The organism is Dyella sp. C11 (assembly GCF_003121485.1).
Classification (GTDB): domain Bacteria; phylum Pseudomonadota; class Gammaproteobacteria; order Xanthomonadales; family Rhodanobacteraceae; genus Dyella.
In genome coordinates this window covers 1-57,671 of the sequence record NZ_QAVX01000017.1, presented here as the reverse complement: position 1 = coordinate 57,671, position 57,671 = coordinate 1, and the positions used below count along the sequence as shown (strand labels likewise).

The 57,671-nt window shown below is 62.7% G+C and carries 51 protein-coding genes and 1 pseudogene (1 of these 52 running past the window's edge); 28 read left to right on the top strand and 24 right to left on the bottom strand.

From position 1 onward, the window contains the following. On the bottom strand, positions 1–355 hold the start of the coding sequence (locus tag DK366_RS15520) for a DUF4231 domain-containing protein (protein ID WP_109126470.1). The gene continues 1,325 nt to the left of window position 1, outside the view; the window shows 355 of its 1,680 coding nt (coding positions 1–355); the start codon lies at positions 353–355; its stop codon lies off the left edge, out of view. A 389-nt stretch (positions 356–744) separates the two neighbouring features. Here DK366_RS15520 and DK366_RS15515 point away from each other — a divergent pair, with 389 nt between their 5' ends. Together DK366_RS15515 and DK366_RS15510 are read left to right on the top strand one after the other, a co-directional pair. Beyond that, positions 745–2,919 carry a toll/interleukin-1 receptor domain-containing protein gene (locus DK366_RS15515; protein WP_109126469.1) on the top strand — a complete coding sequence of 725 codons (2,175 nt, stop codon included), beginning with the start codon at positions 745–747 and terminating at the stop codon, positions 2,917–2,919. 68 nt (positions 2,920–2,987) lie between these two features. Next, positions 2,988–3,431 (top strand): hypothetical protein, encoded by a 444-nt coding sequence (locus DK366_RS15510; protein ID WP_109126468.1) that lies wholly within the window; start codon positions 2,988–2,990, stop codon positions 3,429–3,431. A 39-nt stretch (positions 3,432–3,470) separates the two neighbouring features. Here the strand turns inward: DK366_RS15510 and DK366_RS15505 are convergent, their stop codons facing one another. Then, positions 3,471–4,103, bottom strand: a complete 633-nt coding sequence (locus DK366_RS15505) for a TetR/AcrR family transcriptional regulator (RefSeq protein WP_109126467.1) — start codon at positions 4,101–4,103, stop codon at positions 3,471–3,473. 277 nt (positions 4,104–4,380) lie between these two features. Between DK366_RS15505 and DK366_RS15500 the strand changes: the two genes are divergently transcribed. Both DK366_RS15500 and DK366_RS15495 read left to right on the top strand, forming a co-directional pair. After that, entirely contained in the window at positions 4,381–6,858 is a 2,478-nt protein-coding gene (locus DK366_RS15500) for a TonB-dependent receptor (RefSeq protein ID WP_109126466.1), read from the top strand. Positions 6,859–6,896: 38 nt separating this feature from the next. Next, a complete protein-coding gene (locus DK366_RS15495; RefSeq protein WP_109126465.1) occupies positions 6,897–7,748 on the top strand; it encodes a tyrosine-protein phosphatase in 852 nt (283 codons plus the stop codon). Positions 7,749–7,806: 58 nt separating this feature from the next. Here the strand turns inward: DK366_RS15495 and DK366_RS15490 are convergent, their stop codons facing one another. Further along, positions 7,807–8,445: a YceI family protein gene (locus DK366_RS15490; protein ID WP_109126464.1), complete on the bottom strand. Its 639-nt coding sequence runs from the start codon at positions 8,443–8,445 to the stop codon at positions 7,807–7,809. 222 nt (positions 8,446–8,667) lie between these two features. Here DK366_RS15490 and DK366_RS15485 point away from each other — a divergent pair, with 222 nt between their 5' ends. Further along, on the top strand, positions 8,668–9,576 hold the full coding sequence (locus DK366_RS15485) for a winged helix-turn-helix domain-containing protein (protein ID WP_109126463.1): 909 nt from the start codon (positions 8,668–8,670) through the stop codon (positions 9,574–9,576). A gap of 22 nt (positions 9,577–9,598) precedes the next feature. Here DK366_RS15485 and DK366_RS15480 read toward each other — a convergent pair whose 3' ends face one another. Then, positions 9,599–9,850: a hypothetical protein gene (locus tag DK366_RS15480; RefSeq protein ID WP_109126462.1), complete on the bottom strand. Its 252-nt coding sequence runs from the start codon at positions 9,848–9,850 to the stop codon at positions 9,599–9,601. Between the two features lie 265 nt (positions 9,851–10,115). Here DK366_RS15480 and DK366_RS15475 point away from each other — a divergent pair, with 265 nt between their 5' ends. Together DK366_RS15475 and DK366_RS21280 are read left to right on the top strand one after the other, a co-directional pair. Next, a complete protein-coding gene (locus DK366_RS15475; protein ID WP_109126461.1) occupies positions 10,116–10,406 on the top strand; it encodes a hypothetical protein in 291 nt (96 codons plus the stop codon). Between the two features lie 461 nt (positions 10,407–10,867). After that, positions 10,868–11,140, top strand: a complete 273-nt coding sequence (locus tag DK366_RS21280; protein WP_157956576.1) for a hypothetical protein — start codon at positions 10,868–10,870, stop codon at positions 11,138–11,140. Positions 11,141–11,176: 36 nt separating this feature from the next. On the opposite strand, the gene DK366_RS15465 is transcribed toward DK366_RS21280, so the two are convergent. Further along, entirely contained in the window at positions 11,177–11,848 is a 672-nt protein-coding gene (locus tag DK366_RS15465; RefSeq protein ID WP_109126459.1) for an O-methyltransferase, read from the bottom strand. 91 nt (positions 11,849–11,939) lie between these two features. Here DK366_RS15465 and DK366_RS15460 point away from each other — a divergent pair, with 91 nt between their 5' ends. From DK366_RS15460 to DK366_RS15450, 3 genes are all read left to right on the top strand, one after another. Next, positions 11,940–12,587, top strand: a complete 648-nt coding sequence (locus DK366_RS15460) for a TetR family transcriptional regulator (protein WP_109126458.1) — start codon at positions 11,940–11,942, stop codon at positions 12,585–12,587. Between the two features lie 300 nt (positions 12,588–12,887). Continuing rightward, a complete protein-coding gene (gene katG / locus DK366_RS15455) occupies positions 12,888–15,137 on the top strand; it encodes a catalase/peroxidase HPI (RefSeq protein ID WP_109126457.1) in 2,250 nt (749 codons plus the stop codon). Between the two features lie 382 nt (positions 15,138–15,519). Continuing rightward, the gene (locus tag DK366_RS15450; RefSeq protein WP_232821071.1) at positions 15,520–17,682 is read left to right on the top strand and encodes an EAL domain-containing protein; all 2,163 of its coding nucleotides are present in this window, start codon (positions 15,520–15,522) and stop codon (positions 17,680–17,682) included. Here the strand turns inward: DK366_RS15450 and DK366_RS15445 are convergent. Next, a complete protein-coding gene (locus tag DK366_RS15445) occupies positions 17,679–19,589 on the bottom strand; it encodes a PAS domain-containing sensor histidine kinase (RefSeq protein WP_198651586.1) in 1,911 nt (636 codons plus the stop codon). The two genes, DK366_RS15450 and DK366_RS15445, sit on opposite strands and share 4 nt — an antisense overlap. 316 nt (positions 19,590–19,905) lie before the next feature. Between DK366_RS15445 and DK366_RS21435 the strand changes: the two genes are divergently transcribed. Both DK366_RS21435 and DK366_RS15440 read left to right on the top strand, forming a co-directional pair. Beyond that, positions 19,906–20,049, top strand: coding sequence for a hypothetical protein (locus DK366_RS21435; RefSeq protein ID WP_198651585.1), 144 nt, complete (start codon positions 19,906–19,908; stop codon positions 20,047–20,049). Positions 20,050–20,065: 16 nt separating this feature from the next. Then, positions 20,066–20,908, top strand: coding sequence for a hypothetical protein (locus DK366_RS15440; RefSeq protein WP_109126456.1), 843 nt, complete (start codon positions 20,066–20,068; stop codon positions 20,906–20,908). Positions 20,909–21,180: 272 nt separating this feature from the next. Here the strand turns inward: DK366_RS15440 and DK366_RS15435 are convergent, their stop codons facing one another. From DK366_RS15435 to DK366_RS15425, 3 genes are all read right to left on the bottom strand, one after another. Next, the gene (locus DK366_RS15435; RefSeq protein ID WP_109126455.1) at positions 21,181–23,541 is read right to left on the bottom strand and encodes a TonB-dependent receptor; all 2,361 of its coding nucleotides are present in this window, start codon (positions 23,539–23,541) and stop codon (positions 21,181–21,183) included. Positions 23,542–23,700: 159 nt separating this feature from the next. Continuing rightward, positions 23,701–25,176, bottom strand: a complete 1,476-nt coding sequence (locus DK366_RS15430) for a M20 family peptidase (protein WP_109126454.1) — start codon at positions 25,174–25,176, stop codon at positions 23,701–23,703. 237 nt (positions 25,177–25,413) lie between these two features. After that, positions 25,414–26,070, bottom strand: a complete 657-nt coding sequence (locus tag DK366_RS15425; protein ID WP_157956575.1) for a TetR/AcrR family transcriptional regulator — start codon at positions 26,068–26,070, stop codon at positions 25,414–25,416. Between the two features lie 240 nt (positions 26,071–26,310). Between DK366_RS15425 and DK366_RS15420 the strand changes: the two genes are divergently transcribed. Next, positions 26,311–27,162: an NERD domain-containing protein gene (locus DK366_RS15420; protein ID WP_109126452.1), complete on the top strand. Its 852-nt coding sequence runs from the start codon at positions 26,311–26,313 to the stop codon at positions 27,160–27,162. Between the two features lie 135 nt (positions 27,163–27,297). Further along, positions 27,298–27,645 (top strand): hypothetical protein, encoded by a 348-nt coding sequence (locus DK366_RS15415; protein ID WP_109126451.1) that lies wholly within the window; start codon positions 27,298–27,300, stop codon positions 27,643–27,645. A gap of 69 nt (positions 27,646–27,714) precedes the next feature. Here the strand turns inward: DK366_RS15415 and DK366_RS15410 are convergent, their stop codons facing one another. Next, positions 27,715–29,250: a glycosyltransferase family 39 protein gene (locus tag DK366_RS15410; RefSeq protein WP_109126450.1), complete on the bottom strand. Its 1,536-nt coding sequence runs from the start codon at positions 29,248–29,250 to the stop codon at positions 27,715–27,717. Between the two features lie 134 nt (positions 29,251–29,384). Between DK366_RS15410 and DK366_RS15405 the strand changes: the two genes are divergently transcribed. Further along, a complete protein-coding gene (locus tag DK366_RS15405; RefSeq protein ID WP_198651584.1) occupies positions 29,385–29,876 on the top strand; it encodes a demethoxyubiquinone hydroxylase family protein in 492 nt (163 codons plus the stop codon). A 53-nt stretch (positions 29,877–29,929) separates the two neighbouring features. Here the strand turns inward: DK366_RS15405 and DK366_RS15400 are convergent, their stop codons facing one another. Next, the gene (locus DK366_RS15400; RefSeq protein WP_109126448.1) at positions 29,930–30,370 is read right to left on the bottom strand and encodes a MarR family transcriptional regulator; all 441 of its coding nucleotides are present in this window, start codon (positions 30,368–30,370) and stop codon (positions 29,930–29,932) included. After that, positions 30,367–31,806, bottom strand: a complete 1,440-nt coding sequence (locus DK366_RS15395) for an MFS transporter (RefSeq protein WP_109126447.1) — start codon at positions 31,804–31,806, stop codon at positions 30,367–30,369. Before DK366_RS15395 ends, DK366_RS15400 begins: the two co-directional genes overlap by 4 nt. A gap of 250 nt (positions 31,807–32,056) precedes the next feature. Between DK366_RS15395 and DK366_RS15390 the strand changes: the two genes are divergently transcribed. After that, positions 32,057–32,383, top strand: a complete 327-nt coding sequence (locus DK366_RS15390; RefSeq protein WP_232821070.1) for an RcnB family protein — start codon at positions 32,057–32,059, stop codon at positions 32,381–32,383. Between the two features lie 133 nt (positions 32,384–32,516). Here DK366_RS15390 and DK366_RS15385 read toward each other — a convergent pair. Beyond that, positions 32,517–34,226 (bottom strand): annotated as a pseudogene (locus DK366_RS15385) (glycoside hydrolase family 76 protein); the annotation flags it as partial. 463 nt (positions 34,227–34,689) lie between these two features. Between DK366_RS15385 and DK366_RS15380 the strand changes: the two are divergent. Beyond that, entirely contained in the window at positions 34,690–35,430 is a 741-nt protein-coding gene (locus DK366_RS15380; RefSeq protein WP_157956574.1) for a GNAT family N-acetyltransferase, read from the top strand. A gap of 42 nt (positions 35,431–35,472) precedes the next feature. Here the strand turns inward: DK366_RS15380 and DK366_RS15375 are convergent, their stop codons facing one another. Beyond that, positions 35,473–37,044, bottom strand: a complete 1,572-nt coding sequence (locus DK366_RS15375) for a dienelactone hydrolase family protein (RefSeq protein ID WP_109126445.1) — start codon at positions 37,042–37,044, stop codon at positions 35,473–35,475. Positions 37,045–37,411: 367 nt separating this feature from the next. Between DK366_RS15375 and DK366_RS15370 the strand changes: the two genes are divergently transcribed. The 3 genes from DK366_RS15370 to DK366_RS15360 all read left to right on the top strand — a co-directional run bounded on the left by DK366_RS15370 (position 37,412) and on the right by DK366_RS15360 (position 42,158). Then, complete coding sequence (locus DK366_RS15370) at positions 37,412–39,199, top strand: glycoside hydrolase family 15 protein (protein WP_109126444.1); 1,788 nt, start codon at positions 37,412–37,414, stop codon at positions 39,197–39,199. 80 nt (positions 39,200–39,279) lie between these two features. Further along, entirely contained in the window at positions 39,280–39,726 is a 447-nt protein-coding gene (locus tag DK366_RS15365; RefSeq protein WP_157956573.1) for a hypothetical protein, read from the top strand. A gap of 167 nt (positions 39,727–39,893) precedes the next feature. Next, positions 39,894–42,158, top strand: coding sequence for a winged helix-turn-helix domain-containing protein (locus tag DK366_RS15360; protein WP_109126442.1), 2,265 nt, complete (start codon positions 39,894–39,896; stop codon positions 42,156–42,158). Here DK366_RS15360 and DK366_RS15355 read toward each other — a convergent pair. Beyond that, positions 42,155–43,342 (bottom strand): helix-turn-helix domain-containing protein, encoded by a 1,188-nt coding sequence (locus DK366_RS15355; protein WP_157956572.1) that lies wholly within the window; start codon positions 43,340–43,342, stop codon positions 42,155–42,157. The two genes, DK366_RS15360 and DK366_RS15355, sit on opposite strands and share 4 nt — an antisense overlap. Before the next feature lie 32 nt (positions 43,343–43,374). Between DK366_RS15355 and DK366_RS15350 the strand changes: the two genes are divergently transcribed. After that, positions 43,375–44,232 carry an alpha/beta hydrolase gene (locus DK366_RS15350; protein WP_109126440.1) on the top strand — a complete coding sequence of 286 codons (858 nt, stop codon included), beginning with the start codon at positions 43,375–43,377 and terminating at the stop codon, positions 44,230–44,232. A gap of 80 nt (positions 44,233–44,312) precedes the next feature. Further along, positions 44,313–45,008, top strand: coding sequence for a dienelactone hydrolase family protein (locus tag DK366_RS15345; RefSeq protein ID WP_109126439.1), 696 nt, complete (start codon positions 44,313–44,315; stop codon positions 45,006–45,008). Positions 45,009–45,031: 23 nt separating this feature from the next. Here the strand turns inward: DK366_RS15345 and DK366_RS15340 are convergent, their stop codons facing one another. Beyond that, positions 45,032–46,102 carry a serine hydrolase domain-containing protein gene (locus DK366_RS15340; protein ID WP_109126438.1) on the bottom strand — a complete coding sequence of 357 codons (1,071 nt, stop codon included), beginning with the start codon at positions 46,100–46,102 and terminating at the stop codon, positions 45,032–45,034. Positions 46,103–47,136: 1,034 nt separating this feature from the next. Next, positions 47,137–48,069 carry a transporter gene (locus DK366_RS15325; RefSeq protein WP_109126435.1) on the bottom strand — a complete coding sequence of 311 codons (933 nt, stop codon included), beginning with the start codon at positions 48,067–48,069 and terminating at the stop codon, positions 47,137–47,139. Between the two features lie 369 nt (positions 48,070–48,438). Between DK366_RS15325 and DK366_RS21430 the strand changes: the two genes are divergently transcribed. After that, positions 48,439–49,296 carry a GAF domain-containing protein gene (locus DK366_RS21430; protein ID WP_198651582.1) on the top strand — a complete coding sequence of 286 codons (858 nt, stop codon included), beginning with the start codon at positions 48,439–48,441 and terminating at the stop codon, positions 49,294–49,296. Positions 49,297–49,338: 42 nt separating this feature from the next. On the opposite strand, the gene tehA is transcribed toward DK366_RS21430, so the two are convergent. The 3 genes from tehA to DK366_RS15305 form a co-directional block, all read right to left on the bottom strand. Continuing rightward, on the bottom strand, positions 49,339–50,328 hold the full coding sequence (tehA, locus tag DK366_RS15315; protein WP_109126434.1) for a dicarboxylate transporter/tellurite-resistance protein TehA: 990 nt from the start codon (positions 50,326–50,328) through the stop codon (positions 49,339–49,341). A 134-nt stretch (positions 50,329–50,462) separates the two neighbouring features. Beyond that, on the bottom strand, positions 50,463–51,386 hold the full coding sequence (locus tag DK366_RS15310; RefSeq protein WP_109126433.1) for a flavin reductase: 924 nt from the start codon (positions 51,384–51,386) through the stop codon (positions 50,463–50,465). A gap of 1 nt (position 51,387) precedes the next feature. Beyond that, complete coding sequence (locus DK366_RS15305; RefSeq protein ID WP_109126432.1) at positions 51,388–52,017, bottom strand: methyltransferase domain-containing protein; 630 nt, start codon at positions 52,015–52,017, stop codon at positions 51,388–51,390. Positions 52,018–52,154: 137 nt separating this feature from the next. On the opposite strand from DK366_RS15305, the gene DK366_RS15300 reads away from it, so the two are divergent. Next, positions 52,155–52,667, top strand: a complete 513-nt coding sequence (locus DK366_RS15300; protein ID WP_109126431.1) for an N-acetyltransferase — start codon at positions 52,155–52,157, stop codon at positions 52,665–52,667. 120 nt (positions 52,668–52,787) lie between these two features. Next, positions 52,788–53,132: an FxLYD domain-containing protein gene (locus DK366_RS15295; protein WP_109126430.1), complete on the top strand. Its 345-nt coding sequence runs from the start codon at positions 52,788–52,790 to the stop codon at positions 53,130–53,132. Between the two features lie 18 nt (positions 53,133–53,150). Here DK366_RS15295 and DK366_RS15290 read toward each other — a convergent pair whose 3' ends face one another. Then, positions 53,151–53,354, bottom strand: a complete 204-nt coding sequence (locus DK366_RS15290) for a hypothetical protein (RefSeq protein ID WP_109126429.1) — start codon at positions 53,352–53,354, stop codon at positions 53,151–53,153. Continuing rightward, a complete protein-coding gene (locus DK366_RS15285) occupies positions 53,335–54,006 on the bottom strand; it encodes a glutathione S-transferase family protein (protein WP_109126428.1) in 672 nt (223 codons plus the stop codon). The genes DK366_RS15290 and DK366_RS15285 overlap by 20 nt, the downstream gene beginning before the upstream one ends. A 35-nt stretch (positions 54,007–54,041) precedes the next feature. Here DK366_RS15285 and DK366_RS15280 point away from each other — a divergent pair, with 35 nt between their 5' ends. Then, a complete protein-coding gene (locus DK366_RS15280; RefSeq protein ID WP_232821069.1) occupies positions 54,042–54,605 on the top strand; it encodes an Lrp/AsnC family transcriptional regulator in 564 nt (187 codons plus the stop codon). A 26-nt stretch (positions 54,606–54,631) separates the two neighbouring features. On the opposite strand, the gene DK366_RS15275 is transcribed toward DK366_RS15280, so the two are convergent. Continuing rightward, positions 54,632–55,183, bottom strand: coding sequence for a hypothetical protein (locus tag DK366_RS15275; protein ID WP_109126426.1), 552 nt, complete (start codon positions 55,181–55,183; stop codon positions 54,632–54,634). An 81-nt stretch (positions 55,184–55,264) separates the two neighbouring features. Continuing rightward, positions 55,265–55,984 (bottom strand): glutathione S-transferase C-terminal domain-containing protein, encoded by a 720-nt coding sequence (locus DK366_RS15270; RefSeq protein ID WP_198651581.1) that lies wholly within the window; start codon positions 55,982–55,984, stop codon positions 55,265–55,267. Positions 55,985–56,310: 326 nt separating this feature from the next. Here DK366_RS15270 and DK366_RS15265 point away from each other — a divergent pair, with 326 nt between their 5' ends. Beyond that, positions 56,311–56,985, top strand: a complete 675-nt coding sequence (locus DK366_RS15265) for a hypothetical protein (protein WP_157956571.1) — start codon at positions 56,311–56,313, stop codon at positions 56,983–56,985. Positions 56,986–57,062: 77 nt separating this feature from the next. Beyond that, positions 57,063–57,671 (top strand): hypothetical protein (locus DK366_RS15260; protein ID WP_157956570.1); only part of this gene is annotated, 609 nt, incomplete at its 3' end.

The following is a 57,671-nucleotide window of genomic DNA, read 5'->3' as shown; positions in this document are numbered from 1 at the left end:
CGCCGTGGCCTTCCAGTGCCTCGCGGGACTGGCTCTTCAGCAGCGGCAGCCGGATCACGTCGGCCTGGCGGAACAGCTCATCAAAACGTTCGCGGACATCAGCGTCGATGAAGTCTTCGACGTACAGATCGCGGGGCAGGGGAAGCGGAACCACCAGTCGCGCGCCGGCGGCCAGGGCTTCGGTCGCAAAAAGTTGATCGCCGCCTTCGGCCAGCGAGGAAAGCGCCACCAGGGGCAATGAGGGGAACTGATTCTTGAGAAGAGTGAGGAATTCGCAGATGCGTTGCCTGATCGGCTCGATCTCCGACGCGGCGATGTTGCGATGGCTCGTGACGCCGATAACCAAAGGTGTCATGGCAGCTTCCTTTGAGCGTGCTCAAAGTCCCGTCTGGACGTCCATCCAACTTCACCGTCGTCCCTGCGAAAGCAGGAAGCGCTTTTAAAGGGCCGAAGGGCCGGTCATCCAGCGCCTTTGGCATGCAGCCAACGACGCTGGCCCCCTGCTTTCGCGGGAGTGACAAGCAAAAGCCGTTCGCACCGCCGCGTTCCCTTTCCCCGACCCCAGCACTGCCGAATCAGCCTAGCACCAAAAATGTGATGCAATTCACATTATGGTAGGATCTTGCGATGGGCAGAGGGGGCTGCCATTCCTGGCCGGTCGACTCACCGGATGCCTGCCGGCCCCAAGCCACAAGACTGTCGCGGCCAGGATGGCCCCAGCCTCCTTTCGGAGTGCAAGGCGCCATGAGGCAGTCCCCGGCGACACCGGCCTTCCGGTATCGCGCGTTCATCAGCTACAGCCATCGGGATGCGTCCTGGGCAGGCTGGCTGCACCGGAGCCTTGAAACCTATCGCGTGCCGTCGCGCCTCGTCGGCGTTCGCACGGCGGCGGGCATCACGCCGCGGCGGCTCACTCCCATTTTTCGTGATCGCGAGGAGCTGGCCAGCGCCAACGACCTCGGTTCCAAGGTGCGTGAAGCGCTGGCGCAATCGGCCAACCTCATCGTCATCTGTTCGCCCGCGTCGGCTGCGTCGCGCTGGGTGCAGCAGGAGGTGCTGGCCTACCAGCAGCTCGGGCACGGGGGACGCATCTTCTGCCTGATCGTGGATGGCGAGCCGGGCGTGGAGGGGCAGGAGTGTTTCGCGCCTGCACTGCGTTCCGGTGCAACGCCAATCGAGCCCATTGCCGCGGATGTTCGTGCGGGCAAGGACGGGCGTCGCAATGCCAAGCTGAAGCTGCTCGCCGGCCTGCTGGACGTGAGTTTCGACAGCCTGAAGCGGCGCGAACTGCAACGACGCAATCGTCGGCTGACCTTGATCACCGCAGCCGCATTGCTGGTGGCGATGGTGACCGGTGCGTTGGCCATCGTGGCGACAAAGGCGCGCCACGCGGCGGAGTTGGCGCGCGCGGATGCAGAGCGTCGTCAGCATCAGGCGGAAGATCTGGTGGATTTCATGCTCGGTGACCTCAGCGACAAGCTGCACCAGGTCGAGCGACTGGACATCATGGAAGATGTCGACGATCGCGCGATGAAGTATTTCGCGTCCATGCCCACCAACGATGTGACCGACCAGGTGCTGGCGCATCGCGTGAAGGCGATGGAGAAGATTGGCGCCGTGCAGCGTGAGCAGGGGCATCTGGCGGAGGCCATCGTCTCGTTCGAGGCCGCTGCGCGTCTGGCCGCTTCGCTGGCGGAGAAAGCCCCCGCCGATGTTCCGCGGCAAGTGCAGTGGGCGCGCCTGCTGTCCTTCATCGGGCAATCCCACTGGTTCGAGGGCGAGCTGGAAAAGGCGAAGATCAATTTCGATGCCGGAAAACACGTGCTGGAGCGCGCCGCGCCCTACGCCCACGATGATCCGGACTGGCTGTTCGGGCTGGAAATGCTCGACAACAACCTTGGCCACGTACTGGAAGCGCAAGGCCATCTCGACGACGCCGCGGCGCCCTATGCAAGTGCGCTGGCACTCTCGGGGAAACTGGTTGCCATCGATCCATCGCGCGCTGAATGGACGTCCGAACTGGGCGGTGCGCACAACAATATCGGCAAGCTGGCATTGCTGCGCGGCGACCTTGCGCGGGCCATCGAGGAATACGCCGCGGACGATGCCATCGAGACGGCGCTGGCCGCGAAGCACCCCGACGACATCAACCAGCGCGATGCGATGCTCGGCGTCCGGGCCATCCTGGGTCGAACGCTGGCGCTGGCCGGTGCTGACGACGATGGCATGCATCATCTGCAGCAATCGGTGGACATGGCCGAACATCTGGTGGCCGACAACCCGGACAACGACGGATTTCAGGAGGACGTGTCGCGGGGTGCCACGCAGCTGGCGCGCCTCAAGCGCCTCAATGGCGACCTTGCTTCTGCGAAGGAATGGACGGCCAAATCCGTTGCCATCGCCACGAAGCTCGCGCAGGAAAGCCCGACGGATGCGCTGCTGCAGCGCTTCCGCGCCGAAGCCTTGAACGAACAGGCTGCCGAGACCCTGGCTTCAGGCCACGCAGACGAGGCGCATGCGCAGGCATTGGTGGCGATGGACGTACTCAAGCCCTTGCTGGCCAAGCAGCCGCACGAGCGGTCCCTCGTGCTCGACAGCATGGATGCGCAGTTGCTGCTCGCTGCCAGCAGTGCGAATCAAGCTGACGCTGAGTCATGGCGCGCCAACGTGATTGCGCTGGCACGCGGGCAGCTGGGCGGTGGCAACGATCCTCGTCTGGTGGCGCGCGAAGCACAGGCTCGCCTTGCGCTGGGGCATGACGTAGCAGCGCAGCCGCTCGTACAACAACTGTGGAGCAGCGGGTATCGCGATGCCGAATGGCTCGCCTTCCTGCGTCGCCAGCATATGGCGTATCCCGTCAACGCCGATTTCCAGAAGCGGCTGCTGGCGCAGAACAATCGCAATGACACACCTGGCTGACCGGGGCGGCCAGATGGTGGGAGCACTCGCCGGCAAGGAGCGCCATCCTTCACTGACGGGAGTGAGCCATGAAGCTGAGCAACCCCAGCAACGTCGAGATCAACGTGGAGCTCTACTACGATCTCGACCGCGACGAGGAGTACAACCACCTCGTGATCCGCGGCAAGAAGCGTCACCACGCGTTCGATAAAACCGCCAGCGAAGGCGGTCCGCACACCATTACCTGGACGCTCACCGGCAATGCCGCGGGTGGCAGATTCTGCGCGCTCGACGATCTGGACAACCCGGGCTTCACGTGGCTGATCCGCAAGCCGACTGGCCGGATTTTTCGGGACCTGCGCGCGGAAGGAAAACACCGGATCAGCATCCACAACCATCACCACGACAAGCACAGCGAAGGCATGTGGCATTACCAGCTGTTCGCCAAGTTCGGCAACAAGGTCTTCGGCGTGCCGCTCACGTTCGGTTGCGGTCACTCCAGCAATCCCAACCCGACGATCAAGAACACCTGACGGGCAGGGCAGGCGAGCGCTTAACGGCGCTCGCTGCCTTCAGGTGCCGTCGTCGTGCATCACCAGCGGCAGCACGCGACGCAGCATCACTTTCAGTTGTTCCACGTCCTGATCCGGTTCGCGCGTGCTGCGCACGATCAGGCCAAAGAAGATGCAGCGCATCGCCAGCTCGCGCACGCGCAATTCCTCGATGGTGCTGGTGATGCCCATGGCCGCATCGCGTTCCTTCAGCCAGTGGATGAAGTCTTCGCGGGCCACGGCTTCGGCGTGTTCCAGTGCCTTGCCGATTTCCGGATCGCGCGTGGCCGCGGCGGTGATTTCGGAGAACAGCACGGCGCTGCGTGCATCGGCGTCGCGCTGGGAAAACATCATGGCCAGGTCGTCGACGAAGCCGGCGAGGCTGGCAGTGGGCGACAGGCTTTGCAGGTTGCGGCGATCTTCTTCCAGGTTCTGTTCGATCATCGCCAGCACCAGCGCACGCTTGTTCTGGAAGTAGCGATAGCTCAGGCCCGTGCTCACGCCCGCCTGCTGGGCAATGCTTTCCATGGTGGCGGCGTGGAAGCCCTGCTCGATGAAGCGCTGGCGTGCGGCGGCCAGGATGCGAGTGCGTTGCGCGGCGCCGTGTTCCTCGGCGTTCGTCTTGCTGCTGCGGCGGTTGGTGGTCGACGTCACGTGGCTTCCCCCTGGCTTCCCTGATGCGCATTCCCGGCGCGCATTGTGTCAGCTTCGACGTCTCGAACAAACAGTGAATGAATAGTCATTCACTTGTCATGCTCGGTTCCCAGAATCCGCTCGCCAACCACTGTCACGGCATCTATCCATGCCGGCGGTGATCGCCGGGTAAGCCTGCCCGGAAGGGGAACAGCAAACGTCACACCTGCGTGGCCAACGGCCTGCGGGGCGGGGCTCTGCTGCCCTCGGCATCCACACAACACAATCGGGATGACCCATGGTCGACAGCAGGACCGTACTGAAACACTCGCTTCTGGCCTTGTGCATCGTGGCCGGGATCAACGCAGTGCACGCGCAGGACGCGGGTTCGCACGGCCCTTCGGCAAACACCACGGCAACGCCCGCGCCGGCATCGGCCGATGGCGCGGCGGCACCTGACGCATCCGCCGGCAACGCCAAGAACCAGGGTGTGCGTTCCGGTCAGTCGATGACCTCGCTGGAAGTGGTGAACGTGAACGCCGCGGTGAATTCCGGTGGCTTGATGTCGCCCGAAAACGCCGACAAGGCCGAGTCCGATCTCACCGCGCAGGCACTGCGCAAGATGTCCGCCGTGCAGGACCCGGTGCAGGCGATGTCCTCGATTCCCGGCGTGTTCGTGTCCAGTTCCGACCCCGCCGGCCTCACCGCGACCACGGGCTTCATGGTCAACGGCTTCGACGGCAGCCGCCTGTCGTACACGCTCGATGGCGTGCCGATGAACGAAGCGGCCGACTACAACATCTACCCGACCTTCCTTGGTGACACGCAGAACGTCGACGACCTCAACGTTGCTGCAGGCCTGTCGGACATCGACGCACCGTCGATCAGCGCCGAAGGCGGTCACATCAGCCTGATCACGCGCCAGCCGTCGGCCACGCCGGAGCTGTACGTGGAAGGCAGCATTGGCAACAACGATGTGCGCAAGGGCTTTGTGCGACTGGATACGGGGCAGACCGGCCCGCTGCGTTCGTGGGTGTCGTTCTCGCGCACCACGTCGGGCATCTGGCAGGGTCCGGGCGAGCTGAGCAGTTCGCGCGTGCAGGCCAAGTCGGTGCTGGACCTGGGCGGCCAGAACAGCATCAGCATGACGGCGATGTACCTGCGCACCATCGGCAACAACTACTTCATGCCGACCAAGGCGCAGTTCGAGAAGTACGGCTGGGATTACGGCTACAGCGACGTCGCGCCGCAGTACACCACCACGCCGGGCAAGGCCGACAACGCCGTGGCGCAGCTGGCCACCGCCAATAGCTACGTCGGCTTGCAGAACAACAAGAGCGAGGTGAGCTACATCTCGGCGGACGGCGAATTCCAGCTGGCCGACAGGATCAACCTCTCGGTGATTCCGTACTTCTACATGGCCAAGCAGGGCGGCAGCGGCGGCGCCATCTACCTGTCTGAAAACGTGAAGAGCCCGTACGGCCTCAACGTGGGCCAGACGGTGGACCTCAACCACGACGGCGACGCGCTGGATACGGTGCCTGCGTACCTGTACGTGTATTCCAACATCTGGCGCCCGGGCATCAACACCAAGATCAATTACAGCGGCGACAACAACAACGTCACCGCGGGCATCTGGTACGAGGAATACCGCAAGAGCGAGCCGTACACGCTCAGCGCCATCGGCGACAACGGCCTGCCGGTGGATCGCTGGTCGGAAAGCGCGCGTTACCGCCTGCCGGACGGCACGCCCATCGACTATGACAACTATTACGTGAAGTCGGCCTCGGGCAAGGCGTATCTCGCCGACAGCTACACCATCAACGAGCAGTGGAAGGCGAGCGCGGGCATTTCGTACAACCACCTGGCGATTGACGACTACATCCGCACGCCGGGGGTGTATCGCGCACCCAATCCGGTGGTCACCAACCAGAGCGTGCTGATCCACGAGGACTACAGCACGGTGCAGGGCGACATCGGCGTGTCGTACACGCCCGATGACAACAACAACTTCTTCTTCCATTCGTCCACCGGTTACCGCCCGCCGATTGCCAAGGCGTACTGGAGCTACACCGCCAGCAACATCGACACGCTGCAGCGCGTGAAGCCGGAAACCACCTGGACCAACCAGCTGGGCTGGCGCTTCAACGAAGGCAACTTCATGGCCAGCACCACGCTGCTGGACGTGAACTACAAGAACTACCAGACACAGCACTACGACGAGTTCCTGCAGCTGAGCTACTTCAACGCCGGCGCCGTGCAGCAGTACGGTTTGCTGTCCGAAGCCAGCTGGCGTTTCGATCCGCACTGGACGGCCTACGGCTCGTACACCTACCTGCATGCCACGCAGCAGGATGACTTCATCTCCAACACGGCGAACGGCGCGGTGGCGTTGCCCACCGATGGCAAGCGCATGGCGGGCATTCCGCAGAACATGCTGGCCATGTCGCTGGAATACGATCTTGACCACGCCTTCCTGCGTTTCAGCGGCAAGTACAACGGTGCGCGCTACGGCGACCTGTTGAACACCGAGAAAGTGGGCGGCTACACCACGTTCGACTTCAACGCCGGCTACACCTTCAGCGACTGGGGCATGCTCGGCCAGCCGCAGTTGCGCCTGTCGGTGAACAACCTCTTCGACAAGCACTACCTCGGTTACGTCTACAGCACCACCACCAATGCGGTGGCGTACAAGGGCGTCGCCGCTTCGGCACCGACCTACCTGTCGGGCCAGCCGCGCTTCGAAATGCTCACCCTGTCGTTCAACCTCAAGTGATCGCACGGCAGCGTGCCCGATCCAAGGAAGCCTGTTCCATGAAAAAGACTGTTCTTCTGCTCGCCCTGATGCCTGCCTTCGCCATCGCGCAGCAGGCCCAGCCCGCCGCCGCGCCCACTGCCGTTGCCACGGCCAGCGAAGTGGTGCCCGCCCAGGACGACGCCACCCGCCTGCTGCCGCTGCAAGGGGCGCTCAATGCACGTGACCTCGGTGGCCTCAAGGGCGCCAAGGCTGTCGTGCCGACGGGCCGCTTCGTTCGCACGGCGGATCTCGCGCGCGTCACCGACGCCGACAAGTCCACGCTGGCCGATCACGGCGTGAAGCTCGACATCGACCTGCGCACCCCCGATGAAGCCACCAAGGCGCCCGATGCGCTGGCCAACGATCCACGCTTCAAGTACGTGCGCATTTCGCTGATGGGCGACAAGCCGCTCGACATGACGCACATGCCGTCGTCGCTGGGCGTGCTGTACGTGAAGGCACTCGACGAGGACCAGCCGCAGTTCAAGCAGGTGTTCGAAACCATGGCCGCGCAGAAGGATGGCGCCGTGCTTTACCACTGCAGCGCCGGCAAGGACCGCACCGGCATGATCTCCGCGCTGCTGCTGTCGCTGGCGGGTGTGAAGCACGACGACATCGTGCATAACTACGCCATCTCCGCCTACTACCTGAAGCCCATGATGTCCGCGCCGCAGACGGCCGCCATGCTCAAGCAGAACCCGGCGCTGGCACCGCTGATGGGCACGCCGCCGGAAGCGATGGCGCAGTTCCTGGATGCCTTGCAGAAGCAGTACGGTGGTGCACAGGGTTACCTGCGCAAGATCGGCGTGAGCGATGCCGACATCAAGACCTTGCAGGCCCGCCTGGGCCAGACGGTGGCCGTGCGCTAAGCACCGGTCGTTCGAATGACAACGCCCGCCGACGTGGCGGGCGTTGTTTCATGTGCGCCTACTTTTTCGCAGCGGCCGCCTGCGCTGCTTCTTCGGCTGCGTCGGCCTTCATGCGCGCCGCATACGCTGTGGCCTCATCGCCTTGCGCGGTGATGTGCAGTGTCACCTCGTCGCTCACCTGCGGCACGAACTTGCCCAGCCCGAACTCCGCGCGCTTGAGCGTGGCGGGGGCGTCGAAGCCCACCGCCGGCATATGCATGCGCGGGGTGGTGCCTACCTTGTTGATGGTCACATCCAGCGTCACCGGCCTCGTGATGCCACGCACAGTGAGATCGCCCGTCACCTTCAGCTGGTTGGCCATGGCCGTGGTTTCCACCCGGGTGCTGTGGAAGGTGGCGTTCGGATACTTGGCCAGGTCGAAGAAGGCCGGCGAGCGCAGGTCGTCATCGAGATCGGGAATGCCGCTCGTCAGGTTGACGATGGGAATGGTGACCATCACCGACGCCTGGGGCGGCATCATGGGGTCGAAATCCAGCGTGCCTTCCACGCGGCTGAACTGGGCGGTGGGGTAGGAGAAGTCGAGGTGGCTCCAGCGAACGGTGCCCTGCGTGTGATTGGGTTCCAGCGTGTAGGTGGTGGCCCAGAGCGGGGCGGTGGCGAGGGCGGCAGCAACGGCAAAGGCGAAACGGCGAATCATGAGGGGCTCCTTGAAGGGGCGCGCGGGGGCGCCCTTGGGTATCCGGCACGGGCTTCAACCCGCGGCGCCAGAGTGGTCCCGGAGCGGCCGGGAAGTCCTGAAAAACGCCCTGAAACGGTCTGAAGAGTTCTGAATCAACCGCCGAAAGGCTTGGTTGTGGGTGTCTGGGCTTGGTGCGAATATCCCGACGCTGCCCCTTCGTGGCGATGCATGGCGGGACTTATGTCCACTGGAAGTGAGCGCCTCACCACGGCGACGCTGCGCGTCGGCGACTGGACCGTCCATCCGCTGGCCGACCAGATCGTGCGCGGCGATAGCACCGTCAAGCTCGAGGCACGCACCATGCGGCTTCTGCTGTGCCTGGCGGGCAGGGCAGGTGAGGTCGTAAGCATCGACGAGTTGCTGGCCGAGGTGTGGAACGGCGTCATCGTCACGCCCGACTCGGTGTACCAGGCTGTGACGGCCCTGCGTCGCCTGCTGGGCGACGACCCGAAGCAGCCTGCCTATATCGCTACCGTGCCGCGCCGGGGATACCGGTTGATCGCCAGTGTCCAGGCGTTGCCTGAAGAGGGCTCCGCATTTGCCGGTGCGGCCGATCAGGCAGCGCCACTGGCCATGCCTGCCGCCAACGCCAAACGACGCCCCGCCATCATGGCGGCCGCTGTCGTCGTACTTCTTTGCATTGCGCTGCCCGCATGGCTGCTGACGCGCCAGGGTTCCACTGCCCATGCCGTCGCCGTGTCACCCAAGACCATCGCCGTGCTGCCGTTCCTGGACCTGACGGATGCGATGAACGAGGAACCGTTCGCCGACGGCATGACCGAAGAACTGATCGACAAGTTAAGCAGCTTTCCCGGCATGAAGGTGTCGGCGCCGACGTCCTCGTTCTATTACAAGGACAAGCAGGTGCAGGTGGCGGACATTGCCCGCACGCTGGGCGTGGCATACATCCTCGATGGCAGCGTGCGCACGTCGGGCAATACCATGCGCGTCGCCGCGCGACTGGTGCGTGCGTCCGATGGCTTCGTGATCTGGTCGGCCACGTACGACCGCCCGCAGGACGACAAGCTGAAAGTGCAGGACGAGATTGCGGGTGAAGCCGCACACGCGCTGACCGCCGCTATCCGATAAACAGCTCGACGTGGTGCGTGCGTTAGGTCAGCGCGACCGCAAGGACAAAGGTACCGGACCACAGCGCCAACTGAAGCAGAAGCACCGGCAGGATGCGTCGCACCGGATGACGGCGGGATGCCACGAACCAGAACATGATGGGTATTTGCCCATACATCAGCATGATGGCGATATGGTCCGCAGTGCCTTCGTCGTGATGCGGCGCATGCGGGCCGTGCTGAACCAGCTCCACCACGATCATCAGCAACACGATGGCCGACATGATGATGGGCATCGCACCATCCCATTGGCGGAGGGGCGAGTGATCCATGCGGGTGGGAAGGGGATGGGGCGCTGGCATGGCGGTCTCTCCAGGCGACAAGCGAAACCATGCCTTCTGTTCATGGCAATCGCGTGGCCGTAGAAGGTTGCCGACGTGGAGGTTGCTACGCCACGCAACGCGGGCTGGCCCTTGTCCCGCCGGTGATGTTCATGGCAGCGAAGGGATGGTCATCCCTTGAGGCGTCATCGCCGTTTCACCTGACAAGGAGAGATGCACGATGAAGCCACGACATGCAGGGGCTGCGCGCACCGTGATGAAAGTGGCACCGGACGGAATACCCACACTGCAGCTGCTGGACGGAGTCGGCAAGGCCAAGAGTGAACTGGCGTCCAAGGGCCTGTTTGAAATCTCGTCTGAGCATCTACTTCCTTCACCGTCATCACCAGCCCTTCGGCTGTTGAAAGGCGCCTCCCGCCTTCGCGGGGATGACGGGCAAAAAATGACGCCTTTCGAGACTCTCAACAAGAGTTCAAACAGATTCGAAGCACTAGCCTTGCCGTTCCCGTGAACCAGGTGCGCTCCCCGTGGTCGATCCTTGGCCAGGGGGAGTGAAGCATGACGCGCAGCTCAGCATGGAAGGCCAAGTGGAAGGCGTCGGCGCAGCGTTCGCTTATCTACGCCGTGCTCGTGCTTTTCCATGGTGCGCTGTTGCTCTGTCTGCTTCGGCCGCCTGCGCCTCTCGATGACCCGCATGTGTTGATGGCATCAACGCGAACGGACGCGTTGCTGGTGCAATGGACGAGGACCGAAGATCAATCACACAGGGCGGATGTCGTGGCGCCATCCATCACCAGGCCTCACACGATCGTCGCGAACAGGGTCGTCACGCGTCACTCCGTGGTCTCGCCACATCCCATCGAACGTGACGCACCAGCCGTCGTTGCCGGACCTTCAGTGCTTGCGGAACCAGCGCCCGTTGCGGCGCCCGACACACAAAGTGCAGGGGATTACGTATCCGGTGGCGCGCTCTTGCGACACGATCAGAACCCTGGCGTTGCGGCGAATCTCCCGGGCTCCGACCGCCCGATGGTGCATGGCATCCAGCTGGCCGATCCGGCGACGCAAGGCATCAAGCCCGTGGTGAACTGGATGCAGCGCCATTTCGGTGTGCCAGACAAGCACTGCATCGACGTGGACGCGTGGCGAATGATGACGCCGCAGCAATTGCTCGATCGGCACATGTCGCCCGATGACGTGGAGAAGGAAGCCCAACGTCATCGTTGCTTTCCCCGCGATGCATGACACTGGTCTGGCATCGCGGAAATGCAGGGCAGGCCGTCAGTGCGCGCCCAGCTTCATTGACAGCTCCACGTCTTCACCGAACGGGATGGACAGATAGCCGTTGGTGGCGGAACGCACGTAGGCCAGATAGTCGGGGCTGTAGTCGGCATTGTCGGCAATAACGAATGCACCGGGCTTCACGCGGCTTTCCACCAGCGCCAGGACTTCTGGGTAAAGCGCCTTGGCGCCGTCGAGCAGCAAGAGATCGATGTGCCCGGGCAGGTCGCGGCTCAGGGTTTGCAGGGCATCACCTTCGCGGATTTCCACCATGTCGATCACGCCGCCTTCCGTCAGGTTGGTGCGGGCGCGCGCGACTTTGGACGGCTCGAATTCGCTGGTGATGAGGCGACCGCCGCCGTTGTCGCGCAGCGCAGCGGCAAGGTGCAAGGTGGAGATGCCAAAGGACGTACCGAACTCCACGATGGAACGCGCGCCGGTGCTGCGGGCCAGCATGTAGAGCAGTTGCCCCGTCTCGCGTGACACGGCCAGCGGCAGTTCTTTCAATTGCGCGTAGAAATGGCGGTAGTCGGTTTTGCTGCGCATCAGGCGCGCGTGGTCTTGCTCGGACATTTCGCGCACGGCGGGAATGTCCATGGGTGAAAGCGCATCCGCTTCGCTGAAGAGGCGGCTTAGCAGCGGTGCGATGGGGAAAGAGGTAAGCGTGGTCATGCAGGTTCTCCGGTCTGTCGTGCGCCATCTGGCGTGCCGGATTAGAATGCGACGAATTCGTCATGTTTCCTATTCGCATTGGAGTGCACGCATGGCCACTCGCCGGAATGCCAGGATTTCCTCGAGAAAACAGCCACAACAGGCGCGATCGAACGAGCTTGTCGCCGCCGTGCTTGAAGCGGCTGCTCAGGTTTTGGCGAAGGAGGGCGCACAGCGCTTCACTACCGCACGGGTCGCGGAGAAGGCGGGTGTAAGCGTGGGTTCGCTGTACCAGTACTTTCCGAACAAGGCCGCGATTCTGTTTCGCCTGCAAAGCGACGAATGGCAGCAGACCACCGACCTGTTGCGCCGCATTCTGGAAGATGCAGGCAAACCGCCATTGGAACGGCTGCGCCGGCTGGTGCATGCGTTCGTGCGTTCCGAGTGCGAGGAAGCCGCGATGCGCGTGGCCCTGAACGACGCTGCGCCGCTGTATCGCGATGCGCCCGAGGCCCGGGCGGCAAGGGCTTCCGGGGAACGTACGGTTCTCACATTCATGCGCGAGGCACTGCCCAACGCCACCGATGCGACCCGTGCGCTTGCTGCCGATCTGGTCACCACCACGCTCAGCGCCGTCGGCAAGGATTTCTCTGAAAGCCCGCGTAGCGCTGCCGAGATCGCCACCTATGCAGATGCCATGGCTGATATGTTCTGCGCCTATCTCAGAAGCTTGCAGAAGGCAGCCCAGACGTCCCCGTGACCGGGTTGCGCGGGCAGACACTGGGCTTCCTGTAACGCTTGGCGGGCATCGTATTTTTCCGTCCGGGGTCACCGGCGCCGGCACCTTCCGGCAAACACGGAACCTTCGCTTTTGTTGACATACGTTTGACGTCCGGTCTGTCGACGCGAGCCACATCCGCCAGCACGTCAGCACCTTCCAGCGCGCCGGTTGGCGCACCGGGAGGGGACGCAGGCAGCAGTCCCGGGGCAAGCGCGGTGGTTTGCGACGGACCTGATGGTTGAGCTGCTGGTGAGTCCGTCATTTCCATGGAGAGTGCGCATGTCTAACGAATCAAAGTGCCCGTTTCCCCACGCTGCCGGTAGCGGTACGACCAACCGCGACTGGTGGCCCAAACAGTTGCGGCTGGACCTGCTGGCCCAGCACTCGAGCAAGTCCAACCCGCTGGACGAGGGGTTCAACTACGCCAAGGCCTTCAAGAGCCTGGATCTGGCGGCGGTGAAGAAAGACCTCACCGCGCTGATGACCGATTCAAAAGACTGGTGGCCGGCTGACTTTGGCCATTACGGCCCCCTGTTCATCCGCATGGCGTGGCATAGCGCCGGCACCTATCGCGTGGGCGACGGCCGTGGCGGCGGCGGGCGTGGGCAGCAACGCTTTGCGCCGCTGAACAGCTGGCCGGATAACGTCAGCCTGGACAAGGCGCGCCGCCTGCTGTGGCCGATCAAGCAGAAGTACGGCCAGAAGATTTCCTGGGCCGACCTGATGATCCTGACCGGCAACGTCGCGCTGGAAAGCATGGGCTTCAAGACCTTGGGCTTCGCCGGTGGCCGCGAGGACACCTGGGAACCCGACCAGGATGTCTACTGGGGCAATGAGAAAACCTGGCTGGGCGGCGACATCCGCTATGGCAAGGGCGTGCCGGGCGACGAGAAGGAAGGCGTGCTGGTGGCCGAGCCGGAATTGCCCGGCAGCGAAACCCGCCGCACCGATGGTGGCCGCAATCTGGATAACCCGCTGGCCGCGGTGCAGATGGGCCTGCGCTACGTGAACCCGGAAGGCCCGGACGGCAACCCCGACCCGGCCGCCGCGGCGCACGACATCCGCGACACCTTCGGCCGCATGGCCATGAACGACGAAGAGACCGTCGCGCTGATCGCCGGTGGCCACACCTTCGGCAAGACGCACGGCGCCGGTCCCGCGGGTAACGTCGGCCCCGCACCCGAAGGCGCGGATATCGAGCACATGGGCCTGGGCTGGGTCAGCACGTTCGGCTCGGGCAAGGGCGGCGATACCATCACCAGCGGCCTGGAAGTGACCTGGACCAGCACGCCCACCAAGTGGAGCAACAACTTCTTCTGGAACCTGTTCGGTTTCGAGTGGGAGCTGACCAAGAGCCCGGCCGGCGCGCATCAGTGGCAGCCGAAGAACGGTGCGGGCGCCGGCACGGTGCCGCATGCGCACGACAAGGACAAACGCATCGCGCCGTCCATGCTCACCACCGACATCGCGCTGCGCACGGACCCCGCCTACGAGAAGATCTCGCGGCGCTTCATGGAGAATCCCGATCAGTTTGCGGACGCGTTCGCCCGTGCCTGGTTCAAGCTCACCCATCGCGACATGGGTCCGCGCGCCCGCTACCTCGGTCCGGAAGTGCCGGCCGAGGAATTCGACTGGCAGGACCCCATTCCCGCCGTCGATCATCCGCTGGTGGACGACAAGGACGTGGCCGCGCTGAAGCAGAAACTGCAGTCGTCCGGGCTGTCGGTGGCGCAGCTGGTCGGCACGGCGTGGGCGTCGGCATCCACCTTCCGTGGTGGCGACAAGCGTGGCGGCGCCAATGGTGCACGCATTCGCCTGGAGCCGCAGAAGGACTGGAAGGTCAACCAGCCTGACGAACTGGCGAAGGTGTTGAAGGTGCTCGAAGGCATCCGCGACGAATTCAACAAGGGCGGCAAGAAGATCTCGCTGGCGGACCTGATCGTGCTGGGCGGCAACGCCGGTGTGGAACAGGCCGCGAAGAGTGCCGGCCACAACGTCACCGTGCCGTTCTCGCCGGGTCGCACGGATGCCTCGCAGGAGCAGACCGATGTGCACTCCGTCGGCATGCTCGAACCGCTGGCCGATGGCTTCCGCAACTACCTCAAGCAGGACTTCAATGTGCCTGCCGAGGTGTTGCTGGTGGACAAGGCCCAGCAGCTCACGCTGACCGCACCGGAGATGACCGCGCTCATCGGCGGCCTGCGCGTGCTCAACGTGCATGCCGGCAAGGATGCCCATGGCGTATTCACCGACAAGCCGGAAACGCTGAGCAACGACTTCTTCCGCGCCGTGCTCGACATGGATACGGAATGGAAGCCCACCTCGCGTCACCTGTTCGAAGGCAGCGACCGCAAGACCGGCAAGAAAAAGTGGACCGGCACGCGCGTCGACCTGATCTTCGGCGCGCACGCGCAGCTGCGTGCGTTGAGTGAAGTCTATGCAAGCACCGACGGCCAGGAGAAATTCGTCCGCGATTTCGTGGATGCCTGGACCAAGGTGATGAACCTGGATCGCTACGATCTGGCGTGATGTGCTTCGTGGCCCCGTTCGACCAGACGTCGACGGGGCCACGCGCCTGGCTGTCGCGCATCGCATGCCTCGCGCAGAGGGCGGGTATGCATCGAAGCGGCAGCTTTGGGCAGCGTGCTCAACCTTTGGCGAGCGCTGCCGACTAAACCCATGTCATTCTTGGCGCGTCGTTCAGCTGCGCGTCGTGGTTTTGCACGCGACATTCACGGGCCGGGGCATTCGCTTGGCTTTATCGCTCCAGTCATGTGTTCCATGACTGACGGGATCGGGCCTTGTCGCAACGGGGCCTGTTGAAGGCTGGCAGCGATTCGTCCTGACAAGACAGGGGAAGTGCGTCCATCGGACGGATTGGCATGTTCCATCGGGAGACGGGGTCGGTCGAGTGCTAAAGGCGTTGTCGGCATGCCTGCTGGCTACATGTTTCGCATGCGTCGCTTATGCGGCACCGGCCACCCTGCGCGTCGTCAGCGACGACAACTATCCGCCTTATCTGTTTCTGGGTCCCGACCATCAGCCACGCGGTTACCTGGTGGACGAATGGAAACTGTGGGAGCAGAAAACAGGCATCCATGTCCAGTTGGTGGCAACGGATTGGGCGGATGCACAGCGCATGCTGCTCGACGGCAAAGCAGATGTGATCGAGATGATCTTCCGCACGCCCGAACGCGAAGCGCTCTACGATTTCACCGTGCCGTATGCCCGCGTCACCGTGGGACTCTATGCCGACTCATCCATCTCGGGCATCGACAGCGTGGATGCGCTGCACGGCTTCGAGGTGGGCGTGGAGCGGGGCGATGCCTGCATTGAACACTTGCGCCAGCACGGCATCACCGCCGTGCGGGCCTATCGCGGCTACACGGACATGATTGCCGCGGTGGATCGGCGCGACGTGCGCATCCTGTGCATGGACGACTACCCGGCCAATTACTACCTGTACAAATTTGGCGAGGGTGATCGGTTCCATCGTGCGTTCGAGATGTATGCCGGGGAATTCCATCGCGGTGTACGCAAGGGGGATCTCGGCACCGTGGCACTGGTCGATAACGGCATGAAGCTCATCACCGATGAAGAGCGCGATGCCTTGCAACGCAAATGGATGGGCCGTCCGGTGAGTTTCACGCCTTACGCCCAGATCTTTGCCTATGCCCTGGCAGCGGTGGTGCTGGTGGGCCTGGCGTTGACGGTGTGGGTATTCACGCTGCGACGGGCGGTGGATCGCCGCACGAAAGACCTGGGTTTTCTTGCCTACCACGATGCGCTGACACGCCTGCCGAATCGATTCCTGCTGGTGGATCGCATCGACCACGCCTTGCGTCACGGCGAAGGCCTCAAGGTAGTCGTGTTCCTCATCGGCCTGGACTACTTCAAGCGCGTGAACGAAAGCTTCGGTCACGCGGTGGGCGACCGGTTGATCGTGGAGATGGCTCATCGCCTGTCCGGTATGGAGCAGGTCACCAATGTGGCGCGCATCAGCGGTGACGCGTTCGCGATGACCATGCAGGGCGCGCTGGAAACCGCAGCCATCACCACCACGGCGGAACGCATCCTGCGCACGGTCGCCAAGGGGTTTGCCTGGGAAGGTCGCACCATTTTTGTCACGGCCAGCGTCGGCATCAGCATTCATCCCGACGACGGCAACGACGGCGCGTCGCTGCTCAAGCATGCGGATGCCGCACTCGGTTTTGCCAAGCGCGAAGGACGTGGCAGATTCCGCTTCTACAACGCCTCGCTCACGCAAAAGGCGCAAGGCTTGCTCGAACTTGGCGAAGGGTTGCGGCGCGCGCTGCAACACAACGATTTCGTGCTGCTCTACCAACCGCAGGTGGATCTGCGCACGGGCAGGGTGGTTGGCGTGGAGGCGCTGTTGCGCTGGCAGAGCGAGGAATTCGGGCTGGTGACGCCCGAGCGCTTCATTCCCTATGCGGAAGAAACAGGCCTTATCGAGCCCATCGGGCATTGGGTGCTGCTGGAAGCCTGCCATCGCCTGGCGCACTGGCGCCGGCAAGGACTGCCCGAATTACGCATGGCGGTGAATCTGTCGCCCAAGCAATTCAGCAACCTGGGCCTGGTGGAACACATTACCGATGCGCTGGGTTCGTCCGGTGTGCCGGCGCGCCTGATCGAACTGGAGATCACCGAAGGCAGCCTGCTCGAATACGGCCCCATGGTGGCCGACATGCTTTCGCAGTTGCGGTCACTGGGGCTGAGTTTCGCCATCGACGATTTCGGCACGGGTTATTCGTCGCTCGCGTACCTGCATCGCTTTCCGATCCAGGTGCTGAAGATCGACCGCTCGTTCCTGGGCGGCGTGCCTGATGATGCCGATGCCGTGGCATTGATCTCCACCATCATTGCCCTTGCGCGCGACATGCACATGCGTGTGCTGGCGGAGGGCGTGGAGAACGCCGCGCAATGGAACTTCCTGCGCGACATGGGTTGCGATGGCGCGCAGGGCTGGTTCATCGGCAGGCCGATGACATCGGATGAGTTCGAGCAATGGCTGGCCGGCACGCCGGTATTTCCGGCGGCCGGCGTATCGCCTTAGACCGTGGCGGCAGCAGCGTCGATCACGCGTACCAGGTCTTCGCGACCAAACGGTTTGGGCAGGCGAAGCACCGTCTTTGCCGTGCCTTCGGGAAGCTCCGCATAGCCCGATGCCAGGATGATGGGCAGGGTGGGCCAGCGCGCCTTCACTTCCGCGGCGAGCTGTGCGCCATTCATGCCGGGCATGGCGTAGTCGGTGATCAGCAGGTCGAAATAGGGCTTCTGCGCCAGTTCTTCCAGCGCGTCGCGTCCCGAGTTCACTTCCACCGTCAGATGACCCAGGTCGTTGAGCACGGCCGACATGGTCATGGCGATGAGCGGGTCGTCATCCACCACAAGAATGGTGAGCGCCCCCGATGACGTCGCCGCCGACGGTAGCTCATCGACTGGTACTGTTTCGGCCACTTCCATGGTCGAAACGGGCAACCATAGTTCCGCCGTGGTGCCCAGGCCCACTTCGCTGCGCAGTTGCAGGCGGCCGCCGGTCTGTTCGGCCAGCCCATGCACCATCGACAGGCCAAGGCCGGTGCCCTTGCCGATGCCCTTGGTGGTGAAGAACGGCTCCATCGCGCGGCTCAGCGTTTCCGCATCCATGCCCTGGCCATCGTCCGTCACCGTGAGGCACACATAGGCGCCAGGTGGCAGTCCGGTGCGGTGATTGAGGTCGATGGTTTCATCCTTGGCCGCGATGATGATGTGGCCACCTTCGGGCATGGCATCGCGCGCATTCATCACCAGGTTGAGCAGCGCCAGTTCCAGCTGGTTGCCATCCACCAGCGTGGGCTGGAGCGACAGGGGAAACACGGTGTCGACGGTAACGGTGGGGCCCGCCGAACGTTGCAGCAGCGTGGTGATGCCCTGCACCAGCGCCTTCACGTCGACCGAGGTGGGACGAAGCTCCTGCTTTCGCGCGAAGGCCAGCATGCGCCTGGTCAGCGCCGCACCGCGTTGCGCGCCGGCCAGCGCATTGCCGAGCAGGTTGAGCGCTTGCGGGTCGTGGGTCAGGCGCGCCTCGAGCAGCTCCAGGCTGCCGATGACGGCCATCAGCAGGTTGTTGAAATCATGTGCCACGCCGCCGGTAAGCTGGCCCACGGCTTCGAGTTTCTGCGACTGGAACAGCGCTTCACGCGCTTCGCTGAGTGCCATGTCCGCGTCGCGACGCGCGGTGATGTCGCGCGTTACCTTGGCAAAGCCCACGTGCTTGCCGTTGTCGTCGTTGATGCGGTCGATGATGGCGTGCGCCCAGAACGAGGTGCCGTCCTTGCGCACGCGCCAGCCTTCGGCTTCGAAGCGTCCCACGTCGGCTGCAATGCCCAGCGCGCGGCCCGGTTCGCCCTTGGCGCGGTCTTCCAGCGTGTAGAACGTCGACAGGTGCTTGCCCAGGATTTCGTCGCGCGTATAACCCTTGATGCGCTGCGCGCCGGTATTCCAGCTGGTGATGCAGCCGTTGGTATCCAGCATGTAGATGGCGCAATCGCCCACGCCCTGCAACAACAGCCGGAACTGTTCCTCGCTGCGGCGAAGCCGATCTTCCGCTTCCTTGCGTTCGGTAAGGTCGCGGGTCACCGAGGCATAGCCGATGGCGACACCGTCGGCCGTCTTCACCAGGTCGAGCACCACGTTGGCCCAGTAGCGCGTGCCGTCCTTGCGCTGCCGCCAGCCTTCGGTTTCCCAGCGCCCTTCGGAGCGCACCTTGGCCAGGGCCAGGTCCGGCTCGCCCCGTTGGCGTTCGTCGTCGTTGTAGAACAGGCTGAAATGGTGTCCCAGCACCTCGCGCGCGGTGTAGCCCGTGCTTCGCTCGGAACCCACGTTCCAGCTGGCGATGTTGCCGTCCAGATCGAGCAGGTAAATGGCGTAGTCGACGACGGAGTCGACCAGCAGTTCGTACTTGTTGTGCCCGATGTCCACGCGCAGTCCCCACGGCCGGCTACGGCCTGAGCTCGTATTGTCCGTCGAGGAAACGTGTAGAGCGTGTCAAAAATGCAAACACCTTGACGAACTCGTCGGTTGAGGCGCTGCGTTTCATCGCTCCTCGCACGGGGAGCTGTGCCAGGTACCGCGACGTGGACCCTTTCGCGACATGCATGACCCCCAGCCGACCGACGTAAAACACGCGGTGGCCAAGCACGCGACGCTCTCGCGTTTTCGACACGTCATCCACGAAATCGGTCGCACTGTCAGTCCACCGCGCGGCACGGCCGCCGATGCATGCAGGAGATCGACCATGAGCGACGACCTGGAAAACCTGTCCAGCAACGCGGAGCCAGCCGCCAGCCAACGAGGCGGTATCGGCTACGTGCTGCTCTGGATACTGGGCGTTCCGTTGCCCGTGCTGATCCTTATCGCGCTTGTGCGCGGCTGCGCCTGATCGAAGGAGCGTCGACATGGCTACTACTGTCTATAGCAGTGCCCTTGGCGAAGAAACGTTCGCACGCATGCGCTGGAGCGCTGTGTTTGCCGGCTGGTTCGTGGCCACCGGCATTGCCATTTTGCTTTATGGCGCGGGCATCGCGCTGGGCTTCAGTGCGTTCGATCCCCACAACGCACAGGCCGCCGCCAAGGGACTGGGTGTGGGCACCATCATCTGGATGGTGCTGGTCTGGGCCGCCTCGCTGTTTATAGGCGGCTTGTTTTCAAGTTGGTTCGATGGTCGCGCTGACGACACCATGGGCAGCCTGCATGGCATTACCGTGTGGGGCCTTGCCATCACGGCGAGCGCATTGTGGCTTGCGATCACCATTGGCCAGATGAGCCATGAGCACGAGCGTCAACGCGATGGCGGCACGCCCTCCGGCATGTCCATGGAAGCCGTGCACAACGAACCCTTGGCCGTACTGCGCACGGATGTGCATCGCACCTTGACCACGCAGCGCGACACGCGCGGTGATTCCCATGCGGACAAGGACGCCGAGCAGGCCTTGATCGGCGCCCTGCTGGCGGGTCACGTGGATACGGCGCGCGCCATCCTGATTGCGCAAACGGAAATGTCCTCCGATGCAGCGACGGCGCGCGTCACCACGTGGTTGCCGGTAGTGAACGCGGCGAGCGACACCATGCGTGCCGATGCGGACCACATCAAGCAATACGCCGCAGCCGGCATGTGGGCGCTGTTCCTCAGCGGGCTGGTGGGCCTGATTGCGGCTGCGCTGGGTGGCTGGATGGGCTCGCGCCATATCCATCGCATCTATCACCTGCGTCGCTACGAAGGTCGTCCGTTCCGCGGGTGAGGGTTGAGGGCTATCCGGCGCACGGTGCGCCGGGCAGCAAGGCAGCAAGGCAGCGGTGAATGAGCGTACGGTCATCATGACCTGTGCCGTCCATATCTCCTTCACCGTTTGTTCCCCTCACCGTCATTCCCGCGAAGGCGGGAATCCAGCGCCTTTGATTTAGCGAGCGAAAGGCACTGGATCCCCGCCTTCGCGGGGATGACGAGCAAGGGAGCGGTTACGCTGAAAGGGCAGAGGGCCACGACACCCGCCTGCACCAGAGCCCCGTTCCCTCAAAAGTTGTACCGCACATCAATACCAATCGTGCGCGGCGCCACGGTATAAGCCTCGCCAAACGGCGCGTAGTACGTCTGCAGGCCCGTCGATACAAAGGCCAGCTTGTTGAACATGTTCTTGACGTACAGGTACGCGCCCCAGCGATTGCCGCCATCTTCCAGGCCAATACGACCGTCCACCATGGTGTAGTTGCCCATGACCGTGCGCGCCGGGTCGGTGGGGCGGAAGGTGGAGTACGACGTTCCCACGTAGTTGGCATCGATGCGGGCCATGCCGCCCAGGCTGTCGCCCATGGGCCAGCGGTAATCCATGGCCAGTGCACCGGTGTACTTGGGCGTGTACGGCACGCGATCACCGGTCTGGCCAAGCACGCCTTGTTCCTCGTAGGTGTTGCTGATCTGGTTCTGCGTCAGCACCGCATCAATGACGTTGAAGTTGGCGGTGATGTCCATGCCGTGGATCGGGCGGTACAGCACTTCCGCCTCCAGTCCGCGCATGCGTGCCGCACCGGCGTTCGTGATGAACTGCGAGGTGCCATCCAGAGTGATCGCACTCACCTGCATGTTGTGCCAGTTGATCTGGTACACGTCGGCGGTGACATACAGCTTGCGGTCAAACCAGTTGGACTTGATGCCCAGTTCGTAATTCCACAGCCAGTCCGGCTTGTACGTGGTCAGGTTCACCGGCAGGTTGATCAGCTGATTGGCGCCGCCGGGTCGCATGCCATCCGCGGCCAGCGCATACACCATCACGTTGGGCGCGAGGTTGTAGGACACGTTGAGCTTCTTCAGCCAGCCGCTCTTGCCCGCGCTCACCGTGGTGGGAGGAATCAGTCCGCCGCCGATCAGCGGGAAGTTGAAGTTGAGGTCGGTGTAGCCGGTAACGTCCTTGGTGTAGTCGTAGTAGCGCAGGCCGCCGGTGATATTGAGATCCTGCGTGACATGCCAGGTGGCCTCGCCATATGCCGCTTTCTGTTGCAGGTCATCGGAAATATGGCGACGGAAGAAGATCTCCGACGGCGACAGCGGGCCGCCCGTGGCGGCGTCTGCATACGTGTATTCGCTGAAGAGCCCGCTCTTGCGCTGGTCTTCGTACAGGCCTGCCGTCCAGTCGAGCGTGTCATTGCTCTTGGAGCTCAGGCGAAGTTCGTTCGACCAGTCGGTGGTGTGGCCGGGGTAGTACAGGTACGACGGAATGTACTGGTCGGCGTTGTAGTAACGGCTCAGCCCCATCGCGTTCACCAGGTACTTGGCGTACTGGAACAGCGGCGTCGAGTCCTGGTTGTAGAAGCTCTTGCGATCCTGGTACGAGGTGACCGCCGTCAGCGTGGCCCAGTCCAGATCCCAGTTGAGCGTGAGGTTGGAAATCTTGGTGTGGTCGCGAAACGGCACCAGCGTCGACATTTCCGAGCCGTACTTCGACGGCAGGTCCACGGGGTACAGCGGCTGCAAGGCCCAGCGTTCGGGGTAGGGCGTCCAGAAATTCGGTTCGGCGTTGGTGGCATGCGTGGAAAAGCTTGCGTCAACCGTCACCTTGTCCGTGGGCTGGTAGCGAAGCATCAGGCGGCCGCCGCCTTCGTGCTGTTCGCCTACGTGCGTCTTGTCCAGCACCACGTTGTCGATATAGCCGCCCGTGTCCTGCTTGTCGGCCACCACGCGCAGCGCGAGCTTGTCCTGGATCAGCGGCAAATTGAACATGGCATTCGTCTGCCACGACGGGCTACCGCCCTTGGTCACGGCATAGCCCGCTTCCACCGAACCGTCCACCTGATCAAGCTCCGGCTTGTTGCTGATGATGCGGATGGCGCCGCCCATGGAGCTGGCGCCGTACAACGTGCCTTGCGGTCCGCGCAGCACTTCCACGCGATCGACGTCGAACAGGTGCAATTCCGGTTGATGGCCGCCGGCATCGCTGGTGGTTCCCACGGAACCGGCCACGGGCGTTTCGTCGTAGTAGATGCCTGTGGTGGGCTCACCCGCTGCGTAGATGCCGCGAATGGAGATGCGCGTCTGTCCTGCGCCGGCATCCTGCACGCTGACGCCGGGCGTGAGCTTCACCAGATCGTTGATGGTCGTGGCGCCGGTATCCGCGACCACTTCGGCAGGAACAGCGGTGATGGCGATGGGCGTCTTGTCGATGGCCGTGGCGTGCTTGGTCGCGGTCACCGTGATCGCACCCAGCGACTTGGCGTCGTCCTGTGATGCGGCCTTGGCCTTGGGTGCCTGCGTGCTTTCCTGCGGGGCAGATGCGTCCTGCGCGTGCAGCACGCCGACGAGCATGCCGCTCGCGATCATGCAGGCGAGCCACAGGGGATGCCGCGACAGTCCGTAGCCGCGATGCTTAGCCAGGTCGACCATGGTGTTCTCTCCTCATGCGATGACGGCGGTTGTCGGCGTGCGTTGTGCCGACCGCGTTTTGGTCAAACGTTGCCCGCGCGGCACACGAATGCGCACCGCTACGGTTTCTGGATGGATAGGCAGGAAGGCACCGTCGCGCCTGTGCACGACGGCGCGGCGCTACCCGGCGGCGTTGCGCATGAACTGCGCGGCGAACTGCACGCAGTTCAGGTAGTCGCTCACCGAAACCCCTTCGTTGATGCCGTGGAAGCGCTCGATGGTGACGGGCGTGAAGTGGTACGGCACAAAGCGCAGTTGTTCGGTGGATACCGGCACATAGTGCGAGGCGTCCGTTGCACCGGTCACCAGGTACGGCACCACCGGCACGCCGGGCGCGACCTGCTGGATGGTCCTGCGCACCAGCGCCAGGCCTTCGCCATCGAGCGGCGAGGTGGGGCTGGGCTCGTTCTGTTCTTCGCCGGGCGTGATATCCACGCGTGGATCGGCCACGACCTTGCGCACATGTTCGAGCACGCTGGCTACCGTGTCGCCCGGCAGGATGCGGAAATTCACCGTGGCGTTGGCAACCGTGGGCAGCACGTTGTCCTTGATGCCCGCGCTGAACGTGGTTTCAGCCGTGGTGGTCCGCATCATGGCGTTGCCCGCCGGTGTCTTCGACAACTGATCGATCAACACCGAACCGAGCAACCAGCGGTTGCGCACCGCCATGCGGGCCGGGAACGGCAACAACGGCGCCAGCGTATCGAGCATGGCGGCGGTGGTGGGTTCCAGGTGGCCCGGCGACTGGTTGGCTTCCAGCCGAACCATGGCCTGGCTGAGAATGCCGATGGCGGACTGCGGCAGCGGCTGCGACGAGTGGCCGCCGTTAGCCTGCACCGACAGCCTGACCGACATGTAGCCCTTTTCCGCAATGCCCACCATGGCGAGGTCGCCCGCCACGCCCGGCATCAATCCGTTGGTGTAGGCGCCACCTTCATCGAGCACGAATTGCGCGTGCACGCCGCGCTCCTTCAGCAGGTCCACGATGGCGACCGCGCCTTGCGCGCCGCCGCGCTCTTCGTCGCTGCCGAAGGCGAAATAGATTGTGCGTCGCGGTTGAAAGCCCTGCTTCAACAACTGCTCGGCGGCTTCGAGCGTGGAAACCAGGCTGGCCTTGTCGTCCAGCGCGCCACGGCCCCACACCACGCCATCGGCCACCGCACCGGACCAGGGATCGCGCGTCCAACGATCGCGCGTGTTGCTGTCCACCGGCACCGTATCCTGATGGGCCATCAGGATGATGGGCGCAACCGTCGATTCCTTGCCTTTCCAGGTGAACAGCAGCGCGCCATGGCCCACTTGTTCCACCTGCAGTGTGGCGTGGACCTGCGGAAACTGCTGGCTCAGATAGCTGTGCAGTGCATCCAGATCCATCGTGGATGGCGGCGCATCGCCCATCGACACCGTGGACAGCCGAACCGCACCGGCAAACCGTTCCACCGCCGCGGCTTCATCAAACGTGAGCGGTACATAGCCGCCCACCGCGGCGTCCACGACCGGCTTCGGTGTTGCCCATGTGCGGCCGAGCACGACGACGGCTAGAACCGCGACAGCCGCCAACAGGCCGCCGCCTCCCACTTTCAACCACTTGTTCATGCAGCCAACCCCTCCCCAGGGTGCCCGTACCGGACGATCGGCGCGGGCGATTTCTCTTCACGCCGAACTTACGGAGCGGGCGCGGGGGCGTGCAACGTGGAAACCTGAGCACTTGGCGGTGCAGGATCGCGTTGGCGGCAAAAAAGGTGGGAGAAAATGCTTCCTGGCAGCGAATAAAGCCGCGCTTTTCGCTGATTCGGCGGCCGGAGCCAAATCTGAGCACCTGCGTCATGATGCTTACGCTTTGCGGCGGCGCGATTCCAGAAAGTTGACGATCAACTCGACCAGCGAATCCTCGAACTCCGGCAGCAGCAACATGTGCTCGTCGCGTTCCAGCGCGGCGCGCACCACGCCCGCCACCGCCTGGGTAAGCACGAAGGCGTCGATGGCGCCCAGGTGCACGTCCGCCTGTTCGCCGTCGGCGACCTGGCCGGCAACGAGCATGTCGGCAAAAATCTTCAGCGGGCGATCCATGTCGCGATGCTGTTTGCTGCGCCACTGAAGATCGAAAAGAATTTTCCGCGCGCGTTGGCGCCCATCGAACGCGCGCAGCTCGTTCTGCACAACGATGCGCGCCCGCTCACGCAACGACAGCCCGGCGGCACCGCTTTCCTTCGCACGCGCGGTGAGTGTCTTGGTGGAGCGGGCCAGTCGGCGGTCGCGCTCGTGCCGCGCCAACGCATCCAGCACGTCCTGCTTGTTGCCAAAGTACTGGTAAATCGTCCCTACGCTGAAGCCCGATGCTTCGGCCAACCGGTTGGTGCTGAACCCGCGTAGCCCCCGCTTTTCCAGCAACTGGATCGCCGCCTCCAGGATCAGCTCGCGCGTTTTCCGCGCACGAGCCTGCGCGGGTACGCGTCGCGTGGCTGGCGTTTTGGAGGGAGCGTCGGTCATGTGGGCCGGGTCCGTGGCGCGCGTTGACCCATTATGGCTCTCCACGACTGCCTCTGCCGAAATGCCGACTTGCGCATCGTGCCGACGAACGGCAAGTTCCGTGCGGCGACGTGCTGGCGCGCATGCGGGAGGCGCCTCAAGACTATCGCGCATCTGCCGATATGCCGCTACGCCGTCGTATGCCCGGATGCCAGCCATCGTGTCCGGGTCGGGAACATTTCAACCAAAGGATGATTTTCAATGCGGGTAGTTACTCTCTCGGACCACACCGGCGACAAGCTGCGCGAAGCGCGAAATCAGCGCGAGGCGGACCATGCGCGCCGCGTCCACATGTACGAAGACGCCGTACGGACATTCGAGAACACACGCGCGGAAAAGCGCGCCAAGGTGGCAGTGGAATGGAAGGCGGGTCGCTACGGTCGTGCGCTGGCAGCCAGCATCGCCGTGGTCGCCAATCTGTTTGATCGTCGTCCGGTCAGCCCGACCATGGCCAGCGCCAGTGATCAGGAGCGTGTGTGGGAAGCGGGCAACGAGGGCGAGGTCGCCGTGCTTGATGCATTAAAGCACCAGCTGGGCGATGACTGGACCGTCGTAGCCGGTTACCACAACCGCAAGGGTGAGGCAGACCTTTTGCTGGTAGGCGATCTGGGCGTGCTTGGCATCGAAGTGAAAGCGGTCAACGGCAAGGTCCATGTCGATGGCGAACGCTGGACGCGTGACAAATACGATAAGTACGGCAATGTGGTGCAGACCAGCGTCCCCATTACCGACAAGCGCGGTCGCAGCCCCGCCCAGCAAATTGGTGAAGTGTGCGGATCGCTCGCGCAATACCTGGAGCAACGCGGGAAGTCGTGCACCATCCTCACCGCGGTCATCCTGGTCCATCCTCGCGCAAGCGTTGGCAGTGTGCATAACCTGCGAGCCAACTTCCTGGGCCGGATCGAGGATCTCGATGTCAGAAACCTGTTCGTTCGTGCGCGTGCGCAACCGGTTCATGGGACGACGCTCGTGCAGGCCATTGGCGCAGATCACGCCTACCATCAGAAGCGCCGCACGCAGGCACGGGATACGCGGCCCACGGCATCTGCCTGAGCGCGATCAGTAACGACCCTGTCGCCTTGGCTTGGCTTCGCCCGCATGAGCCAGAGCTCATGTAAAGCCGTTTGCACCGTCGAGGAAAGCGACGCTTTTGTCGACATGTCCAGCTTGAAGAATTAGGGGGCTATTATGTTTTCGCTGTTTGACTTCATCGTTCGATACCCGTGGCTGGTGGACGCCATCGAGTACACGGCCGCGGCGCTCGCCGTATTTGTCGTTGCCTCTTTCGTGTTAGTCGTTCGTCGCGTAAGGCGCATGAATCGGGAATATTTTGAACAAGCGCAGGCGTTGAGGATGCGGCCTTCGTCGGCGAATCATGACGATGAACTGCATGCCGGTCCGCAATTCGGGCAATGGCAACCCGGCATGCATGGGCATGACTCGTTCCACACCGGACCGGCGGTCAACATCAACGGCATGCCGATGATTCCTGGCACGTCGATTGACGTCACTGGCAAGCCGTACGGTTTCGACTGAGAGACGAGCAACCGCCAAGGTCGTCAACGACCTTGGCGGATACCCTGCAGGCAAGTCTTCGGCGCCAACTCAGCCAAAACTCGGTCCACGTTTCCACAGCTCCGACCACGGGCCACGCGCCGGGCCGCAGACGAAAATATCGGGGTGATCGCGGCTTTCCTCGTTGTCCACGCCGAGGTCGTTGCTCACGTGGCCTGCGACGCGGCAATCGGTGAGCAGACGGTCGATGCCCTCACGCGAGTTGCCGAGCACGATCAGCGTGGTGGGCACGGGGTCGGGATAGCCGCGCAGCCATCCGGAATTGACCGTGGTGATGGGCATGGGCAGGTGATAGCGCGGTCCCATCAACGCAATGGAACCATATTCGCCATAGTTGCCGACCGCGATGCCCAGGTGCGCCTGTTGCTCGGGAGACAACGTATCGCGAATGGCTGCCACCTGTGCCACCAATTGTTCCCAGCCAATTTCTTCGCGCAGGTCCCCGTTGTTCTTGAGCGCGTAATCGCGCAACGGGCCACTGCTGGCCATGGGGACAATGCGCAGCGCCGCGAAGGCACCCACGGCCACCACGCCGATGAAACCCAGTGTCGTCAGGCTCACCCGCAACGTGCGCGAGCGTGCGTGCAACCAGCGTTCGCTCACCACCGAACCCATGGCTATCACCATGGGATACACACCACATACGTAGTAGAAACGACCCTTCGCCAGAAGAAACAGCAACACGGGAATCAGGTACATCCAGCCCAGCATGCGATAGCTCGGTCGGCGGAAGAAGGCGACAAGTCCCGCCAGCCACACCGGCGTCGCGACAAGGTTGGCGTTGAGCAGGAACTGGTTGCTGAGAAAACCTTCCGCGCGTCCCTGCCTGACGTCACGCGCATGGATGCCCTGCAGGAAGTGGTAGGAAACGAAATCGTGCCTGACAAGCCATAGCAGGTTGGGCACGAATACCAGCAGCGCGATCACGCCTCCCATCCAGAACCAGCGGCTGCGCACGTATCGCCGTGCATCGGTCAGCAGCACGCCACCCAGTACGCCCACCAGATAGAACGCGATGGAATATTTGGTCTGAAGGCCAAGACCCGCCAGCACGCCAATGGCCAGCCACCAACGGGGCTCTTCATCACGCAGCAGGCGAACCGTGCACCACGCGATGAGCACCCACCACATCAAGTCGAACGAGGAGTACTGGAACTCCGTCGCCTCGAACATGGGCAACGGCGAAAGCGCAACGGCCACCGCCGTGAATACCTGAGCCAGCCGGCCGCCGCCCAGATCGCGAGCCATCACGCCGCTGACAAAAATCACCAGCACCTGTGCCAGTACGGAGAACGTGCGCAATCCCACCAGCGACAGCCCGAACAAACCCAGGCCGACATGTTCCAGGGCAGCCGTCAGCGGTGGATAGGGAACGAAACCCCAATCCATCTGCTGCGCATCGCTGAGGAATTGCCACTCGTCCCGATGGAAACCGTACTGCCCGTTGGTGAGCATATGCAGCACGCCAAAGAGCAGGGCGATGGCGCCAAGCACCATCAGGTCGCCTCGTGCAGGCTGGGACTCCGTTAACTCCGATCGTGGGACAGCTGCATGGGGCACGGTCATGTGGCTTCCTTGTGGCGAGCTGGGCGGTGTCGATTGACCGGATTACGATAACCAATAGAGACGGTCGGCCCAAATAGTGCCTTCAAAACCGTTCCGAGATGGAGTCGAAGTGAATGGATCAAGGAAGCCGAATCATGAAAGTGGATCACGCGGGCGAGTTTGGCGCCATTTGCATTTACACCGGCCAGATATGGATGGCCCGCTTTCGAGCGCCCGGACTGATCCTGGAACTCATGGAGTTTCGATCGCATGAGCGTCGCCATCGCGCCATTTTTGGTGCGGAACTCGAACGTCGGGGACAACGGCGATGCAGAAGCTATTTCCTGTGCGGAGCTGGTGGCCTCCTGCTCGGCTTGATCACCGGCTTGCTGGGGCGATCAGCTATAGCCGCAACGACGGTGGCAGTGGAGAGTGTAGTGCTCAGTCATTTGGAGCAGCAGCTGGAATGCTTGCGAGACGTTGATCCTGAAGCTGCCAGCGCTATCTCGGCCATCGTGCAGGAAGAAAAGGAGCATCACGATCGGTCAGCCGCGCACGTTGTAGCCACGAATTTCTGGTACCGCACGCTACGCCCTGTCGTCGCTGCGGGTACTGAAAGCGTGATTTGGCTCGGTATGCGACTTTGATTTGCCCTTCGAGGTCTCACAGCCGTATGTGCGGTCATCCTCAATAGGACCCGTCAATCCTCGTGACTACCTATCCGCTCCACGATCCGCCGCAAATGCCCCAGGTCTGTCTTCGATAGAAGCTGAAACGCCGCCGGTGCATCGTCGCGCACCGAGCGGTGTATCTGCTGGACAAGCTTCTGGCCTGCGGGCGTAAGCGATACCAGTTTCGCGCGGCGGTTGTCCGGATGCGGCTGGCGTTCGACCAGGCCGCGGTCTTCCAGGTCGTTCACGGCGACGGTGGTGGCAGGTGCGTCGTTGCCCGTCATGTCGGCGAGTTGCTTCAGGGTCTTCGGTTCATCCGATAGCCGCCGGAGTATGCGAACGCGGCTGAAGGGCAGGCCCGAAACTTCGCTGACTTTTCGACGCCATTCGCCGCGGGTTTCCCACACCAGCGCAACCAACGCTTGCCAGATGTCGTTGGCTTCGTTGTCACCGTTGCCGTGCCTGGTCATGCCGTGGCTCCCGCAGGTGCTTCTTCCAGCAGATGGGCGGCGTGACGCGTGGTGTCGCGCGCCCACGGTGTGTTGGATAGCCACGCCAGCAGCAGCACCGCTGCGCCACCGCCGGTTACCAGCCACCAGAATGGATGTGAGGCTTCGGCAAATCCATCGTGAACGTGCGATCCCAGTATGGTGCCCGCGAGGGCGACGCCCAGCGATGCGCCAATCTGTCGGCTGGTGGAAGCCACCGCCGCCGCGAGACCTGCCTGTGCCTTCGGCATGCCGGACACCGCCGTGTTGGTAATGGGCGCGTTCACCATGCCAAAACCCACGCCGAAGATCACGTAGGTAATTAACAGATAGATCATCGGCGTGGTTGCCGTGAGTTGGGTCATCATCAGGGCGCTGACCACCGTGGCCGTGCCGGAAACCAACAGCGAAGGCAGTGTGCCGTGCGTGCCCACCAGGCGCCCGGAAAGCGGCGAGCAGAGCATGGTGGCCACGGCGAGCGGCAATGTGCACAAGCCGGTATGGAACGCCGAGAATCCGCGTACCTCCTGAAGGTAGAGCGCGTTGAGAAACAGAAAGCCGGAGAACGCCGAGAAGCTGCAGATGGCGATCAACGTGGCGCTGCTGAAAGGCGCGCTGCGAAAAAACCGGACGTCGATCAGTGGTTCATGGCGACGCGGTTCGTAAACGAGCAGGGCGATCAGCGCGAGTAGCGCAACAGCAAACAGGCCGATGATGACCATTGACGCCCAGCCCTCGCGCGGGCCCTCAATGACCGCATACGTCACCGTGGCCAGCACGGCGAATACCAGCAATTGTCCTACTGGGTCCACGCGGCGCGGATGAGGCGCCTTGGACTCGGGGATGTAACGCGCGGCCAACACCCTCGCGGCCAGGCCAATCGGCAGGTTGACCCAGAAAAGGGAACGCCAGCCGAAACTTTCCGTCAGCGCGCCACCAATGACCGGTCCCAGCGCCATCGCCACGCCAGCCACCGCACCCCACACGCCAATGGCTCGCGCTCGCGCCTTGGGTTCGTGAAACGTGTTCGCAATGATCGACATGGCCACCGGGTTGAGCATGGTGGCGCCCAACGCCTGCAGCACTCGAAATGCCACCAATCCCTGGGTATTCGGCGCCACGCTGCACAGCAGCGAGCCCAGCACGAACAGCGCCATGCCGGTTTGAAACACGCGGCGACGCCCGAAGCGATCGGCCATGGAGCCCGCCAGCATCAGCAGGCTGGCCACCACCATGGTGTACGCATCGATGACCCATTGCAGACCGGAAATGGAGGCGTGCAGATCCTGCCGGATGGAGGGCAGGGCAACGTTCACGATGGTGATATCCATCGCGACCATCAGCAGGCTCAGGCAGCAGATGCCGAGAATCAGGTTGGGGTGGGTCGTGGGGCGACCGGGATTGATAGTTGTATTCATGCAACTATTGTTGAATTACAACCATGTCGTGTCAATAGACCGGGCGAACGAGCAGTGGCGTTCACCTCGTCGCAAGTTCTTTCTCAGTGAACCGCGCCGGACTGCGGCATGAATGGTCGCTACAACCTCCACCACGCTCTCACACGCTCGTGACTTGACGAAAGTGAGTGTTGCCCCGCGATGTCACCGTGGTGTCGGTAGGCGACACGCACGACTCGCCAAGCAGGCATCTCAATCGAGGAGACACTCCATGAAGAAGACACTGGTTATGGCGATGGCCGCCGCTTTGGCTATCTCGAGCGCGGCGATGGCACAGGATCACGACCATCCTCCCGGCGATCAGCCGCATCAGGACAATGCCGTGATGCACGAGCGCGGTGCCAAGGAGGGTTGGTACAAGAAGGGCGGCACGGTGCCGCACGAGTATCGCGACAACCGCTACGTGGTAACGGATTGGCAGGCGGAGCATCTGCGTGAGCCGCCCCGTGGCTACCACTGGGTTCGCAGCGACAACGGCGATTTCCTGCTGGTGGCCATCACCACCGGCGTCATCACCGACATGATGCTGAGCCACTAAACGTTTCCGCTTGATGATGTCCGGACCTGGCCCGGCATCTCGTCAAGGATAAAGTGAAGCCACGTCAGGGCTGCCTTGGCCCGGTGGCGACCAGCGGCGCCTCCACCCTCGCGAGGGTGGAGGCGTCTTGTGGTTATTCGACGATATTCGCAGACACGTGATACACGCGACCGCCCCAGCCATCGTTGGGGAACGAGTCGGATACCTTCAGGTAGATGGGCTTCGCACCATTGGTGACCGCGCCGAGGTACGGCGTAAGGTCAATGGTGCGATCCGCCTTGTTCGAACCATCGGTCACCGGCTGCGTTTCCTGAAGCACGGTGGTCCAGTGCGCGTTGTCGTTGCTCACCTGCACCAGGAATTCGGCGTCGATGGTGAGCGTGACTTGCGCCGAGGTGGTATCGACGGGGAAGGGGAAGCGGTACGTGAAGTGGGCGTTGCCATCGGCGAAACGATTTTGCACGCCATTGCTCTGCGAGCCATCGGGATCGAACAGCCACGGGTTTTCATCCACCGTGCCGGTGTCGAAGTTGATGGTGTGCGCAATCAGCACGTCGGCCTGGGTGCTGAAATGAAGCCCGGCGGCAGCCACGTCCGAGGTAATCATGTGATGGCCATCCGTTGCCGAACTCGGCACGGTGATTTTCAGCGGCACGCTGTTGCTGGCCGGAGTGGCATTGCCGTGCGGCTGAACGCGCACGAGGGTCGCTCGTGGGGAAAGTTTCCAGCCCGATGGCGCATCGGTGGTGGCCAAGGCCTGCAGCGGGAAGAAACCCGTCGCTGAGACACCCAGGTCGATGTTGATGGATGTCGCACCCGATGCGGCGGGCATGATCACCGGTTGTGCCGGTGACATGGTCGCGGCCAGCGATTCCCACGGTGTCAGCGCGGGTACGTTGCCGATCAATGCGCTGAGTGCGCTGGCCTGCGTGCGCCAGTCGAACACGTTGGGGTTGCTGGTGCTGGTGGCACCGGACCAACGCGTGCCGAGTCGGCCGGCGGCGTCGCGGTCATTGTTCCAGATGCCCTGGGCCTGCTGGTCAAGGAAGGCGGCGTACTGGCGATCGTGGGTGACGTCCACCAGATCGGTCCAGTAGCGCATGAAGATGCCCTTGAACTGCTTGGCGTTGTCGTCACAGGTTTGATCGACGGCATCGCAGGTTTCGGTCAGCATGCCGTTGGTCACCAGTGCGTTCGCGCCGATGGCCGCATCGGCCAGTCGCCGCACACTCGCCAGGATCTGCGGATCGCGCGTGGCGCGCCACAATTCCAGGCCGCCGCCAATGGCCAGTCCCTGGTTGTACGTCCACACGTTCTGGCCGTTGTTGGTGCACGCGTCGGTGAGGCCGTCGTTGACCAGTCCGTTTGCGTTGATCATGCCGCTGCCCTGGAACCACGCCCACGCTGCGCGGGAGCGCGCCAGCCAGCGCTGGTCACCGGGAATCCGGTTGTGCAGCTCGGCGGTAAGCCGTATCCACAATCCGTTGGTCACGGCGTTCTTGTAGGTGCGTTCGGCGTTCCACCATACGCCGCCACCGCAGGTGGTGGTGTCCCAGTAACCGTCGACGTAATTGGCGATGGTTACCGCCATGTCCAGATACTTCGGATTGCGGGTGAGGTCGTAAGCCTGCACCCAGGTGAGGCCCCACCATTCGGTGTCATCGATGGCGCGGCTGGTGAAGTTGCCAAGCAAGGGATCGCCCGACAGCACGCCCGCCGGAAACACGCCCTTGTCCTTTTCGAAGGTGTTGTCGAGCTGGCCGAGATAACGGCGGTCGCCAGTGCGCTGCATGTAGTCGCCGATGGTTTGCAGGGCCACAGCCGAGTTCCACCAGCTTGAAGGACTCCTTGCCTTGTCGGGCTCTTAGTACCTCATCCTCACGTCGGCAGCGACGCGGGCACGTCCCATGGCGGTTGGACCGTCGGCCAGAGAGCTCGGCCACGCTGCCTGTTCCGTTGCCTGCAAGGGGAAGGCAACGGCTGTTGCCATCAGGCCGACCACGGCCAGCAGTACCTGACATCGCGTGCGTATTGCTTCAAGACTCGTCATCAGAAGCGCTCCTTTCGGATACCCACAAACGGGGAAGGGGTTGCTTCTTCCCCTGGCTGTCCACGGCCGGAACGTGGGCGGTGATCCGACCTGGATACGTGCACCGTCGCGGCCGTTTAGACGGCCGTATTTCTCGTCAGCTATGACGGATCGCTCCCAGGCCTGCGTCCCCAGTCCTGGATTTAGATCGATCTAAATTCAATTCCCAAAAAAAGGTCATGACGCGATGACCCGGATGCAAGACGATGGGCGATACATGCCCTTGTTCGAATGTAACCTGTTTCTGCACGACGATGCTTGCTGCATTGCGGAAGGTCGAGCGAACCAAAAAAATGAGTGTGACGCGCGGCGTGAATGGGATGTCTTCAACGCAGGGCGCGTGGGGGAGCTTGGCAACAAGGCAAAGCGGGAGCGATGGGGAATGGAAAAATTTGCTACCGCGCAGCGTCAGCCAAGTCGCCTGATCGAGGCCACTGCTTTCTCCCTGCGTCCCTTCCAGGAAGGCGATGCCACGTCGCTGTGGGAAGCGATTCAGCAGACACGTCCGCAACTCCAGCGTTGGAGCGGGCTGGGTGACAGCGACCGTTCCATTGAACAAGTGCAGCACCGCATCGCCAGGTGGAGGCTGGATTTCGCCTGTCGCAAGCGACTGCAGTACGGACTGATCGACGAGCGCGGCGCCGTGCTCGGCGGTGCTTCGCTGGAACATATCGATTGGCACACCGGATCGTTTCAGGTGGGCTACTGGCTAAGCGCCGCCGCTTTGGGAAAGGGCCACGCGACCGAGGCCGCACGACGGCTGACGCTGGAAGCGTTCGACACATTGGCGGCGAAACGCGTGGCCATCTGGACCGATGCCGAGAACGTCCGAAGCGTGCACATCGCCACGCGCCTGGGATTCAAGCTGGAGCAGAGGCTTGAGCGTGAGCGCATGAATGCGTTGGGTGAATGGCAAGACACCCTGGTGTTTGTGCGTTTGGACACGCTCGGCCTGTAGACAACGCCTGGTTGCTGCCATGCGCGGCTCGAAATGAGGGCTCTACTTGATCGCCGTTGCCTGTGCGACTGAACCTGTCTTGCTGAGTCGCTCCACCTGCTTGCGTGCGTAAGTATTCCGCGGGTCAACGCGCAACGCCTGCTTGAACGCCTGCAGGGCCTGCGCCGGCTCATCCAGCATGTTGTCGACATGGGCCAGGTCCAGCCATCCATCGCTGCGCTGTGGCGCAAGGAAGGTTTCCAGCTGTGCCAACCCCAGGGCTCTCTGAAGGTCCTGGCGTTGAATCAACGCGTACAGCCAGGGCTCGATCTGATCGGGCGTCAGGCTGAAGTCCGGATGATCACGGTGATAGGCGGTATACACGGCGGCACTGTGTTCAAAACCTGACTGGCCCAGGCGTTGGGCAAAGTCCTGCAGTGACGGGGCAGGCCCCTGTGAGGCGCGATGCGTCATCACCAACATGCCTGCCGGAACGCCTTGCGTTTCCGGTTTGGCACTGAGGAACGACGTCGCATCCGAGTCATTTTTCAAATGCGCGTCGAGGAACGCCAGCGTATATCGCGCCAGCCACGAATAACTTTCGCTGCGCAACTTCGCCGACGCCGGTCCGTGAGGCCGATCGTTGCCGAAGCGCAGGCTGTCGCTGGTAAGGTCATCGTGTTGCATGTCGCGCAGCCAGATCGTGGTGACGTCGGCGTGTCGGATGCGGTCGATGAAGCTCCCCGGCTTGTTGTCTTTCGCCGGGGTGAGCGGATCTTCCTGGTCGGCGAAGAACAGCAAGGGCACATGGATGCGATCCGGCGAAATGTCGGGAGCCATGGCCAGCAGTTTCGGGAAGTAGCGCACCGAGCCGTCGAAATCCACCAGCAACTTGATCCGGTCGTCGGTAGCCGCGGCAAACTTGCTCGCCATGCCGCCCCAGCTATAGCCGAGCACGGCGACCGCGTTCGTATTCACGTTACCCAGCCTGGAGGCTTGACCGATCAGCACGCCGATATCGGCCGCCTGCGCGCGCGTGTTGGCCAAATCCATGGCCATCTGCCCGTTGGTCATGTACGGCAAATGGGCGCCGCGTGAACTGGTGGAGACAACGACATACCCATGACTGGCGAGATACTCGCACAGCACATCGTCCTCGATGGACGGGTTGCTGTCGCTGGGCGCGTAGACAATGAGCGGAAAGGGGCCCTTGGCCGCACCGGCGCCGGCAGTGGCATGCACGGATTGCCGGGCAATGGCTTGGTAGTCGCTTACTGGATCGGCACCGGCCCAGGCGCGAATCTGTTCGTCAATCGCACGCTGGGTCACCGCCGGATCAGTCACGGCAGCGTCTTCACTGGCGACCAGGCCAAGGTAGTCGGTGTAAGCCATGGGTTTGCCCGGGGCACTGGCGGGATACCACACCAGCACCTGCAGCGGTCGTTCGGGCATGGTGGCAACAGGAAGGCCACTTAGCGGGTCGTACCCATTGCCCCAGCTACGACTGCTGTCGAGCAGATGCACCACCTTGAAGCCGATGGCGTGCGGGCCCCACGGTGCACTGAACTGCAGTTGTCCCTGGGCGCACACATGGGTGCAAAACAACAGGACGCAGAGCCCCAGCCAACGTGTCATATGCCTACCTCGTTGCGGACGCCACAGGCGCGAGCGATGTCTCGCGAGCTATAGCAAGCATGGGTGGGTCTCGCTGTCAGCTTGCTTTCAAGGCATCTGCGCAGGGCACGGCGCCATTACTTGCGCATCGGGCTCTCGAAACGTGGAGCGGCATTCGGCTTTCTTCTCGCTCGTATTCATGTACTCGGCGCGTACAACTCTTTAGCGCGACGATCACATCCACTGCTTCATCTTGGGCGAGTGATAGCGGTGCTTGATCGTCCCTTCACCCATGCTGATGGGACAGGCGTGGCGGTCATCTCCGTTGGGACTCGTGGCGCGGCGAAACCACGCGTTGAAGCGCGCCTGCTTTGCACAGGAACAGATCATGCCGGCCCGGATTGAAGACTACGCGATGATTGGTGATTGCAAGACTGCGGCCCTGGTGTCCAGGGACGGAAGCATCGCCTGGCTTTGTTTACCTCGCTTCGATTCGATGTCGTGCTTTTCGTGCCTGGTGGGATCGGAAGATCAAGGGCATTGGCGCGTGGGCCCTGCGCATAAGGGCTATACGAGCAGCCGCGCGTACGTGGATGGAAGCCTGGTCTTGAATACCCGGTTCGAGAACGAAGGAGGCAAGGTCGAGGTGGTCGACTTCATGCCGCCAGGTTTCGATGGCAGTCATGTGGTTCGCATGGTGAAGGGTGTGTCGGGCCGCATGGTCATGCGTTCGAGCATGGTGGTGCGTTTTGATTATGGCGTCATCGTGCCGTGGGTGGCCAGCCATGACGATGGAACCCTTGAATTAATCGCCGGCCCCGATCTGCTGGTGCTGCGTTCTGATGTGGAATGCGAAGTGGCGGAGAACGCCATCTTGGCCACGTTCGAGGTCAACGCGGGTGACACGGTGAGCTTTGTGCTGAGTCACGGCGCGTCATATCTGCCTGCGCCCGCGCCGGTGACACCGGAAGATGTCCTTCAGCTCACGGAAAAATTCTGGAGCGACTGGTCGTCGCAATGCACGGATGCCGGGCAGTGGACCCCGGCCGTACGGCGGTCGCTAGCCACGCTGAAGGGGCTGATCTATGGCCCGACCGGCGGCATGGTCGCGGCCGTCACCACCTCGTTGCCTGAAATGATTGGTGGCGAGCGCAACTGGGACTACCGCTACTGCTGGCTGCGAGATGCGAGCTTTACGCTGCTGGCGCTGCTGACGGCCGGCTACAGGGATGAAGCCGTGGCCTGGCGCCTGTGGCTTATTCGCGCCATTGCAGGCGATCCGGCACAAATCCAGATCATGTATGGCGTGGCCGGTGAGCGTCGCCTCGACGAGTGGACGGCGCCCTGGCTTGGCGGTTACGAAGCATCGACGCCCGTGCGCATTGGCAATGCCGCTGCGCAGCAGTTGCAGCTGGATATCTTCGGTGAAATTTCGAATGTCATGGCCATTGCCATGAGCGACGGCCTGCCCATTTCGCCGCGCGGTATCGAACTTCGCGACGAACTGCTCGATCACCTTGCCGAGATCTGGACCCAGCCGGACTACGGCATCTGGGAAGTGCGAGGCGACCCGCAGCATTTCACGCATTCGAAGGTGATGGTGTGGGTGGCGTTCGACCGCGCGGCCACCTACGAGCTGCGTCACGGCAACACCACCAAGCACGCGCACTACCGCGACATCGCAAACCAGATACGCGACAGCGTCTGCGCGAATGCCGTGGACAAGGAGCGCAACTGCTTCGTGCAGGTTTACGGCGGCCACCATCTGGACGCCAGTCTGCTGTTGCTGCCCATGGTGGGTTTTCTTCCGCCAACGGACGAGCGCGTGCGCAACACCGTGGCGCAGATCGAGCAGCGCCTGATGGTCGACGGATTGGTGCTTCGCTACGAGACCGAATCGGGCGTGGATGGCTTGCCGGCAGGCGAGGGTGCCTTCCTGGCCTGCAGCTTCTGGCTGGTGGAAAACCACGTGATGCAAGGCGACCTGGAGAAGGCCACGACGCTTTTCGAATACCTGCTTTCGCTGGGCAACGACCTGGGCCTGTTCTCGGAAGAATACGATCCGCGCGCCAAGCGGCAATTGGGCAACTTCCCGCAGGCTTTCAGCCATGTGGCGCTGGTGAACGCCGCGTTTGCGCTGGCGAAGTCTCACGCGCAGACCACGGCGGGCGGCTGATATACGCTGATTTGCCATTGCACGCGCCCACGCGTTTAAATGCGAAGGGACGAAGATGGCCTCATGGATTGGAGTGACTGGTGACGGCAAAAGGATGGGCGAAGCCATGGATATTTTTGCTGGTCGCATTCCACGGTAATGCGTTCGCGGAGGGCACTTTCTGCAGCCTGGATCACGTGCGGCAAATGGGCTCTGGCGTGGCGTTGTATTTCATACCCGAAGGCAATGTATTTGTCCGCGTAAAGAAAGCTGGCCAGGGCGTTTCTGCCAACGATCGTATGTACCAGCAGTTGGATGGCCAAATGCACAGGCTGTATCCCAATGCGCTTCAGCCGGAAAAGGCAGCGTCGGAAGTGGTGCTCTTGAGCGGCGAGGAAGCGTTTGTGGGTGGCGGATCACACAGCAGCTGCACCGTTGCTCCCGCTTACAACGGTCATACGTTTGGGGTGGAAATGGAGGCAAGCGTGGGCTTGCCCGGTGCGCCCCCTCAGACGTCATCCCGCTTTCTTCCCGTGAACACGCTTTGATCACGTAAAGGTCCGCGCGGCGCGTGCCCATGGGCCGGCAAGTCTGGCTCATTGGCGCCCAGGCGCCGCTGGGATGGACAACGGAATCCACACGCAGGTCATACCGGTCCTGCGACAGACTTGGTGTAACCTGAAGCGGATCGGCTACGGCTGTGGAGGGCGACCAGATGGCTGCAGAGACCGCCTCTGCTGCGTGGATTGCGTTCGGTACCGTCGAGATCGACACCCTGGGCCATCGCCTGTTCGTCAACGGCGAGGAGGTGGGGCTTGAGCGCAAGGCCTTTGCCGTGCTCGTGCTGCTGGCTCGCGAACCCGGGCGTGTGCTGGGCCGTGACGAGATTCTGGACATGGTCTGGGGGCATAGCCACGTCACGCCGGGCGTGCTCAGCCGCGTCATCACGCTGTTGCGCCATGCGCTGGGCGAGAGCAGCGAAGAAAGTCGTTACCTGCACACCGTGCACGGCGTTGGGTTTCGCCTCGACGCCGACGTTCGATTCGCGGCATCGCGCGAGGGGCTGAACCCGGAAGCGGACAGGGCACTGCGCGCCACGGAAGTTGCATCTGTAACAACTCCGGTTCGCCCTGTTGTTGCGTTGCCGGTAGAGGCATCCGCAAGACCGCAGGCGCCATCGCCGCCGCCCGAGACTCGGCGGTCGGGAAGGCGGGTGCTCGCCGTGGTCGTGGCCTTGCTGGTCCTGGCAGCCGCTGCGCTTGGCTGGCACCAATTCTCGCGTGCACCCGTGAGTGCGGTGCCGGTGGCCGACCTCAAGTCCATCGCGGTATTGCCGTTCGAGAATCTCAGTACGGATCAGGGCAACGCCTATTTCGCCACCGGCATGCAGGACATGATCCTCACCGAGCTGGTGGGCATCGGCGGGCTCAAGGTGATTTCCCGCACGTCGACCGAGAAATACCCCAGCCATCCGGAAGACGTGAAAACCATCGCGCACCAACTGGGCGTGGCCACACTGTTGGAAGGCACGGTGCAAAAGGTCGGCGACCAGGTGCTGATCAACGTGCAGCTGATCGACGCAAGCAGCGGCAACCATCTTTGGGCGAAGGCATACACGCGCACGCTGGACAATGTCTTCAACGTGGAAGGCGAAGTGGCGCAGAACGTGGCGCAAGCGTTGAAGGTGCAGCTGACGTCCGCCGAAACGGCGCGCATCGACACGGTGCCGACATCGAACGCCGCCGCTTACGACCTGTATCTGCAGGCGGGTGTGCATGCCAACCGCGCCTACGATGATCCCATCATGTCGTCGTCCGAATTGCCCGTGGCCATTTCGCTTTACCAGCAAGCGCTGGAGCGCGATCCGCGCTTCGCACTGGCCGATGCGGCTTTGGCGCGTGCCAATATGCAGATGTACTTCTTTGGGCCCGATCGCACCAACGCTCGGTTGGCCGATGCAAAGAACGCTGCCGACCGCGCGCTGGCATTGCAGCCGGATCTGGGACAGGCGCATTACGCGCTGGGCTTGTACCACTACTGGGGGCATCGGGATTACGCCGCCGCCTCCGCCCAGTTGGAACTGGCACGAAAGGCCTTGCCCAACAGCGCCACGGTTGAACTGCTTATTGCTTCGGTGGCGCGGCGACAGGGGCGCTGGGACGAGGCGTTGGCGCTGTTTCGGTCGGCCACAGTGCTCGATCCGCACAGCGAATTCGGTTTCAGCCAGCTCGCCGTGACCTATCAGAGCATGCGTCGCTACGCCGAGGCCGATCAGGCTTTCGGCTCGGCGGCCGCGGTAAGTCACAACCCGGCGGGCGAACGCTTGTCGCAGGCGTACAACGCGCTGGTCTGGAAGGGTGACCCGGCGCCGCTGCATGCGGCGCTGGCGGACATGGTGCCTGGCAGTGCTGCCTACGATGGCAACGTCATGGGCATCTATTTCGATCACTGGCTGAAGCGCGACTACGCCGGCGTCATCAAGGTAGTGGAAGCGGACAAGCGAGAGAGCTGGGATGACACGGACAACATCGCGCTGCCGCGACTGCTGTACCTGGCCTGGGCCCTGGAAGCGGCGGGCGACAAGGACAGGGCGGCGGCAACGTTCGGTGACGTCGCGACGAAGATGCAGGCTGCGCTGGCGACGCGGCCGGAGGATGCCGACCTGCATCTCGCCCTGGGATACGCCTATGCCGGCCTTGGTCGAAAAGCGGAGGCCGTCGCGGAAGGCGAACGCGCCGTGGCATTGATGCCGGTGAGCAAGGACGCGCTTACGGGGGCCGACATGCTGGCCAATCAGGCGCAGCTCTACGTGCGGGTCGGTCAACCTGATCAGGCCATTCCGCTGATCGATCGCCTGCTGTCCATGCCAACGGGCGCCATCATGTCCAGCGCATTGCTTCAGGTAGATCCATCATGGGACCCGCTGCGCGATGATCCACGCTTCAAGACGCTGCTGCAGAAGTACGCCAGGCACGGCTAGTCCGCCGCTTGGCCTGCCTGGTGGCGTGGCTCCCAGGCGCCAGATCGCACACCGCTCTCCTTTCCGTCCCCCGAGAATCGCCGGCGATAGTCCGACGGCGACAGTCCGACGATACGCTTGAACACCCGGCGGAAGTTCTTCAAATCCTCGTAGCCGGCTTTCCCGGCGATTTCCTCCACGCCCAATCGCGTGAGCTCAAGCATTTCGCGGGCGCGGGAAATGCGTATCTGCTGCTGGTATTCCATCGGCTTCATGCCAGTGGCCTTGCTGAAACGGCGAAGAAAAGTTCGCGGTTCCAGGCAGGCCTGCGCGGCGAGATCGGCGACCGAAATCGGGCACGTCCTGTTGCCGGCCAGAAACTGCTGGGCTTTGACGATGGCGTGATCGCCGTGCTTCAGGCGGGGATCGAATTCGCTGTAGAAGCGCTGTTGCCGGCCGGGCGGATCGACGTTCATGTAGTGCGCCGTTTCCAGCATCACGGCGGGCCCGAGCAGGCGCTCAACAATGCGAAGGCCCAGATCCGCCCACGCGAGTACGCCGCCGGCAGTCATCACATCGCCATAGTCGATCACCATGTAATCCGTATCGACCAGTACATCCGGGAATTCCTGGCCAAACTTCTCGTGCAGTGCCCAGTGCGTGGTCGCTTGCCGGCCTTGAAGCAGGCCTGTTCGGGCGAGCACGAACACACCACCGCACACGGCGGCGATGATCACGCCGCGGGCATGCATTTGCCGCAACCATGCAGTAAGCACCGGGTCCTGCGTGTCGTGCATCGCCGCTGGAAGGTTGCCCGGCAGGACGAGCACGTCGGGGTGGTGGTCCAGGCCTTCGTGGGTGTCGTTGCCTGGGCGCACTTCACCGTTATGGCTGCGCCACTGGGTGATCCGGACGTCTGAATGCCCCTTGCCACCATGACGGTTGGCGGCGATGTCGCCGGCATAGCCAAAGAGCTCGCTCAGGCCATGCAGCCCGGTGGCCGAGGTGCCGGCGTCGCACACAATGCCCACCTCGACCACGGGCTTGGCATCGCTGGCCGTTTTGGCCCTGCTTTTTGTCGGAACGGGCCGTTGTTCAGCATGTGTGCCAGGCATAGGCTCGGTCTCCGTTCGCGTCACAACAGACGTCGTTACACCACCGTCCAACCGGTCATGCGAAACCCTGTCGGGTTTGGCACGGACCACCCTTTCTTTCACGCAGGCATGGAGAGTTCGACATGGCTCAGAACCGCACGAAAGAGGCTAGCGCCGGTAGTTCGTATATCACGACCACGGACGGGACGGAGATCTTTTACAAGGACTGGGGAACAGGTCAGCCCCTGGTGTTCCACCACGGCTGGCCGCTGTCGGCCGACGACTGGGACGCCCAGCTGATGTTTTTCCTCGCCCAGGGCTACCGGGTGATTGCGCATGATCGCCGGGGACATGGCCGTTCCACGCAGACCGTCAACGGCAACGATATGGACACCTATGCGGCCGACGTGGCCGAACTGGTGACGGCGCTCGACCTGAAGAATGCCGTACACATCGGGCACTCCACGGGTGGCGGTGAGGTGATCCGGTATGTCGCCCGCCATGCGAATGGCCGCGCCGTCAAGGCCGTCATCATCAGCGCCATTCCGCCCACCCTGATGAAGTCCGACAAGAATCCGGATGGCGTTCCTAAGGAAGCCATCGATGCCATTCGCGACGGCACGGCGAATCATCGGTCCCAGTTCTACCAGGACATCACCATTCCTTTCTATGGTTACAACCGACCGGGTGCGAACATATCCGAAGGCATTCGCCAGAACTGGTGGCGGCAGGGAATGATGGGCGGCATCAAGGCCCACTACGACTGCATCAAGGTGTTTTCCGAGACGGAGTTTTTCGACGACCTGAAGATCATCGACATTCCCGTGCTCGTGATGCATGGCGAGGACGATCAGATCGCACCGTTCGCCGTGACGGGCGCCAAGTCGGTGAAGTTGCTGAAGAAGGGCACGCTGAAGTCGTATCCGGGTTTTCCGCATGGCATGCCGACCACGCATGCGGAGGTGATCAACAAGGATCTGTTGGCGTTCCTGAAAAGCTGATCAGGGATGAATCCATCGCGGCCTTGGGCGAATGCGCCCGGGGCCGCGTGAACCGAAATCCTGGCCTTGGGAGAGCTTCCATGAGTGAGTATCGCGATCTTCGTACGCCGGAAGGTACGTTCTCTGTCTACATCGAATGGCCCGCTGCCACACCCGCGCCCGTCGTCGTGCTGCTGCACGAAGTATTTGGCGTCAACAACGACATGCGGCAGTCGTGTCGCGAACTGGCGGACCAGGGCTTCATTGCGCTGGCGCCCGAACTGTTCTGGCGAAAGGAACGTGGACTCGACCTCAATCACTGGTCGGAGGCCGAATGGAAGAAGGGTCTGGGCCTGTATGACGCCTACGATTTCGACCAGGGCGTAGGTGATGTGGAAGCCGTGGTCGCCATGGGCCGTGCGTTGCCGGAGAGCAACGGCAAAGTCGGCGTGATGGGTTACTGCCTGGGTGGCCTGATGACCTTCCTCACCGCCGCGCGTTCCAAGGTGGATGCGGCCGTTGTCTACTACGGCGGCGGCACGCAAAACCACTTGAAGGATGCCGACACCTTGCACTCTCCCTTGATCATGCACCAGGGCACGGACGACGAATTCATCCCGCCCGACGCGCAGGCCAAGATCAAGGCGGCGCTGGAAGGCAAGCCCAACGTGACCTTTTACGCGTACCCCGGTTGCAGCCATGCGTTCGCCAGGCATACCGGTGTGCATTACGACGCCGACGCGGCAAAGCTCGCCAACGGCCGAACCTACGCGTTCCTGCATCAATTCCTGGGTTAGAGCCTGCAGGAATCTGCGTCGGCTCAATGCATGGCGCGCTTGGCGATGTCCTCCACCCAGGCATCGGAATCGACCACGCTGGTGTTGCCCAGCATGACGATGGTGATGTCCTGGTCCATCACGTGGAGGAACTGCGCCTGGGCACCCATGATGAGTCCGGGGCGCTTGATGACGGGATGTTTGGTGCCGTTGGCCGTGAGTTGGTACGACCACATGCCGTCGCCGTATTCGTCCAGTCCGGGCTTGATCATCTGCTGCAGCGTGGCGGGTGCAATAAGCCGGCCATTGAACAGGGCGTCGGCAAACTTCAGCAGATCACCCGTGGTGGAATACATGGCGCCGGCGGCGTACCAGTTTTCCGGATACGCCGGCAGGTCGCGGGAAAGGACTTTTCTATCGTCGGGATACCAGTAGGTATCGGCGAGCCGGTCCACGATGTCGCCATGATGAAGCACGCCGCTGTCGATCATGTGCAGCGGATCGAGGATACGCTCCTTCAACACCTGCTCGTACGGCTGGCCATACAGGCGCGCGATGATCTCACCGAGCACCACATAATCGGCATTGTTGTAGTTGAATTTTTCGCCAGGCGTGCTGACCAGCTTGCCGCTGCTGAACTGCGTCAGCAATTGATGGCTGGTGTGCGGTAGTTGATAGATGGGAATGCCATCCTTCAGTGCCGTGGCCTGGTCGGTGACGGCGTCAAAACTCGGCAGGCCCGACGTGTGATGGAGCAACTGCTGGATCGTCACCTTGCTGCCCGCTTCGCCCGCGTAGTCCGGCAGATAGGTCTTGATGGGCTGATCGAGGTCGATCCGGTGTTGTTCCACCAGCTGCAGAATCAATGCCGACGTGAAAAGCTTGGTGACGGAGGCGATCTTGAATCGCGTCTGTGGCGTATTCGCAACGCGAAAAGGAATGCTGGCAAGCCCGTAGCTTCGGACCAGGCGCGACCCATCGTGCCACTGCACCATGATCGATCCGCTGTAGTGGTGTGCGTTCGCATACCCGTCGATAAAGTCCGCCACGCTATCGGTCTGGGCGAACAGGCGGGCGGAGCACAGCAGGCAAGCAAGCGCGACGATGCATCGCATAATTCAACCCCGGTCAGATATGGCGGGCGAATCGTGGCGCGCATTCAAGATGGGGCCGGCCGATTCGGGCGATCACATCGAGCTTAGCCAGCCCGCGACCGCACTCCACGTACCTTGCGACGAAAGCGGCCTGGGTGCGACGAACCGGGACAGGGCGGGGATGAATCGCGGCTCAGCCATTTTTCCCGGGTACCGCCTTGTGCCGGTGACCTTCCTTGGGAAGGCTTTACGCCGGATTGCACTAAGATGCGAAACGGGGCGAAAGCCAGGTTCCGCATTCGATCCAAAGCGGACGTGGCGATCTCGGGTTGGCGCGGAGATCGGGGAAGGTGGGGGATGATGTCCGGCGGACGGAAGAAGTGGATACGCGCCAACATTGGCACCTTTCTCCAGCAGTACCAGCGGAAGGCGCAGCGCGGAGTTGAGCCCAATGACCGTCAATATGACCGGGATTTGGAGGGGAAACTGAAGCGGATGAAGCCCGAGGACCTAAGTCGCCTGATGAGCGAAGACGATGACTCTGAGCAGGGTGACATTGAGTAACGCAGGCTGCCTGACTTGGGCTGTTTTGGGTCCGAAGAAGACATTCGCAGAACGAGGTTGATGTGCGACGAATAGGATCAAAAAGACTCTGGAATGCTTTGTTCCTGACTTCTATCGTGATCGGCACCAGTTTCATTGTCGGCTGGAATGCGTTGTTGTACGTGATAGTCCAAAGCCCCTCACGGCCATCCCCGCCCGACCATGTCATTCCTTTCGACAATCACGGTAACTTCGTCTATATCACCCAGCTTCAAAGTGACCTCCTCGCATCGGCCAGTGGAGGGTGGCTTTGGATGATATTTGGCGCCCTGGTCGCGTTTATCGCCGTTACCCGTTCGTTGAGTGACCGGTCGCCTGATTAACTAGGGTTCCACAGTCACATGGGACATCTGTGCGACGCCATCGCTGCGCCATCACCTGCGCGACGGGAGCCGGAGTGATGGCACGACATCGCTGATCGTCGTGCGCACGATGGACGCGTGGTGCTAGCTTTAGAAACGCAACGTCGCCGACACCAGCGCAAGGTTGCCCTCAAAGTGTCGCTTCGCATCGAACTCGGTGTAATAGCGAGCGAGCAATACGATGCCGTGGCCGCCCAGCTTCGTGTTGTAGTTGAGGGCAGGGCCCACGCCGTAAACACGTCCCTTCAACGACCCCAAAAACGCTCCTGAACCACTGTCGGCCGTGACCTGGCGATACGCGTAGCCTGCCAGTCCCACTTCCAGTTGGGGTGTGAAGCGCCGACCGATGCCCAGTTCCACGTGCACTTCGTTGCCACTGCGGTAGTGCGTGGCGTCGTTGGGGCTGTTGATGTCGTAGCCGATGACGGCCGACATTTCGGTACGATGGTTGCCGGGGGCATAGGTCATGGACCAGGACACATCACCTGCCCAACGGTCGTGCCCTATCGATGGCGTGAAGCCCTTCTGATAGTCACCGGTGGGCGCCCACGCGCTGAGTGCGATGGCGTGCCAGAACGAGGAGCCCACGTGCCAGCCCAGGCGGGCGCCCAGGGCCGTGTCGCCTTTGCCCGTGCCGCTCACCGCCCGTTGCCGAACGACCGGGCTGGTGATCTGGCCCTCCAGTCGCAGGTACGCGTAAGGCGTGGCGACAGAGAGCACCAGTTGGCCACCCAGTACCCGGGTCTTCGGCGCGAACAGCAGCACGCCTGTCAGGCTGTCGGCACGCTTGTCCAGCTCAGCCACCCTTACGCCACCCTGGATAGCACCGCCCACCGAACCCGTGTACTGCGCGGCGGCGATGCCGAAGTACCAGCCTGGCGGCGGGCTGATCCCGGCGTCCAGCGACTGGGCACCCAGCAGGTACATGCCACTGGCACCCTCGGTGGCTTGTGCGCAGAAAGGCACGCAGCCCAGGGCGGCAACGCACGACAGCACGGATAGATAAAGGGCGTGTGGCCGCATACATCCAGGGCTGGTGAGACGACATGGAGCGAGCCGGGCGGACCGCCGCCGGCAACCGCAGCGCGTGTGGCATGCGGGTCATAGATTGGGCAACGGGCGGCGGCTGCGCATCCGTAGAAATCGACACAGGGCTTCCGTAAATCTACCTAGTTTGAGCGGCTGCCTTGCCGACGGGAGTCGCTGCGGGCGAGTACACGCCGGGCACTGTCAGATGCCGGTGCGCCGCCACGGAGAGGGCACTTTTCCCCAGGCTGTAACGCAAATGTTGCAGTGTCGAAACCGCGCCACGAAGCAGTCGAAGAAGCTGCCACGAATGGTGCGGCTTGACGCATACTGCACAACGGGCGCGCAGCGGGGAGGGCATATCTCATGGCCATGCAGAATTCTTCGGTCGAGTATCCGTGGCCGCCATCCGTTGCCGGTTTCGACATGCCCTCGTCGCCCGAGAGCGACGACGGCGGCACCGTGGCCATGGTGGTGTTCCTGAGCAATCGACCGGATTACTACTGGGTGGAGGCGTTCGCTTCCGAGGTGGATGAATTCCGGCTGGAACATCAGTTGCAGGATGTGCGTATCGATGCCCGCTGCCTGGTCGTCACGGGTTCATTCGCGCAATTGCGCACGCTGACCGTCGCATTGCGGAACTTTGTGCATCGGGTATCGCGTATCAGCCTGCAGCGACGTGTGATCAACCGGCTGTCGCAAGCGGAAGTAGGTGCGCCTGCGGATGCAGAAAACGCAGCCGCCGTGCGTGACGTGAACCTGGTGGCGCACATGCCCGCGGTCGCATCGATCCTGGAATCGGTGTCGCGTGAAACCGGCATGCGCTTCGCCACCGTGGCCCGCGTTACCGATACACGATGGACCGCCTGCGCGGTGTACGACACCATCAACTTCGGATTGCGTGCCGGCCAGGACCTTGCGCTCGAAACCACCATCTGCAACGAAATACGCCTGCACGGGCAGACGGTAACCTTCAACCACGCCAGCACGCATCCGGTGTTTTCAACGCATCCGACACCAGCGCTGTACGGGTTCGAGAGTTACATCTCCGTGCCCATCTATCGCGCCAATGGCGAGTTCTTCGGCACGTTGTGCGCGGTCGATCCGTTGCCCAGGCATCTCACCCCGGACGTGGTCGAGACGCTTGAGCGCTATGCGCGGGCCATTGGCGAGGCGATAGACAGGGCCGCGGCTGAAGCGTCTGGATGGTTGCCGACACGTTGACTGCGTGTCGCATGCAGCTCGATACCGCGTGTGCGCCAAGCCTCAGGGAGAAGGGCTGACCGGCTGCGGCTGCGGAGGCGGCGGCACCAGTTTTCCCTGAAGCAGCAACTTCAACGTCAGCACCATCATCAGCACCACGACGATGTTTCCGCCAATGAACAGGTACGGCGCAAGCAGCGCGATCGGGCCCGTGTCGCCGCGCTCGATCAAGCGCAAAGGCGCCGTAGCCAGCGCGGTGACGCCGAAGGTGAAACCCCAATAGCCGGCCGAGAACGGCTGGGCCCTGATCCACGGCAGCATGCGCAGCAGGATAAGCGCCTGCAGCAAGCCGTAGCCCAGCAACGCGTGCACGAACAGGTTGGGCAAACCTTCGGTGAGATTCAGGTACGCCAGCGAGCCCACGAGAGGCGGTGCCAGCTGGATGCCGATAGTGGGACGGATGGCCAGCGGCAGCGCTTCGGCGGTGTAGAGGCGATGCAGCAGCACCGACTCGATGGCAAGCCAGGAAAACATGCCTGCTCCGAACGCCAGTTCACCCCAGCCCGCATAGCCGAGTGCGGCGGACACGGCTGCGGTCACGAAGGAGCCCGCCACGGTGGGCAGATAAAGCACTGCCGTGGTGTGTGCCGTATCCCGGCCGCCTTGCCACAGGCCGCCTGTACGCCAGACAGCGAACGCCACGGTGTAAATCGCACCCAACACGAACAGGGCCATGGCGGCGTCGTGGGAATAGGGCAGCGCGGCCACGGCGATCAGCATGGTGGTCACGCCGATCAGTCCCACGAAACAGCACTGGATGGGATGGCCAAGCTCGGTGGTGGCATGGGATCGGGCCACGATCCATTTGGCCACATAGAGGGCCAGCAGGGTGGCCCAGACCAGGGTCGCCAGCAACATCAGCACCTCGCCCACCATGGCGGGCAGTTGCCATACTCGGTGCGCCACGCGCCATGCGCCGCCCAAGCCGGCGATGCCAAGCACGATGCCAAAGAAACTGGCAGGGACGATCGGTAGCCGGGTCTGCGAAGTCATGGCGTCGCTCGGGTTGGGCTGCGATGGCGCCCATAGTGCGCGACTGCAGGTGTCTCCCGCCAGCCCCAAGGGGAGTGAACACTGGCAACCCGGCCCTGATCGACGCCCGCAGTCGGGGCCTTGTGCCGCGAGGATCAGATCTCAGCGAACGGGGCGTGGTGCCGCCGGCGGAACACCTGATGGAATCCGGGCGTGTGGTGGAGCTGATGACCATCCACGCGCCGCTCTTCCGAAACGATGCGGCCAAGGAAGAACGTGTGCGAACCGATCTCCTGGGCGTGTTCAATCGCCAGCTCATGCACGCGCAACGCATCCGCCACCACGGGGATGCCAAACGTTCTGGATGGCCGAACGGCGAGGGGCAGCGACTGCCAGTCGGTCAACGGCAGCCGGTGATGCTCGCTGAGCTTGTAGACCGTGGCCTTCATGGCGGCAGGGATGCTGGATAGCGCCACGCGCCGCGATTGCAGCATCACGGTGGCGGACACGTTGGTGCTGCGCAATGCCAGCGAGAACAGCCCGTCGTGGCCGAGTGGGCCGATCAGGTCCATGGGAAACATGTTGCGATGGTCTTCCGTATCCACCGAGACAAGCACCACCGGACGCGGGCACAGGTAGGCAATCATCAGTTGCTGCACGGCGCTGGGGGCCATCAGCGCATGCTGTGCCGAGGGATGCTTCAACATCAGTCGGTTTTGCAGCCACGCATTCCATGGGCGGCGCGGCCAGCCTAGACAGCGATGTTCGCCCGCCACCACGTGGTAGACCGCCACAGACGCGCCATCCGATACCACCGAAGCCATGCGTGAAAGCTTGAGCGCACCGATGAGCTTGCCGCTCGTGCTGTCACGGTATTCCAGCGTGGGATGCAACCCGGCATCGATGCTCGTTGCCACCACCAGCGGCTTGAGCGACGCCACGGTGTGATCGTTTGTCACGTCGGCGATGCCGCCTTCCCAACGCAACGTGGCACCGACCACGGCCTGCGGTGGCGCCATGGCGATGGTCGACCATTGCGGCAACGGACGTACCAGCGGTCGTATCCAGTCCTTCCACATGTCAGGTGCGCCGGAACAGAAGAAACATGTAGAGCTGCGTGGCCATGCCCAGGCCACCCGGCATCAGGCGCTCGAAGCGAAAGTGCGGCAACGCTGCGCGGGCCATGAGTCTTGGCGCAAAGCGGTGGATACGGCTTTCGCTTTCGATGGCGTAGCGGCCGTGGCGCATCAGCTTCCATGCGTTGGCGCGCCACCAGCGATAGCGCGCGTCGCCCAGGTAATACGGGTTGAGCATGCTCGCCAGGACAAAGCCGCCCGACGGCACGATGTGCGAGAGATCCTCGAACAGCTGCCGTGGGTCCACGATGTGGTTGAGCACCGCGAAATTCGCAGTGACTGCATGTACGTCGCATGCAAGCGGAAGCGCAACGGGCACGATGGATTTCTGCGCGATCTCGCTCTGGCAATGCTGCGACAGGTAATCGCGCATGGCATCCGAGGGCTCGTACACATAGGTGGGATGTCCCTGGGCAGCGTACGCCCTGGCATCAATGCCCGTGCCCGCGCCGAAATCGAGCACGGTGGCGCCCGCTGGCAGCAAGCTCAAAGCCGTCTTCTGGAACCGCTCGCGCACCCGTTGGTCTGGCGCCGAGCCAAGCATGAAGTCGTGATACTGCGCGCCGGTATGCATGGGGTCCAAAGGCCTGCGATTCGATATCCAGTGGGCATATCTGCCTTTGGTGAGTGCCTGTTCGGTGCCTGGCGGTTGTGTAAAGCGCGTTCCGCGAGGGGCGGCTGTATCCTTTGCCCCGGCTCGGGAGATTCGCCATGACCCTTTTCATCCGCCCGGAAACCACCGCAGATATCGTCGCCATCCATGCGCTGACGACGGAGGCATTCCGCCATGCCGCACACACCTCCCACACGGAGCAGTTCATCAACGACGCCTTGCGCGAAGCCGGCCAGCTCACCTTGTCGCTGGTGGCCGACGACAAAGGCGAGGTGGTGGGGCACGTCGCCATCTCGCCGGTGACGCTGTCCGATGGCAGCCACGGCTGGTACGGACTGGGCCCGGTATCGGTACTGCCGGAGCGACAGAGTGAAGGGATTGGCGCGGGGTTGATCCACGCGGCGCTGGACACCTTGCGCAAGGAGGCTGCCACGGGTTGCGTGGTCCTGGGCGATCCCGGTTACTACGCACGCTTCGGTTTCCGGGCCAACCCCACCCTGGTGCTGCCGGGCGTGCCGCCGGAGTACTTCCAGTCGCTGGTCTTTTCGGGGCCGGTACCCAGGGCGACTGTCAGCTACCACGAGGCTTTTCAAGCCACCGGGCCCAGCTGACATCGTCGCGTTTTCGTTTCTTCCTGCTGGTTCGCAGATTCCGCGCGAGGGCCTGCGAAAACACCGCTCGTGCGGCTAAGCTAGCGCGCTTGTCCGTCTCGATCTGTCCAGAAGTACACGATGAAATTTCGTTCGACCCTGTTGTTGATGTTGCTTGGATTGGGTGTGGCGTCGCCGGCAGCTGCCGTGACTTCGCCGAAGCATGTGGTGCGGATGGGTTCGTATCGCGTGGAGCGCGACGTAACGCCGGGCCGCAACAAGGTGGTGGGCACGTTGACGAACACGGGCCGCGCGCCGCTTCATTCCGCGCGCGTCAGCTTCCGGCTGTTCGACGCCCGGGGCCGCGCCATTGGAAATGCCACCGACACGGTACGCGGGCTCGGGCCTGGCCAGACGTGGAAATTCCATGCCTACGCGCGCGGCAACGTGAGCCGCGCCCGCTTGTTGCACGTCGAAGCGCGCTGACCCTGCCGGCACCCAGCGTTACTGGGTGCGCAACAGTCCATCGCCAATACCCAGGCACAGACGCACCGTTGCCACGATGCGTTGCATCGGCGGGGAGTGCGGTGGCTTGTCACGCGTTGGCGCGGGGGGCTTCACCTTTTCGATGGACGCCAGTCGACGGAGCAGCTCAACGTCGGTGAGGTAACCGTGCAGGCCGAGCAGGTCAATCCATGGCGACGGCATGGGGCGCTCCTTGCGTGGTCGATGCATCCTGCGGGCCATCGACGGTGTCGCCGTGCAGTGGCGTCGCCCGCATCGACGCGCGGGCACACATGCGCTCATACCACGCCGATAGACGCGGCCGGCCTGCCTGGAAGTCGTACACGTTGCGGAATGCGATCCAGCTGAGCGCGGTAGCCAGCGCTACATCGCCAATATCCACATGCACGCCCGCGCCGATCTGGGTTTCCAGATAGTCGCAGGCGCCCACGACCTTGGCGAGATGGCCGTCCCGCATGGCGGGCCAGCGCAGGGCTTCCGGGCGGCGCTCCGCCTCCCAGCGCACCGCAATACCCGCATCCGCCAGTCCCATGGCAACAGCCTGGTTGCGCAAGGCGCGAAAGCGGTTGGCTGGCGTGGAAGGGAACAGCTTGCGCCCGCCATGCAGGCCATCCAGGTATTCGCAGATCACGCTGGAATCGAACAGCACGGTCTCGTCGTCGCAAACCAGCACCGGCACCTTGCCCAGCGGGTTGAGCGCGAACACGTCGTGGTTGCGCAGTGTCGGGCTGGTGTCGTGGTGGACCACCTGGATTTGGCCGGCCAAACCCACTTCGTGGGCAAACACGAGCACCTTCCGCGCATAGGGCGAGTGGGACTGATAGAGCAGCTTCATGGATCGACCGCACCTTGCGTTGCTTGGGTGCGCTTATGCTAGGTTCCGCTGGCGCGGCCAGCCCGCAAGTGTGGGCGTCCTGGCGCATCTTTTCCTCGCCAAGAAAGGGTTTATCGCTGGTGCCTGGTGAACTGGACAAACTCGATCGACGCATTCTTGCCATCCTTCAAAAGGATGCCCGTCGCGCGGCCGAATTGATCGGCACGGATGTCGGTCTTTCCGCCTCCGCCGTGCAGCGGCGCATAGCGCGCATGCGCGACGAAGGCGTCATCACCGCCGAAGTGGCCGTGGTCGACGCCAAGCGGGTAGGGCGGCCCTTGACGATGATCGTGGACATCGAGGTTGAGCGAGAGCGCCCCGAACTGCTCGCCAGCCTGAAGCAATGGATTGTCGCCGAGCCGTGCGTGCAGGAGGCGTGGTACGTCACCGGTGCCGGCGACTACGTGCTGGTTATCGTGGCCCGCGATGTGGACGACTTCGAGGCGCTCATGCAACGCATGGTGGCTGACAACGCCAACGTGCGCCGCTTTAAGACCCGCGTGGCGCTGGGCACGATCAAGCGCGGCATGCTGGTGCCGCTGGATGCCTCACACGATTGACCCGGTGAAGCGACGCCGCGTCTGCATTACGTCGCGTTCGATCCGCGAACGCGGGTGGGGTACCAGCCCGTAAACTTGAACGCACCCACCAGCGCAATCACGATCACGATGACGCCCGCGCGGTGCGGCATCTGCGGCATGTAGATCAGCGCAAGTTCCGCGACAACCATCACCGCAAAGGCCAAGGCCCAGGCACCGCTGATCACGTAATTGGTGTGCAGGAACGTTGGCGTGTTCCACAGCTCGGCTGGGACCTGTTCCTTCGCGTATTGCAGCGTGAACGGCGTGCGCAGCGCCATGGATGCCAGCACGATCAGCAGCAGGCCGGCATCCACGCACACTCGTACGCCGATGACGGAAAGACTCGCGCCCATCAGCCACAGGTAAACAGTAAGGCCGCCGAACAGCACGAATGTGCCCATTTCAAGGATCTTGGGTTGCTTGCCTGGCGTGAGTACATCGCGCAGCAACAGCACCGCAGACACGGCGGTCGCCGCAGCCAGCCCCCAGAGCGAGCCCACCAGGCGGTCGAGTACGGCAAAGACAATAAAGGGTGCAAAGGCGAGCAACATGCCCATGGATCATCTCCGGAAGAATGCCATCCCTGCGTCATGTGTCCTGATGCTCCCAGCGGCCGTATTTCGCGCCGCCAAGAGCGATTAAGCCGCGTCAAAAGCCCTGCTGGAGGACACCTTGGCGTGTATCGCCTCACAATGCCGAACCAGGTGAGGGCGCGACAGCACGAATTGCTTCAGCGGTGTATCGATGTCGTAGAAGTAGATATTGGCCACAAAGCCATAGATGGCCGCATCGATAGATCGTGGCGCGTCGCCGAACAGAAAGTCGCGCTTGCCCAAGGCATCGCTCACCACGCGCAAGTCGGCGATACCTCGCTCGTACACCTGCGCGGGCTCGTAACGACCGATGCCTTGATAGTGATAACGCAGCGCGTTGTATTCGCGTGCAGCCGCAAGGTCGCCTTCGGTCAGCTCGCCGTGCGTGGCAAGCAGGGCGTTGCAGAACAGCGGCCAGTAGCGATCGTCCTTCCAGCGCGAATAGCTCATGGGCCAGTACAAGTCATCGAGCGTGCGGCGCAGAAGAAAGTCCAGGCTTTGCTGTGCGCGCGTAAGACCGGTATCGATAGGCAAACCATAGTGCTGCTTCAGGTACGCAATGATGGCGTCGCTGTCGCCAATGCTCTCGTCGCCATCGACCAGGTAAGGCAGCTGCCCGCGCGGTGCCTGCTTGGTATCCAGGATGTGGCGATGTTCGAACGACATGTCGCACAAGCGCATGAAGGCATACACCTTCAGGCCGAACGGGTTGTTGTCCGCAACGCCGAACAGGTCGGGATACGCGTAGAGAATGGGCAATGTCATCGGGTCGTGCCTTGCGAAGCGTAAGTCAGTGGTGTGTCACACAGGGCGCTCGGCGCGCCGAGGCAATCAGGCGGCCTATTTCCCGACGCCGCGAAGGACCTTTCAGTCATCGAGAGGATGCCACAGGGCAGCCCTGCTCACTTGCGGATACGCACGGTGGCGCCAAGCCGGCGGAGTAACCGCGTTTACCTTTGCGTGTTGCGAGCGTTACCAGTAGTCATGCCACCGGAAGGCTCACGGGGAAGTGAGATGTATGCCGGCGTACGACACCGGCTACGATGGGTCTCCAGGGATGGTTCTTGCCTCATGCAAAGTTGGGAGGGTGGATGAAACAAATTCTAAGCTCGGGAGCGTTGATGCTGGCGAGTTTCGTCGCATCGGCACAGACCAATCTCCCTGCCGTCAATGTGACTGCGCCGTACTCGTCCCTGCACGGCGGCTATCTGATTTCCGGCGACTTCAAGGTCGATCCACGCATGCCCTCCGTGGTGTTCCCCGCGCAGGCGCTGGTCACGGACGACATCCTCAGCATCGAGCCTGTCCATCTGCAGGACAACGAATACCTGATATTGCAGGAGTGCGCGTCTGCGGACTGTCACGAGGCCTCACTCGTCCGCTTCTGGAGTTCCGACGGCATCGGCGGCGACGACACCCGACGCAACCGCGTCTGGATCACTCACGAGAACAAATACTTCATCTGGCTGAAACGCCTGCCGGCACTCACCGGACTCAGTTGCAGCCAGCCGTCGTCCAGGGACGACACCACCCGAACCAAATGCGGCAACCACTTCACCACCTTCCAGCAGGTCAGCCCACCGTTGATGCTCATCCCCACCGGTGAACTGGCGGCCTACAACCAGGACGTGCTGAAGAAAGCCATCCTGGCCGACCCCGTGCAAGTGGTGCAGCAAACGCACGAAGGTTCCACTTATGTGGTGACCTACGAAGGTGGAAGCACCGTGCGTGTGCGGCGTATGCATGCGGCGAAAGATAGTCAGTGACGAAAACGTGGGATATTCATCTGCATCTGTTCACCAGAAAAATATCCCGGCAACTAACTCAATAGAGCAGCCTTGGCATGATTGTCCAAACGGCTATACCCGTTTATTTTCTGACCGCCGCTTCGCTATCTATGGTTCTCTTCGCCTTGAACTTCATTGCTGCGAGGGGATGGGAGGGCGGCGACGAGTTCAGGTACAGCAAGGGTACGCTTGGAGCCGTACTGGTTTCCGCCATGGTGTTTCTTGGTTTTGGCCTGTTCTTCTACTTTGGAGCTTCAGCTGATGGCGCAGCTAAGCTATCTGCAGTAATAGGCTTTGCAATTCCATTGGCCTTCTCTTTGGTTGCGTTCGCCTATCTCAATAGCTATCGCATCGTGACTAGTTCCGAAGGGTTGAACGTGAAATCTCTCTTTCGGGTTAGACACTTCCCCTATGAAAGCCTGGCTTTCCTTAGGGTGATCACCGATAGGAAGGGTGGGCAGACCGTGGTTTGTCGCGATAAAAAAGGCGCTTTGGTGTTCGCCGTCTACACCGGATTTATGGGTGTATCGCAGCTAACCAAGGTGATTCAAGACAGGGCTCCGAGCGGCTTTTTATATCGGACCAATGGGCCGCGCGAATGGGTTGCTGTCTCTTATACCCCTCTCCGAGCCCACCAGCCGCCGGCGGAGGGGGGTGGGGGTCGG

Bases quoted from the DNA above. Each gene is read 5' to 3' on its own strand.
- DK366_RS15515 (WP_109126469.1), top strand. From the start codon at position 745: ATGAGGCAGTCCCCGGCGACACCGGCCTTCCGGTATCGCGCGTTCATC.
- DK366_RS15510 (WP_109126468.1), top strand. From the start codon at position 2,988: ATGAAGCTGAGCAACCCCAGCAACGTCGAGATCAACGTGGAGCTCTAC.
- DK366_RS15500 (WP_109126466.1), top strand. From the start codon at position 4,381: ATGGTCGACAGCAGGACCGTACTGAAACACTCGCTTCTGGCCTTGTGC.
- DK366_RS15495 (WP_109126465.1), top strand. From the start codon at position 6,897: ATGAAAAAGACTGTTCTTCTGCTCGCCCTGATGCCTGCCTTCGCCATC.
- DK366_RS15490 (WP_109126464.1), bottom strand. From the start codon at position 8,445: ATGATTCGCCGTTTCGCCTTTGCCGTTGCTGCCGCCCTCGCCACCGCC.
- DK366_RS15485 (WP_109126463.1), top strand. From the start codon at position 8,668: ATGTCCACTGGAAGTGAGCGCCTCACCACGGCGACGCTGCGCGTCGGC.
- DK366_RS15480 (WP_109126462.1), bottom strand. From the start codon at position 9,850: ATGCCCATCATCATGTCGGCCATCGTGTTGCTGATGATCGTGGTGGAG.
- DK366_RS15475 (WP_109126461.1), top strand. From the start codon at position 10,116: ATGAAGCCACGACATGCAGGGGCTGCGCGCACCGTGATGAAAGTGGCA.
- DK366_RS15465 (WP_109126459.1), bottom strand. From the start codon at position 11,848: ATGACCACGCTTACCTCTTTCCCCATCGCACCGCTGCTAAGCCGCCTC.
- DK366_RS15460 (WP_109126458.1), top strand. From the start codon at position 11,940: ATGGCCACTCGCCGGAATGCCAGGATTTCCTCGAGAAAACAGCCACAA.
- katG (WP_109126457.1), top strand. From the start codon at position 12,888: ATGTCTAACGAATCAAAGTGCCCGTTTCCCCACGCTGCCGGTAGCGGT.
- DK366_RS21435 (WP_198651585.1), top strand. From the start codon at position 19,906: ATGAGCGACGACCTGGAAAACCTGTCCAGCAACGCGGAGCCAGCCGCC.
- DK366_RS15440 (WP_109126456.1), top strand. From the start codon at position 20,066: ATGGCTACTACTGTCTATAGCAGTGCCCTTGGCGAAGAAACGTTCGCA.
- DK366_RS15435 (WP_109126455.1), bottom strand. From the start codon at position 23,541: ATGGTCGACCTGGCTAAGCATCGCGGCTACGGACTGTCGCGGCATCCC.
- DK366_RS15430 (WP_109126454.1), bottom strand. From the start codon at position 25,176: ATGAACAAGTGGTTGAAAGTGGGAGGCGGCGGCCTGTTGGCGGCTGTC.
- DK366_RS15425 (WP_157956575.1), bottom strand. From the start codon at position 26,070: ATGACCGACGCTCCCTCCAAAACGCCAGCCACGCGACGCGTACCCGCG.
- DK366_RS15420 (WP_109126452.1), top strand. From the start codon at position 26,311: ATGCGGGTAGTTACTCTCTCGGACCACACCGGCGACAAGCTGCGCGAA.
- DK366_RS15415 (WP_109126451.1), top strand. From the start codon at position 27,298: ATGTTTTCGCTGTTTGACTTCATCGTTCGATACCCGTGGCTGGTGGAC.
- DK366_RS15410 (WP_109126450.1), bottom strand. From the start codon at position 29,250: ATGACCGTGCCCCATGCAGCTGTCCCACGATCGGAGTTAACGGAGTCC.
- DK366_RS15405 (WP_198651584.1), top strand. From the start codon at position 29,385: ATGAAAGTGGATCACGCGGGCGAGTTTGGCGCCATTTGCATTTACACC.
- DK366_RS15400 (WP_109126448.1), bottom strand. From the start codon at position 30,370: ATGACCAGGCACGGCAACGGTGACAACGAAGCCAACGACATCTGGCAA.
- DK366_RS15395 (WP_109126447.1), bottom strand. From the start codon at position 31,806: ATGAATACAACTATCAATCCCGGTCGCCCCACGACCCACCCCAACCTG.
- DK366_RS15390 (WP_232821070.1), top strand. From the start codon at position 32,057: ATGAAGAAGACACTGGTTATGGCGATGGCCGCCGCTTTGGCTATCTCG.
- DK366_RS15380 (WP_157956574.1), top strand. From the start codon at position 34,690: ATGCCCTTGTTCGAATGTAACCTGTTTCTGCACGACGATGCTTGCTGC.
- DK366_RS15375 (WP_109126445.1), bottom strand. From the start codon at position 37,044: ATGACACGTTGGCTGGGGCTCTGCGTCCTGTTGTTTTGCACCCATGTG.
- DK366_RS15370 (WP_109126444.1), top strand. From the start codon at position 37,412: ATGCCGGCCCGGATTGAAGACTACGCGATGATTGGTGATTGCAAGACT.
- DK366_RS15360 (WP_109126442.1), top strand. From the start codon at position 39,894: ATGGCTGCAGAGACCGCCTCTGCTGCGTGGATTGCGTTCGGTACCGTC.
- DK366_RS15350 (WP_109126440.1), top strand. From the start codon at position 43,375: ATGGCTCAGAACCGCACGAAAGAGGCTAGCGCCGGTAGTTCGTATATC.
- DK366_RS15345 (WP_109126439.1), top strand. From the start codon at position 44,313: ATGAGTGAGTATCGCGATCTTCGTACGCCGGAAGGTACGTTCTCTGTC.
- DK366_RS15340 (WP_109126438.1), bottom strand. From the start codon at position 46,102: ATGCGATGCATCGTCGCGCTTGCTTGCCTGCTGTGCTCCGCCCGCCTG.
- DK366_RS15325 (WP_109126435.1), bottom strand. From the start codon at position 48,069: ATGCGGCCACACGCCCTTTATCTATCCGTGCTGTCGTGCGTTGCCGCC.
- DK366_RS21430 (WP_198651582.1), top strand. From the start codon at position 48,439: ATGGCCATGCAGAATTCTTCGGTCGAGTATCCGTGGCCGCCATCCGTT.
- tehA (WP_109126434.1), bottom strand. From the start codon at position 50,328: ATGACTTCGCAGACCCGGCTACCGATCGTCCCTGCCAGTTTCTTTGGC.
- DK366_RS15310 (WP_109126433.1), bottom strand. From the start codon at position 51,386: ATGTGGAAGGACTGGATACGACCGCTGGTACGTCCGTTGCCGCAATGG.
- DK366_RS15305 (WP_109126432.1), bottom strand. From the start codon at position 52,017: ATGCATACCGGCGCGCAGTATCACGACTTCATGCTTGGCTCGGCGCCA.
- DK366_RS15300 (WP_109126431.1), top strand. From the start codon at position 52,155: ATGACCCTTTTCATCCGCCCGGAAACCACCGCAGATATCGTCGCCATC.
- DK366_RS15295 (WP_109126430.1), top strand. From the start codon at position 52,788: ATGAAATTTCGTTCGACCCTGTTGTTGATGTTGCTTGGATTGGGTGTG.
- DK366_RS15290 (WP_109126429.1), bottom strand. From the start codon at position 53,354: ATGCCGTCGCCATGGATTGACCTGCTCGGCCTGCACGGTTACCTCACC.
- DK366_RS15285 (WP_109126428.1), bottom strand. From the start codon at position 54,006: ATGAAGCTGCTCTATCAGTCCCACTCGCCCTATGCGCGGAAGGTGCTC.
- DK366_RS15280 (WP_232821069.1), top strand. From the start codon at position 54,042: ATGCTAGGTTCCGCTGGCGCGGCCAGCCCGCAAGTGTGGGCGTCCTGG.
- DK366_RS15275 (WP_109126426.1), bottom strand. From the start codon at position 55,183: ATGGGCATGTTGCTCGCCTTTGCACCCTTTATTGTCTTTGCCGTACTC.
- DK366_RS15270 (WP_198651581.1), bottom strand. From the start codon at position 55,984: ATGACATTGCCCATTCTCTACGCGTATCCCGACCTGTTCGGCGTTGCG.
- DK366_RS15265 (WP_157956571.1), top strand. From the start codon at position 56,311: ATGAAACAAATTCTAAGCTCGGGAGCGTTGATGCTGGCGAGTTTCGTC.